Here is a 56,903-nt window from a genome sequence, read left to right as displayed (position 1 = left end):
CCAGGCGGCGACCACCTCGCCCCCGGCGAAGGCCGCGGCCATGCAGCCGAAGATCGCCATGCCGGCCGCGAAGTTGGCGGTGCCGTCCACGGGATCCACCACGAAGGCGAGCGGCGCGGCGGCCAGCCGGTCCAGCAGGGCTGGATCGGCCGCGCAGCCCTCCTCCCCCACCACGAGGCAGCCGGGAAAGCGCTCTTCCAGGGCGGCCACGATCATCCGCTCGGCGGCCTCGTCGGCATCCGTCACCATGTCCAGCGGGCCGGACTTCGTGCGGATGTCGCTCGCGGCCAGCTTGCGGAAGCGAGGCATGATCTCGGCGCGCGAGGCCGCGCGGAGGATGAGGTCGACGTCCCGCAGCGCCGCCGCGTCGAAGGCCCTCACGCCTCGCCCCGCTGGGCGAAGCGGGCGAGATCGGCGGGGCTGAGGCGCACGGAGAGGCGCACGGCGTCCTCCGCGTCGCTGCGCTCCAGCACCTCGCCGTGCTCGTAGAGCCAGGCGATGCCGGCACCGTCCTCGGGCGGGAGGGAGAAGCTCTCGGTCACGAGCCCCGCGGCCAGGCGGGCGTCCAGCATGTCGCGCAGTTCGTCCAGCCCCTCGCCCGTCAGGGCAGAGACAGGGATGCTGCCCGCCCCCGCAGGGGGCGGCTCCTCCAGCAGGTCGGTCTTGTTGAGCACCTCGATCACCCGCCGCTCCCAGTCCTCGTCCAGCGCGGGGTCGGGCCCCGTGGCCATGTCGTTCAGCACGCCCATCACATCGGCCCGCTGGGCCGCGCTGTCGGGATGGGCCACGTCGCGCACGTGCAGGATGATGTCGGCGGTCGCGACCTCCTCCAGCGTAGCGCGGAAGGCCTCGACGAGCTGGGTTGGCAGCTCGGAGATGAAGCCGACGGTGTCGGAGAGGATGACGGTGCGGTTGGAGGGCAGCCGGATGGCCCGCATCGTCGGGTCCAGCGTCGCGAAGAGCTGGTCCTGGGCGTAGACCCCGGCGCCGGTGAGGGCGTTGAACAGCGTGGACTTGCCGGCATTCGTGTAGCCGACCAGCGCCACCACGGGGTAGGGCACCTTCGTCCGCGCCTTGCGGTGCAGCCCGCGGGTGCGGCGGACCTGCTCCAGCTCCTTCTTGAGCTTCACGATCCGCTCGTCGATGAGCCGGCGGTCGATCTCGATCTGCGACTCACCGGGGCCGCCGAGGAAGCCGAAGCCGCCGCGCTGCCGCTCAAGATGGGTCCAGGACCGGACGAGGCGGGTGCGCTGGTAGGACAGGTGCGCCAGCTCGACCTGGAGCGAGCCCTCCTTCGTCCGCGCGCGCTCGCCGAAGATCTCGAGGATCAGGCCCGTCCGGTCGATCACCTTGCAGCCCCAGGCGCGCTCGAGGTTGCGCTGCTGCACGGGGCTGAGGGCGGCGTCCACCACCACCACCTGCACGCCATGAGCGGCGATGGAGGCGCGGTCGGCCTCCACCGCGCCCTCGCCGAGCAGCGTGCTCGGGCGCCGGGCGCGCAGCGGGTGGATCGCGGTGTGGACGATGGCCACGCCGATCGAGGCGGCCAGCCCGACGGCCTCGGCCAGCCGCGCTTCCGCGGCGCGGGTGGCACCCCGGCCGTCAGGGATGCCGTGGGGGCGTTCCCAGGGCAGGATGACCGCGGCGGGGGTCGGTGCCCCCGCCCCGGTGTCAGTCTTGGCTTCCGACAGGGCTTGGCTCGCGCGGTGTGAGGGTCATGGTGGTTTCCCGGATGGGAGCCCCGGCCTGGGTAGGTTGCGGGGCACCGGCGGTGCCCTGGGCACCCGCCGAGGCGGCATCGAACAGCATGATCGGGGCGCCCGGCATCACGGTGCTGATCGCATGCTTGTAGACGAGCTGCGTGTGCCCGTCACGGCGCAGGAGCACCGAGAAGTTGTCGAACCAGGTAATAATACCCTGGAGCTTCACACCGTTCACCAGGAAGACGGTGACGGGAGTCTTGCTCTTGCGAACATGGTTCAGGAACACGTCCTGCACGTTCTGGGACTTCTCGGCAGCCATCGGCTGATGTCCTTCTTCTTGCTCACCGCCCAGCTTTGCCGTGGCGGATCCGGGGCGGTTGTTCTTCGGCGCGCGCCCCTGCGGCACGCCCCGTTCCCGGGCGCGCTCCCTCGCCCATGGGGGCGTCAAACTCACCCGGGGGGCGTGGCCTTGTCCAGCGCGTATAACGCAACCGTCATGCGCTCCGCCGTGATGAAGTGCAGGGCGGGGGCGGAAGCCTCGGGGCCGCCGTCATGCGCGGCGTCGCCCAGCAGGACGGGGATGCAGCCGGCGCGGCGGGCGGCCTCCATGTCGAGCGCATTGTCCCCGACATACCAGACCGAGGCCCCGGCCGGCACGCCGCAGGCCGCGCAGGCCAGGCGCATGGGGATCGGGTCGGGCTTGTCGGCGGCCGCGTCCCCCGCCCCGACCAGGGCGCTGAAGAGCGGCGCCCAGCCGAGATGCGCCGCCTCCGCCCGCAGCAGCGGGCCGGACTTGTTCGAGAGCACAGCGAGCGGCGCGACCAGGGCCGCCCGGCGCAGCAGCGCCTCCGCCCCGGGCATGGGGCGCAGCACATCCAGGTGAGTCGCCCGGACGGCGGCGTAGAAGATGTCCCGCGCGTGCTCCCAGCGGTGCCCGAAGAGCTGGGGGAAGCTGTCGCGCAGGGAGTGCCGCACCCGGGCGCGGACCTCCTCGAGGCTCCATTCCGCCATGCCCGCATCCCGGAGCGCGGCGTTCAGCCCGGCCCGGATGGCCGGCCAGCCATCGACGAGCGTGTTGTCCCAGTCCCATACGATGGCCAGGGGGCGGCTCGGGGACGGGTTCACGGGGCGTTGCGCGGCGCGCCGGTGGCGTGGCGGGCGAAGATCTCGAAGAGGCGGCGCGTCACGGGGCCGGGCTGCCCGTCGGCCACGGGCCGGCCGTCGATCGAGAGCACCGGCTTCACGAAGGAGCCGGCGGAGGTGATGAAGGCCTCGCGCGCCCCGGCCAGCTCGTCCAGCGTGGCCGGGCGCTCCTCGGCGCGCATCCCGTGCAGGGCCATCTCCTCCAGCAGCGCGGCGCGGGTGCAGCCGGGAAGGATGGTATGGGTGAGCGGCGGGATGCGGAGCACCCCTTCGGCATCCACCATCCAGAAGCTCGTCGCCGCGCCCTCGGTGATCACGCGGGTGGCGGGGTCGAAGAGGATGGCCTCCCCTGCCCCGGCCTCCTTCGCCGCCTGCCGGGCCAGGACGTTGGGCAGGAGGTTCACGCTCTTGATGTCCCGCCTGGCCCAGCGGAGGTCCGGATGGGTGATGGCCGCGATGTTCCAGCCCTCGATGCTGGTGGGGTAGGGCGGCCCGTGGCGGGAGGTGACGACGAGGCTGACCCGCGGCGCCCTCTTCGGAAATGCATGGTCCCGCCGGGCGACGCCGCGGCCGACCTGCATGTAGACCAGCCCCTCCGTCACCCGGTTCCGCCGCACCACCTCCTCCAGCACCAGCCGGAGCGAGGCCATGGGCATCGGCATGGGAAGCCGGATCTCGCCCAGCGAGCGCTGGAGGCGGGCGAGGTGGAGGTCCGCGTCGATGAAGCGGCCGGCATGGAGGTTGACCACCTCGTAGATGCCGTCCCCGAACTGGTAGCCACGATCCTCCACGTTCACGCAGGCCTCGCGCTGCGGGAGGTAGCGCCCGTTCACATAGGCAATTCTCGACATCGGGCCTCGGTCGTCAGCGGGCGGGCATCAGGGAACGGGCGCCCGGTCCTCGGCCTGCACGCCCAGGAACTTCAGCTTCCGGTGCAGGGCGGAGCGCTCCATCCCCACGAAATTGGCGGTGCGGCTGATGTTCCCGCCGAAGCGGAGGAGCTGGGCTTCCAGGTACTGGCGCTCGAACAGCTCGCGCGCGTCGCGCAGCGGCAGGGTCATGATCTCGCTGGAGCGGTCCAGCTTGAGCATGGCGGGCGCCGCGGAGCCGACCTCCGGAGGCAGCATCTCCGGCCGGATGGGGTCCGCGGGGCCACCGGGGGCCATGATGAGCAGCCAGTCCACGAGGTTGCGGAGCTGGCGGACATTGCCGGGCCAGTCATAGGCCTGCATCGCCGCCATCGCGTCCTCGCTGATCTCGCGCGCGGGGACGCCGGAATTCTCGGCGGACTTGGCCATGAAGTGCCGGGCGAGGGCCGGCACGTCCTCCCGCCGCTCGCGGAGCGAGGGCATGCGGATCGGCACCACGGCGAGCCGGTAGTAGAGATCCTCCCGGAAGCGCCCGGCCGCGATCTCGGCCGAGAGGTCCCGGTTGGTGGTGGCGGTAACACGCACGTCAACCTTGACCCGCGTCGCGCCGCCGATGCGCTCGAACCCCTGCTCCTGCAGCGCGCGGACGATCTTGCCCTGGGTTTCCAGCGGCATGTCCGCCACCTCGTCCAGCAGCAGCGTGCCGCCATGGGCTCGCTCCAGCACGCCCTGGCGCCGGGGATGGGCCACGGGGTCCGGGCCGCCCTCCACCCCGAACAGCTCCTCCTCGAAGCGGGCGGGGTTGAGGGTGGCGCAGTTCAGGGCGACGAAGGGCTCGTCCGCGCGGCGGGAGCGGGCATGGATCATGCGCGCCGCCACCTCCTTGCCCGAGCCGGCGGGGCCGGTGAGCAGCACGCGCGAGCCCGTGGGCGCCACCTTGTCGATCGCGTTGCGGATCTGCGCGATGAGCGAGGAGGTGCCGACCAGCTCGGTCTCCGACCCGCTCCGCAGGCGCAACTCGCTGTTCTCGCGCTTCAGCCGCGCCGCTTCCAGCGCGCGCGCGACGATCAGCAGCAGACGGTCCGACTTGAACGGCTTCTCGATGAAGTCGTAGGCGCCCTGCTGTATCGCCTGCACCGCCGTCTCGATCGTGCCGTGGCCGGAGATCATCACCACCGGCACGCGCGGCTCCTCGCGGTGCAGGGCCTCCAGGATACCCAATCCGTCCAGTCGGGAATTCTGCAGCCAGATGTCGAGGATGACGAGGTTCGGGCGCTTCTGGCGGAACGCGGCCAGGGCCCCGTCGCTGTTCGCCGCCTGCCGGACCTCATAGCCCTCGTCGTCCAGGATGCCGGCGATCAGGGCGCGGATGTCCGGCTCGTCGTCGACGATCAGGATGTCATGCGCCATGGCGCAGCATCTCTCCTCTTTCCTGCAATCCGTCCCGCTCCGATGTCCCGTCCAGGGGCAGGGTGAGCGTGGCGCGCGCCCCGCCTTCCCGGCCATCCGCGAGCGTCAGCCCGCCCCCATGGTCCTCCATGATCTTCTTCACGATGGCAAGCCCGAGGCCGGTTCCCTTCGCCTTGTGTGTCACATACGGTTCCGTGAGCCGGTCGCGCTCCGCGTCCCGCGGCAGGCCGATGCCGTTGTCCTCGACCGCGATCGCGAGCACCCCGGCCCCCGCCACCGCCTCCAGCACCACCCGCCCGCCCGCCTCGCCCTCCGGGCGCATCGAGATGGCATCCGCCGCGTTCTGCAACAGGTTGGTCAGCGCCTGGTTCAGCAGCCGCCGGTCGCAGCGCACGGGGGGCAGATCCTCCTCGGGCAGGCGAAGCTCGTAGGTGATGGAGGGATGCGCGTCCCGCTGCAGCACCAGCGCTTCCCGCAGGAGCTGGGAGGGGTTCTCCGGGCGGATCACCGGCTGGGGCATGCGGGCGAAGGCGGAGAACTCGTCCACCATCCGCCCGATGTCGCCGACCTGGCGCACGATCGTGTCCGTGCAGGCGCGGAAGGTGTCGGGGTCCTCGGTGATCTGCTTGAGGTAGCGCCGCTTCAGCCGCTCCGCCGAGAGCTGGATGGGGGTGAGCGGGTTCTTGATCTCGTGCGCAATGCGCCGGGCCACGTCCGCCCAGGCCGCCGTGCGCTGGGCCGAGAGAAGGGCGGTGATGTCGTCGAAGGTGAGGACGTAGCCCGAGAGCCCGCCGGCATCGAACTCCGCCCCGATCCGCGCGAGCAGGGTGCGGCGCCCGGAGGGGCCGGGGACGAGGATCTCCTCCGTGCGCGGCTTCTCCGGCGTCGCCGCCGCGGCCGCGAGGATGGCGCGGAACTCCGGAACGACCTCCCCCAGGCGCTGGCCGACCGCGGCCTCCAGGTCCTGGCCCAGCAACTCGCTGGCCGAGCGGTTGGGCAGGTTGATCCGCCCCTCCGCGTCCAGCCCGATCACCCCGGCCGAAACGCCGCCCAGCACGCCCTCGGTGAAGCGCCGGCGGTCGTCGAGCTGGCGATAGGCTTCCAGCAGCTCGCTCCGCTGGGCCGCGAGCTGGTTCGTCATGCGGTTGAAGGCGCGGGAAAGGCTGCCGACCTCGTCATCCGCCCGCCCCTCGTCCACCCGCACGGAGAGGTCGCCCCCCCTTACCCGCTCGGCCGCGTTGATCAGCCGCGAGATCGGGCGCGCGATCTGGTTCGCCATCACCAGCCCGATCAGCACGGCGGCCAGCAGCACGAGCAGGGTCGCGATCGCGAAGATGAGGGCGAAGGTGATCTGCAGGCCGGAGCGGTTGCGGTCGAGCTGGTCGTATTCCTGGAAGGCCAGCTCGGTGCGCTGCATGTGCTCGATGATCGAGGGGTCGAGCGGGCGGCCGATCATCAGCATCAGCCCGGGATCGATGTCGAGGGCGACCAGCCCGCGCACCCAGCCCTCCTCCCCCTCGGCGGCCAGCACCGCCACCTCGCCCTGGCGCACCACCTCCGTCGCCCAGGCCGGCGGGGGCTCCACCACCAGGGCGGAGCCGAGCCCCGCCTGGGCGATGACGCGGCCGAGCACGGGCTCGAAGACCGTCGCCTCCGTCAGCCCGCGGAGCGCGGTGTAGTTCGTCAGCACCCGGCTGAAGCCGACGGTGTTGTCCGGCAGCAGCGGCGCCGCGCGGTTCAGGTCCGCCGCCATCGCCAGCGCGTCGGCCCGGATGGTGTTGCGGTTCTCGTCGAGATAGGCGCGGGAGGCGACGAGGCTCGCCTCCAGCGTGTCGCGCACCTTGTCGCCGAACCAGGCCTGGATGCCGAGCTGGAAGAAGACGGAGGCGAAGACCGCCACCAGCAGCGCCGGCACCACCGCCACGCCGCCGAGCAGCATCACCAGCCGCACGTGCAGGCGCGACCCCGCGCTGCCCCGCCGCCGCTCCGCCAGCACGCGCACGAGGCGCCCGGCGAGGCTGGCCGTGAGCAGCAGCACGAAGGCCGCGTTCACCAGCACCAGCGCCGCGGTCTGGGCGGCGCTGGTCGGGCCGAAGGGCGTGCTGCCGGAGAGGACCGCGAAGGAGGCCACCCCGACCGCCAGCGCGCCCAGGGCCAGGGCGAGGGTCATCACCCGGCCGAGCAGGAAGTCCGCCAGCCCTCGGAGAGGGCTCCTGCGCTCCCCCGGGACCCGGCGGTTCACGCCCGGCCCGTCACGACAGGCCCCGCACCACCGGCAGCTCCAGCTCCCGGATCTTCTTGCGAAGCGTGTTGCGGTTCAGGCCGAGCATGGCGGCGGCCTTGATCTGGTTGCCGCGCGTATTGGCCAGGGCGAGCCGCAGCAGCGGGCGCTCCACCTCGGCCAGCACGCGCTCGTAGAGGTCGCGCACGGGCAGGCCATCGCGCTGGGCGCTCATGAAGCCGGCGAGGTGCCGCTCCACCGCCTGCTCCAGCGTCTCGGGCGTGGAGGGGGCGGCGGGAATGCCGGGAGCCGCCTCGGCCTCGGCCAGCTCGGCCGCCACCGCATCCTCCCCGATCACCTCCTGGGGATAGAGGGCGGCGAGGCGGCGCATGAGGTTCTCCAGCTCGCGCGCGTTGCCGGGCCAGGGATGGGCCCGCAGCCGCTCCACCGCCCCGTTGTCGAGCGACTTGGCCGGCAGCCCCGCCGCCTTGGCGCGGTCGAGAAAGTGGCGGGCCAGCAGGGGGATGTCCTCCGCCCGCTCGCGCAGCGGGGGCAGGCGGATGGGCACGACATTGAGGCGGTAGAACAGGTCCTCACGGAACACGCCGGCGCGAATGGCCTGGCGCAGGTCCCGGTGGGTGGCGGCCACGATCCGGACATTCGCCTTGATCGGCGTGCGGCCGCCGACCGTGGTGAACTCGCCTTCCTGCAGCACGCGCAGCAGGCGGGTCTGCGCCTCGGGCGGCATGTCGCCGATCTCGTCGAGGAAGAGGGTGCCGCCGGCCGCCTGCTCGAAGCGGCCGACGCCGCGGGCCATGGCGCCGGTGAAGGCGCCGCGCTCATGGCCGAACAGCTCGGCCTCGATCAGGTCGCGCGGGATGGCGGCCATGTTCACGGCGACGAAGCTGCCGGAGCGCCGGCGGGAGTAGTCGTGGAGGGCGCGGGCGACCAGCTCCTTGCCCGTGCCGCTCTCCCCCGTGATCATCACCGTCAGGTCCGTCGTCGTGAGCCGGGCGACGGTGCGGTAGATCTCCTGCATGGCGGCCGAGCGGCCGACGAGGGGCAGCCGCTCCTCCTCGGGCCCCTCCCCGTCATCCTCCGGCGCGGCCACGGGCGCGGCGAGGGCGCGGCCGACAAGGGCGAGCAGATCCTTCAGGTCGAAGGGCTTGGGCAGGTACTCGAAGGCACCGCGCTGCGCGGCCTTGAGGGCGGTCGCGAAGGTGGACTGGGCGCTCATCACCACTACACGCAGCTCCGGCCGCACGCGGCGGATGCGGGGCACGAGGTCCAGCCCGTTCTCGTCCGGCATCACCACGTCGGTGATGACGAGGTCGCCCTCCCCGTCCTCCACCCAGCGCCAGAGCGTGGCCGCGGAGGAGGTGGCGCGCACGTTGTACCCCGCGCGGCCCAGGGCCTGGGCGAGCACGGTGCGGATGGCGCGGTCGTCATCGGCGATGAGGATGGTGCGTTCGGTCATACTCTGCCTTCGAGGGGGCCCCTGGCGGGAAGAGGGAATTCAGGCGGTCTGGCGGATGCGCGCCCGCGGCTGGGCGAGGGCCGCGCCGGAGGGTGGCTTGGCGAGGGAGAGGCGGAAGACGGTGCGGCCGGGCCGGCTGTCGCACTCGATGAGCGCGCCGTGGTCGGCGACGAGCTTGGCCACCATCGCCAGCCCCAGCCCCTGCCCGCCGGGCTTGGTGCTGATGAAGGGATCGAAGAGGCTCGCGCGCACCTCCTCGGCGATGCCGGGGCCGTTGTCCCGCACGCTCACCTCCAGGGGCAGGTGGACCCGCTCCCGCGATCCCGGGATGGCCAGCCGCACGCCGTGCCGGTAGGCGGTGGAGAGGACGATCTCGCCGTTGCGCGGATCGACCGCCTCGGCCGCGTTCTTCACAAGGTTGAGCAGGATCTGGACGAGCTGGTCCCGGTTGCCCCAGACCGGCGGGAGGGAGGGATCGTACTCCTCCACGATCCGCAGATGCGCCGCGAAGCCCGTGGCCGCGATCCGGCGCACATGGTCGAGCACCTCGTGGATGTTCACGGGCTCCCGCTCCAGCGGGCGCTCCGAGAACATGTCCATCCGCTCCACGAGGTCGCGGATACGGTCCGCCTCGTCCTGGATGAGGATGCAGAGCTCCCGGTCCCCCTCGGAGGCCGATGACTGCTCCAGGAGCTGCGCCGCCCCGCGGATGCCGGAGAGCGGGTTCTTCACCTCATGCGCCAGCATCGCCGCCATCGCGCTCGCGCCCCGCGCCGCGCCGCGGAAGTTGAGCTGGCGGTCGAGCTTCTGGGCGGTGGAGCCGTCCTGCAGCGTCAGCACCACCGCGCCCGGCATCTCGTGCAGCGGCGCGCCATGCGCGGCGACGCCCTCGCGGTGGATGCGCGGGGAGAGAAGGGTGAGGTCGTGGTCCGAGATCGGCGCCTCCGCCGCGCGCACCTGCCGCACGAGGGCGGGCAGGCGCGAGTCGGCCGGGAGCAGGTCGGTGAGCTGCATCTGGGCGAGGCTGGAGGCGGAGAGGCCGAGGAACAGCTCCGCCGCGGGATTGGCGAAGCGGAACCGCTCCTCGCGGTCCACCACCACCACGGGCACGGGCAGGGCCGAGAGGAGCTGCGCGCTGGCGGGCAGCCCTGGCTTCTCCGGCGTTTCTCGGCGCGGGGGCATGGGACCTTTCAGGCGGCGATCGCCGCGTCGTCGGGCGTGGCATCCGCCGACTCGCGGCCGGCCTCGCGGAAGAGGTCGCGCACCCCCTCCACCCCGGCCTCGAGCAGCGGGCGGTAGAAGGCGTCGATCGCCGCCAGCGCGTCGGGCACCGTCTCGGCGGCGTTGATCCGCACCCGGAACTCGGCGCTGCCGGGCAGGCCGCGCGAGTACCAGGCGATGTGCTTGCGGGCGAGGCGAAGCCCGGGGTTGCTGCCGTGATGGGACAGCATGTCGGCATAATGCTCCAGCAGCATCGCGTGCTGCTCGGCGAGCGAGGGCAGCTCGGGCATCGTGCCGGTCGCGAGATAGGCGGCGACGAGCCCGGGCAGCCAGGGCCGCCCATAGGCGCCGCGCCCGATCATCACCCCGTCGGCGCCGGACTGTCGCAGCGCCTCCTCGGCGTCCTTCGGCCCGAGGATGTCGCCGTTGACGATCACGGGGATGCCGACCGCCGCCTTCACCTTCGCGACGAAGGCCCAGTCCGCCGTGCCGGTGTAGAGCATCTGCCGCGTGCGGCCGTGGATCGTGACCATGCGGATGCCGCAGGCCTCGGCGATGCGGGCGAGGTTCGGGGCGTTCAGGCTCGAATGGTCCCAGCCCATCCGCATCTTGAGCGTGACGGGCACGGAAACGGCGCGCACCACGGCTTCCAGGATGCGGGCCGCGCGCAGCTCGTCCCGCATCAGGGCGCTGCCGGCCTGCTGCCCCACCGCCACCTTCTTCACGGGGCAGCCGAAATTGATGTCCACCAGCGCCGCGCCGTGATCGACGGCGAGCCGCGCGGCCTCGGCCATCACCTCCGGCTCACAGCCGGCGAGCTGGATGCTGGCAGGGCCGCCGAAGCCGTCCACCTCCGCCATCTTCAAGGTCTGGCGATTCTCGCGCACCATCGCCTGGCTCGCGATCATCTCGCTCACCACCATGGGCGTGCCGTGGCGGCGGGCGAGGCGGCGGAAAGGCAGGTCGGTGACGCCGGACATCGGCGCCAGGATGACCGGCCTCTCGATCCTGATGGGGCCGAGCACGATCGGCCGCAGCTGCGGGCTGCCCTCGGGTTGGGCAGCCTCTCCGGTGCGTGATGTTGGCGGCATGGGCAGGTGCCTATCAACTGGGCAGGCGGGCGGTCAAGCGGCATCGCGAGATCCGTCGCGCCGGGGCCCCTGGGCGCGCCCCTCTCGCGCCGCTAGGTTCCGCCGCATGAACGGGGATAGCGGAATGCGGGTGGTGGCGTTGCTGATGGCGGCGGGGCGCGGCGAGCGGCTCGGCGGGGCGGAACCGAAGCAGTTCCTCCCCCTCCTCGGCCGCCCCGTGCTGCGCCACGCGGCCGAGGCCCTGCTCCGGGACGGGGCGGTGGAGGCCATCCAGCCCATCTGCGCCGAGGCGGAGCGGGGCCGGGTCGATTCGATCCTGGAAGGCCTGCCCGCCCTGCCCGCGGTCGCCGGCGGTGCGACGCGCCAGGCCAGCGTGCTCGCCGGGCTGGAGGCCCTGGCCGGCTGCGCCCCGGAAATCGTGCTCGTCCACGACGCCGCCCGCCCGGTGGTGCCGGCCGGCACCGTCACCGCGCTGCTGCGGGCGCTGGAGAGGGCCGAGGGCGCGATCCCCGCCCAGCCCGTGGCCGACACGCTGAAGCGGGTGGAGGACGGCACCGTCCTGCACACCGTGCCGCGGGAAGCGCTGTACCGCGCCCAGACACCCCAGGGTTTCCGCTTCCCCTTGCTGCTGGCGCTCCACCGCGCGGCACCGGAGGGCGCGACCGACGACGCATCCCTGCTGGAGGCGGCGGGCCGTCCCGTGCGCCTCGTCCCCGGATCGGAGAGCAACGTGAAGATCACCCATCCCGGCGACCTCGAGCGCGTGGAGGCGGATATACTGCCGCGCCTGCTGCCCCGCGTCGGCACCGGCTTCGACGTGCACCGCCTCGTCGCGGGACGGCCGCTCTTTCTCTGCGGGGTCGAGGTGCCGCACTCCATGGGGCTGGACGGCCACTCGGACGCCGATGTCGGGCTGCACGCCCTCTGCGACGCGATCTACGGCGCCCTGGCGGAGGGCGATATCGGCCGCCACTTCCCGCCGAGCGAGATGCGCTGGAAGGATGCCGACAGCGCGGCCTTCCTCCGCCACGCCGCCGGGCGGATCGCTGCGCGGGGCGGCATGCTGGCCAATGCCGACGTCACCCTTATCTGCGAGCGGCCGAAGATCACGCCCCACGCCCCCGCCATGATCGCCCGTGTGGCCGAGCTGCTCGGCGTGCCGGAGAGCCGGGTCTCGGTGAAGGCAACGACGACGGAGCGGCTGGGCTTCCCCGGGCGGGAGGAGGGCATCGCCGCCCAGGCCGCCGTCAGCCTGCTGGTGCCGGCGTAGCGGGCTCGGGTAGCCCTTCCAGCACCGACCGGCAGGCCGCGACCACCTCCTCGCGCAACGAGCCGGGCCGGGGCTGGTCGACCAGGGTGGTGGACCAGTGCTCCGGCGGGTTGCGCCCGGCAGCCCGGTCCCAGTCGAGGCCGCGCAGCACCCTCTCCGCTGCCGGTGGCAGCCGGCCCGGCATGGGCCGGTTGTCCAGCGCGCCCCAGACGGCGGCCCAGCAGCGGGCGACGGTCCAGGGATTGTACCCCCCTCCCCCCGTCACGATCAGCCGCGGCGCCTCGGCCATCACCGCGCGCACCACGGCGAGATGCGTGTTGTTGGACAGGGATAGGCGGGCGAGCGGGTCCTCCTCCAGCATGTCCGCCCCGCACTGGAGCATGACCGCCTGGGGGCGGAGGTGCCGCAGGATGGGCAGGATGGCCGCGTGCAGGACGTGGTCCATCTCCGTGTCGTTGAAGCCCTGCGGCACGGGGATGTTGCGCGCGTGCCCGTCCGCCCGGTCCTCCAGCCCGCCCGTGAAGGGCCAGCGCCCGGCCTCATGGACCGAGAGGGTGAAGACGCGGGGATCGTCGCGGAAGGCGTGCTCCACCCCGTCGCCGTGATGGGCGTCGATGTCGATGTAGAGGATGTCGGTCAGGCCGAGATCCAGCCATTCGAGCAGGCCGAGCACGGGATCGTTGATGTAGCAGAAGCCGGAGGCGCGGTCGGGCATCGCGTGATGCGTGCCGGCGCCGGGCACATGGACGATGCCGCCCCGTCGGGTCAGCCGCGCGGCCAGGATCGCCCCGCCCGCCCCCGTGGCGGGGCGCCGGAAGACCTCCCGGTAGATGGGGTTGCCATGCGCGCCGAGATGGTGGCGCTCCCGCACCTCCGGGGGGACGGAGCCCTCCGCCTCGGCCAGCTCCAGCGCGGCGATGTAGTCAGGCGTGTGGAAGCGGGCGAGCTGTTGCGGAGTCGCCCGGGGGCTGTCGAGGTAGCGGTGGGGATCGAGCCAGCCCAGCGCCCGGATGAGGTCCAGCGTCGCCGGCACCCGCTGTATAGCCAGGGGATGCTTCGGGCCATAAGTCGAGCCCCGGTAGACCTCGGAGCCGATAAGGAGCGGCTGCCTCAGCGCAGCCTCTCCAGGATGGAGACGTAGTTCGCCACCGCCGCCCCGCCCATGTTGAACACGCCGCCGAGCGTCGCGCCCGGAACCTGCATCCCGCCGGCCTCCCCCGCGAGCTGCATGGCGGAGAGGACGTGCATCGAGACACCCGTCGCCCCGATGGGATGGCCCTTCGACTTCAGCCCGCCCGACGGGTTCACCGGCAGGCGCCCGCCCTTGGCCACCATGCCCTCCAGCACCGCGCGGGCCCCCTGCCCTTCCGGCACGAGCCCCATCGCCTCGTAGTCGATCAGCTCGGCGATGGTGAAGCAGTCATGCACCTCGGCGAAGGAGAGGTCGGAAACGCCCGTGCCGGCGGCCTCATAGGCCCGGCGCCATGCTTCCTGCGCGCCCTCGAAGCGCGTGATGTCGCGGGCGGAGATCGGCATGAAGTCGTTGACCTGCACCGCGGCACGGAAGCGGACCGCCTTGCCCATCGTCGCCGCCGTCTCGGCGTCGGTCAGCACGAGCGCCGCGGCGCCGTCGGAGACGAGGCTGCAATCCGTGCGCTTGAGCGGCCCGGCGACGACCGGGTTCCGCTCGCTCTCCGTGCGGCAGAACTCGTAGCCGAGGTCCTTGCGCATCTGGGCATAGGGATTGTCCACGCCGTTGCGATGGTTCTTCGCCGCGATGGCGGCCAGCGCATCGGACTGGTCGCCGTGCCTCTGGAAATAGGCCTGGGCGATCCGGGCGAAGACGCCCGCGAAGCCCGCCGGGATGTCCCCCTCCTCCCGGCGATAGGCGCAGCCGAGCAAGACATCGCCCACCTCGGAGCCCGGGATGGCCGTCATCTTCTCGACGCCGAGGACGAGGGTGAAGCGCCCTCCGCCCGCGGCCAGGAAATTCATGCCCGCATGGATGGCCGCGGATCCGGTCGCACAGGCATTCTCAAGGCGAGTCGCCGGTTTGAAGCGGAGTTCCGGCAGCGACTGCATGACGAGGGAGGATGGGAAATCCTGCTTCTGGAAGCCGCCGTTGAAATGGCCGACATAGATGGCATCAACCTCCGAGGGCTCGATCCCGGCGTCCTCGATGGCAGCCCGGGCCACGCGCCCGATTAGTGCCTCCGCGTCCGGCGCGTCCTCGATGCGGCCGAATGGCGTGTGCGCCCAGCCCACGATGCAGGCGCCACCCGATGCTGTACCGGCCATCTCTCAGACTCCCCGATTTTGAGGGGAAGATAGGGATGCCGGCGCCGCTTATCCATCGCCCCGAGGGGTGTCCTCAGCCCTTGAAGAGGCTCAAGAGCTGCTGGGGCGACTGGTTGGCGATGCCGAGCGCCTGGGTGCCGAGCTGCTGGCGGATCTGCAGGGCCTGGAGGCGCGCGCTCTCCTTGGCAAGGTCAGCATCGATCAAGGAGCCGAGCCCGGACTCCAGCGCGTCCAACTTCTCTTTGTTGTAGCTGATCTGCGATTGGAGGTAGTTCGAGTTGGCGCCGAATGTGTTCAGGGCAGTGTTCACTGCCTTCATCTTAGTCGTGAAATCACCGTTCAGGGCGGAGGCCGCATCGGTGGCGTTGGCGGGCGCAGCGGTCACGATGAGTGTCGTCGCGGCAGCGATCGCCGTGAGAGTATAGGTCGTTGCCTGCTCATTACGCGTGGTGGCGATATCGCCTCCGCCGCTCGCAGAAATCGTGTGTAGCAGGCTACGACCATTGTAGGTGGCGTCGGCAATGAAGTCGGTGACCTGAGTCCTCAGCGACTCGTACTGGGCCGTGTACTGGTCGCGCTGGGAGGTGGAGAGCGTGCCATCGGCCAGCTTCACCAGGACACCTCGGATCGAGGTCATCGTCTCCGAGATCTTGTTCAGCCCAGCAAGCGTCGTGTCCAGAATGCCCTGGACGCTGCCCATCTGCTCATTGGCCGAGGTAAGGCCGGCAATATCGGAACGAACGGACTGCGCCACGGCAAAGGCCGCGCCGTCATCCTTCGCGTCGGAAACACGAAAACCGGTCGAGACACGCTTCTGCGTTGTCGCAAGCGCGTCATTCGTGCGGTTCAACGACTGCAGCGCGACCTGCGCGCCGATATTCGTGTTCACCGAGTTCATCGCCATCGGGGTCTTCCCTTCGCGTTGGCAGGTTGTCCGCCCTTCACCGAAGAGTGGCCGCGGAAAGTGAAGAAAGTGCTAACGCTGGCCCTGGAATCAAAAAGCCCCGGCACGATGGCCGGGGCTTCCGATCCCTGTCCAGGGAGAGCGGGATCAGCTGCCCTTGTACTGCACGGCCTGGCGCCCGCGCTGGCCGTCGCGAACGTCCAGCGCCACCTTCTGGCCCTGCTGCACGTCCGTCACGCCCGCGCGCTGCAGGACAGAGGAGTGCAGGAACACGTCCTGGCCACCATCGTCCGGCGTCACGAAGCCGAAGCCGCGGACCTGGTCGAACCACTTCACCGTGCCGTTCACGGCATAGGTGGGGCCACCCTCGTCACGGCCGAAGTCACGCCGGGGCGGACGATCGCCGAACTCGCGGCGCGGGGCGCCGAAGCCGCCACCGGCACCCGCGCCACCGAAGCCGCCGCCACCGCCGAACTCACGGCGCGGGGGACGGTCACCGAAGCCGCCGCCGCCACCACCGAAGTCACGGCGCGGGGGACGATCCCCGAACCCGCCGCCGCCACCACCGAAGTCACGACGCGGGGGACGATCCCCGAACCCGCCGCCGCCACCACCGAAGTCACGACGCGGGGGACGATCCCCGAACCCGCCACCACCGGCGCCGCCGCCCGGCCCGGGCTTCAGCTCCATGATGCGGGTCACGAGCCGCCGGCCCTGGCGGTCCGTGCCGATCTCGCAGACGAGCTTGTCACCCGTGTCAGCCGACTGGATACCGGCCTCGGCCATGGCAGATGCGTGGAAGAACACGTCCTGTCCGTCGGGCCCGAGCACGAAGCCGAAACCCTTGCGGCCGTTGTACCACTTCACCTCGGCCTCGACGGGCCCGGTGCCGCCCTGCGATTCATTCTCGGGGAACACTTTATCTCACTATCCGCAAACAGATCGGCCCGACGGGATGCAGGACCGGTATCGTCATGCTGGCACGGCCCTACAAGGAATGCTAGCCGAATCGGCGCGGATTATAGGGCCGGAGATCCAGGGCCGGAACGTCGCCCGCCGCGAGCGCCGCGGCGGCCTCCCCGCTGCGGGGCGCGGCAACCAAGCCCACATGCCCGTGGCCGAAGGCGAGGATGACGTCCGGGCAGTGCCTTGCCGGGCCGAGGCAGGGCAGGCCGTCCGGCATCGAGGGGCGGTGGCCCATCCAGAACCGCACACGCTCGGCCGGCAGGTCCCTCGGCAGGCGGGGAAAGGCGCGGAGGAGATGGTCCCGCAGGATCTCGGACCGCTTCCAGTTCGGCGCCGCCTCCAGCCCCGCGATCTCGACCTGGCCGGAGGCGCGCAGCCCGGCGCGTGTCGCAGTGATGCCCATCTTGCCGTCCGACGGCATGATCGGAATGCGGGGCCCCGTCTCCGCCCCGAGGACCACGGCGTGGTAGCCGCGCTCGGTCTCCAGCGGCACGCGCGACCCGGCGCTGGCGGCCAGCCCGGCCGAGCGAGCCCCGGCCGCGATCACGGCGCGGTCGGCGGCGATCTCCCCCTCCCCCGTCCGCACGGCCCGGAGCCTCCCGGCCTCGATCCGCAGCCCGCTTGCTCCTGTCCGGCGCAGCACGGCACCCTCGGCAACTGCCCTCTCGACGAGGGCGGCCACATAGGCGCCGGGATCGGTGCAATGGCCGGCTTCGGGGAAGAGTGCGCCGAAGCCGTATCGGGGGTCCAGCTCGGGCTGGATCTGGCGCATCCGCTCCGGGCCGATCTCATCCCAGGAGAGACCGACCTGCCGGCGGATGCGGAAGCCCAGCGCCTCGGCCTCGTACTCCGCCCGGGAGGGATAGACATACATGAGCCCTTCCCGACGGATCAGCTCCGGCACCCCGGCCCGCGCGGCGAGGGCGGCGTGCAGGGACGGTGCCTCGTCGAGCAGGGCCCGCAGGGCGCGCGCCGTCTCCAGCACGCGCCCCTCCGTCCAGCCCGAGCGAAGATAGGCGAGCAGCCAGGGCAGCGCGCGGGGGAGGTAGGACCAGCGGATGGCGAGCGGCCCGAGCGGGTCACGCAGGAAGCCCGGCACCTTGCGCCAGAGCCCGGGCACCGCGGGCGGGATGACGGACATGGTGGAGAGCCAGCAGCCATTCCCGTAGGAGGCCGCCTGCTCCCCGCCCGGCGGGCCGGGATCGAGGATCGTGACGCGCAGGCCGCGGTCGATGGCGGCGAGGGCCGTGCAGGCGCCGACGATGCCGGCGCCGATCACGACGAGATGGCGGCCCTCCCCCGCTGGCGCGCCTCTATCCGGCGTCAAGGACCGCGCGCTTGGCCATCACCGTGACGAGGTGGGCGCGGTACTCGGCACTGCCGTGGATGTCGCCGTTCAGCCCGTCCGAGGACTGGCGGATGCTGGCCACCGCCTCGGGCGACCAGTTCGCCGAGAGCGCGGCCTCCATCTCCGCCTGGCGGAACACGCCCGGACCCGCGCCGTTCACGACGACCCGCACTCCCATCGGACCGCGCGCGACGAAGACGCCGGTCATGACGTAGCGCGAGGCCGGGTTCCGCATCTTGGCGTAGCCCGCCTTCTCCGGCACCGGGAACTCGATGGCGGTCAGCAGCTCGCCGGGCTCCAGCGCCGTGGTGAACATGCCGAGGAAGTAGTCGTCCGCCTCGATGCGCCGGCGGTCGGTGACGAGGGTGGCGCCGAGCGCCAGCGCGGCCGAGGGGTAGTCCGCGGCGGGGTCGTTGTTGGCCAGGGAGCCGCCCATGGTGCCGCGGTTGCGGACCTGGGGGTCACCGAGGAGCCCGGCCATGCGGGCGAGCGCGGGGATGGCGGCGTTCAGCGAGGGATCGCGCTGGATCTCGGCATGCCGCGTCATCGCGCCGATCACGATCCGGTCGCCCTGCCGCCTGATGCCGCGCAGCTCCGCGATGCCGGAGAGATCGACCAGCGCCGAGGGACGGTCCAGCCGGTGCTTCAGCGCGGGCAGGAGCGTCTGCCCGCCCGAGATCGGGCGCACCTCGGGGTCGGCGAGCAGCGCCACCGCCTCGGAAACGGTCGAGGGCTTGTGGTAGAGGAAGTCGTACATGGCGGGTCAGGCCTCCGCCGGCGCCAGCGTGTCGCGGCGGCCGTGCATGACCTCCTGCGCCGCCGCAATCGCCTTGACAATGTTGTGATAGCCGGTGCAGCGGCAGAGATTGCCCTCCAGCCCCTCCCGGATCTCGTGCTCGCTCATCCCCTGCGGGTGCTTCTCCACGAGGTCGATGGCGGACATCACCATCCCCGGCGTGCAGAAGCCGCACTGCAGGGCATGGTACTCGCGGAAGGCTTCCTGCATCGGGTGCAGCCCGCCGTCCGGAGAGGCCAGCCCCTCGATGGTGGTGACGGAGCCTCCATCCGCCTGCACGGCAAGGATGGTGCAGGCCTTCACGCTCTCGCCATCGATATGGACGACGCAGGCGCCGCACTGGCTGGTGTCACAGCCCACATGGGTGCCCGTGAGGCGCAGCTTCTCCCGCAGCAACTCCACCAGCAAGGTACGGCCCTCAACCTCGACGCTGTGGGGCTGACCGTTCACCGTCAGGCTCACACTCGGCATGCTTCGCTCCCCGTCCGGTCCGATGTTCCGAGGGTCGCGCGGCCTCCCCGACGCGTCAAGCGAGGCCCGGCCTCAGTGCAGCGGAGAGGCCTCCCCGGCCAGCGGATTCTGATCGGCCGGGAGATCGTGCAGGTGGCAGGCGGCGGTGTGGGCGTGGAAACCGGGCTCGGGCGGCTTGAGGAGCGGCTCCTCCACGCGGCAGCGGTCGAAGACATAGGGGCAGCGCGTGTGGAAGCGGCAGCCGCTGGGAGGGCTGATCGGGCTCGGCACGTCGCCCTTGAGGATGATGCGCTGCCGCGCCGCCCCGGGCTGCGGCACGGGAACCGCCGAGAGCAGCGCCTGGGTGTAGGGGTGCTTGGGCGCGGCGAAGAGGGATCGCCGGGGCGCCACCTCCACGATCTTGCCGAGATACATCACGGCCACCCGGTGCGTCATGTGCTCGACGATGGCGAGGTCGTGGCTGATGAAGAGAAGCGCGAGGCCCAGCTCCCTCTGCAGGTCCTGGAGCAGGTTGACGATCTGCGCCTTCACCGAGACGTCCAGCGCCGAGACGGCCTCGTCGCAGATGATGAGGTCCGGCTCGGCGGCGAGCGCCCGGGCGATGCCGATGCGCTGGCGCTGCCCGCCGGAGAACTCGTGCGGCCAGCGTGTCACCGCGTCTCGCGGCAGGCGAACGGTGTCCATCAGCTCGGCCAGCCGCCGGTCGAGATCGGCGCTGTTCTTCGCCAGCCCGAAGTTGCGGATCGGCTCGGCCAGGATGTCCTTCACCCGCATGCGGGGGTTGAGGCTGCTGAAGGGGTCCTGGAACACCACCTGCACACGGCGGCGCATCGGCCGCAGCGAGGATTGCGGCAGCGTGTCGATCCGCCGGCCGTCCAGCACCACCTGGCCCGAGGTGATGTCGAAGAGCCGCAGCACGGCCTTGCCCACGGTGGACTTGCCGCAGCCGGACTCGCCGACGAGGGACAGGGTCTCCCCCTTGGCGATCTCGAAGGAGACGCCGTCCACGGCATAGACCTGGCCGGTGACGCCGCCGAGCAGCCCGCCGCGGAGGGGGAAGTGCTTCTTGAGGTCGTCCACCTGGAGGAGCGGCTTGCCCGGCGCCGAGCCGTGGGAGGTGGCGCTGTCGGTGGTCGGGGTGGTGGAGAGCGTGGCGCTCATGCGGCCATCAGCTCCTTCTCGGCATAGTGGCAGGCGGCGGTGTGGCGCGGCGCCTTCGGCTCCAGCGCGGGGGCGACGGCACGGCAGAGGTCGGTCACCTTCGGGCAGCGCCCGGCGAAGACGCAGCCATCGATCCGCGTCTTCAGGCTGGGCACGAGGCCCGGGATCTCGGCCAGCCGCGTCTCCTCCCCCGTGAGGGACGAGCCGAGCTTCGGCACGGCGCCGAGCAGGCCCTGGGTATAGGGGTGCTTGGGATCGCTGAAGAGCTCGCGCACCGGCGCCTCCTCCACCTTGCGGCCGGCATACATGACGATCACACGCTCCGCGACCTCCGCCACCACGCCGAGGTCGTGGGTGATGAGGACGATGGCCGCGCCCACGCGGTGCTTCAGGTCCCGCATGAGGTCGAGGATCTGCGCCTGGATCGTCACATCAAGCGCCGTGGTCGGCTCGTCCGCTATCAGGAGCTTGGGGTTGCAGGCCAGCGCCATGGCGATCATCACGCGCTGGCGCATGCCGCCCGAGAGCTGGTGCGGATACTCCCTCACCCGCCGCTCGGGGGCAGGGATGCCCACGAGCTTCAGCATCTCGATCGACTTCGCCTCCGCCTGCGCCCCGCTCAGCCCCTGGTGCAGCCGCAGCGTCTCGCCGATCTGGCGCCCGACCGTCAGCACCGGGTTCAGGGAGGTCATCGGCTCCTGAAAAATCATGGAGACGTCATTGCCGCGGATGGCGCGCATCTCCTTGTCCGAGAGCTTCAGCAGGTCCTTCCCTTGGAAGAGGATCTCCCCCGCGATCTTCCCCGGCGGCTCGGGGATGAGCCGCAGGATGGACATGGAGGTGACGGACTTGCCGCAGCCGCTCTCGCCCACGATCGCGACCGTCTCGCCGGCATTCACGTGGAAGGAGAGCCCGTCCACCGCGCGGTTCACGCCATCGGGCGTGCGGAAATGGGTCTGGAGGTTGCGGACATCGAGAAGGGGTGCCTCGGCCCCGGTGCTGGATGACATCGGGTCAGACCTTCTTCGCCATGCGGGGATCGAGCCAGTCGCGCAGCCCGTCGCCGAGCAGGTTCACGGCAAGCACGGTGAGGGAGAGGAAGACGGCGGGGAAGAAGACGATGTAGGGCTTCACCTGCCAGAGCGCCCTCCCCTCCGCCATGATGTTCCCCCAGGAGGGAATGATGGGCGGGGTGCCCGCGCCGATGAAGGAGAGGATGCTCTCGGCGATCATCGCGCTCGCGCAGATATAGGTCGCCTGCACCGTCAGCGGCGCGAGGGTGTTGGGCAGGATGTGGCGGAGGATGATCCGCGGCGTCGTCGTGCCGGAGGCGACCGCCGCATCCACATAGGGCTGCTCGCGGAGGGAGAGCACCACGCCGCGCACGAGGCGGGAGACGCGCGGCACCTCCGCGATGGTGATGGCCAGGATCACGTTCCCCACGCTGCCGCGCGTCAGCGCCATCAGCGCGATCGCGAGCAGGATGGAGGGGATGGACATGATCCCGTCCATGACCCGCATGACGATGGCGTCGGCCCATCGGACGAAGCCGGAGACGAGGCCGATGGTGAGGCCGATGACGGAGGAGAAGAAGGCGACCGCGAAGCCGACGATCAGCGACACGCGCGCCCCGTAGAGCACGCGCGAATAGACGTCCCGCCCGAGCATGTCGGTCCCGAACCAGTACATGGCCGAGGGCTCGCGCGTGCGCCGGGCCGGGGCGAGTGCCGTCGGGTCCACCGTCCAGAGCAGCGGCGCGAGGATCGCGACGGCGATGATGAGCAGCATCAGCCCGCCGCCGATCGCGATGGTCGGGTTGCGGCGGAGGAAGCCGATGAGGCCGCGCCGGGCCCGGACCGGCGGCAGGATGTCGGGCAGCGGCGCCGCGGCGGCCACGTCTCCCGCGGTCAGCGGCCGGTGGAGCGTGCCGGGCTGGATGGTCGAGGTGCTCAATAGCGGATCCTCGGATCGAACAGGGTGTAGAGGAGGTCGATGACCAGGTTCACCAGGACGTAGGTGAAGGAGAAGAGCAGGATCACGCCCTGGATCACGGGGTAGTCGCGCCGGAGGATGGCATCCACCGTCAGCCGGCCGAGGCCGGGGATGGCGAAGACGCTCTCCGTCACCACCGCGCCGCCGATCAGCAGCGCCACGCCGATGCCGATGACGGTGACGATGGGAACGGCCGCGTTCTTCAGCGCGTGCAGGAACAGGATGCCGCGCTGGCCCACGCCCTTGGCGCGGGCCGTGCGGATGTAGTCCTGCTGCAGCACCTCGAGCATCGTCGCCCGGGTGATGCGGGCGATGAGCGCAATGTAGACCCCGCCGAGCGCGACCGCGGGAAGGATGAGGTTCTGGAACCAGGGCCCGATTCCACGCGCGAAGGGCGTGTAGCCCTGCACCGGCAGCCAATCCAGCTCCAGCGCGAAGACATAGGCGAGCAGGTAGCCCACTACGAAGACCGGCACGGAGAAGCCGAGCACCGCGAAGGCCATCACGGCGCGGTCGATCCAGGTGCCCTGCTTCCAGGCGGCCACCACGCCCATCGGCACCGCGATGCAGACCGCGAGGATGAGGGTGATCACCATGAGCGAGAGCGTCGGCTCGATCCGCTGCGCGATCATGGTGCTGACCGGCAGGTTGGTGAAGATCGAGGTGCCGAGGTCCCCGTGCACGATCTGCCAGACCCAGTCGCCGAAGCGCACGAGATAGGGCCGGTCGAGGCCGAGGCTGGCCCGGATGCGCTCGACATCGGCCGGCGTCGCCTGGTCGCCCGCGATCACCGCCGCCGGATCGCCGGGCGAGATGTAGAGGAGACTGAACACGAAGAGCGCCACCACCGCCATGACGGGGATGGTGGCCACGATGCGGCGGAGCGCGTAGGCGAACATCCCGCCCTCCTCAGCTCTTGGACACGCCCCAGAAGAAGGGAAGCGGCCCCTTGACGATGCCCGACACGTTGCGGCGCCAGGCGGTGTAGAAGGTGAAGAAGCCGGTCGGCGCGTAGATCACGTGATCCATGGCGGCCTTGTTCAGCCCGGCCATGGCGGCCTTCTCGGCCTCCGGCGTGGTCGCGGCGAACCAGGCGTCGCGCTTGGCCTCGACCTCCGGGCTGTTGGGCCAGCCGAACCAGGCGCCGTCGCCATTGGCACGGATGGCGGTGTAGGCGGCGGGGTTGATGCAGTCCGCGCCCGCGTGCCAGGAGAAGAAGATGTTCCACCCGCCCTGGCCCGGCGGCGTCTTCACCGCGCGGCGGCTGCCCACCGTGCCCCAGTCGGTGGCCACGTAGTCCACGTTCATGCCGATCTTCTTCAGGGCCTCGGCCGTCACGTCGCCCTGCGCCTTGGTGATGGGCTGGTCCTGCGCCACGAGCATCACGACGGGCTCGCCCTTGTAGCCGCTCTCCATCAGCAGGCGGCGGGCGGCGTCGAGATTGCGGGGGCCCTTGAGCAGGTCTCCGCCCTCTTCGGAGTAGATCGGCGTGCCGGGGGTGAAGTAGCTCGGCAGGCGCTTCCACATGCTCTCGTCATCGCCGACGAGCGCGCGCAGCACGTCCTCCTGGCTGATCGCCATCAGCACGGCCTTGCGGGCGCGAACGTCGTTGAAGGGAGGGTGCAGGTGGTTCATGCGGAACGCGCCGATATTGCCCAGCGGGTCGGCGACGTCGAACTGGATGTTGCGGCTGCGGCGGAGCTGGGGGATCAGGTCGCTGATCGGGTTCTCCCACCAGTCGACCTCGCCGTTCTGCAGCGCGGCGGCGGCGGTGGCGGCGTCGGGCATCACCATCCACTCCACCCGGTCCACCATCACGCGCTTGCCGCCGGCGAGCCAGGAGGCGGGCTCGCTGCGCGGCTGGTAGTCCGCGAACTTCTCGAACACCGCCTTGGCGCCCGGCACCCACTCGCCGCGCGCAAAGCGGAACGGGCCGGAGCCGACATATTCGGTGATCTGCTGGAAGGGATCGGTGCGCGCGATCCGCTCGGGCATGACGAAGCTGCAGGGCGCGTTGTTCTTCGCCAGGGCGAGCAGCATCTTCGGATAGGGCTGCTTCAGGGACCAGCGGAAGGTCCGGTCGTCCACCGCCACCAGCTCGTTCTGGATGGCGCGGATCATCTGCCCCATGGGGTCGCGCACGGCCCAGCGGTTGAGGCTCGCGACGGCGTCCTTCGCGAGCACGGGCTCGCCGTCATGGAACTTCAGCCCCGGGCGGAGGCGGAAGGTCCAGGTCAGGCCGTCCGAGGAGACCTCCTCGCTCTCGACCATCTGCCGCTGCGGCACGAGCTGCGCGTCCACGCCGTAGAGCGTGTCCCACACCATCGCGGCCGCGTTGCGGACGACGTACTGCGTGCCCCAGACCGGGTCGAAGTTCGCGAGATTGGCCTGGGGCACGAAGCGCAGCGTCCGGGCCGCCGCTCCCTGCGACAGGGCCGGGGCCGAAAGCCCGGCGGCGGCCAGGCCGGTACCGGCCATCAGGAAGGAACGGCGGTCCATCTCTCAAGCTCCCAAGCGGGGCGGCATTCGCCTTGCCCCTGATCCCTCTGCGGCGAGCCTGCCGGAAAAGCCGGCGCGGCGCCACTCCATGCGCGGCGGTCTTGCACGGGGCGTGCCATCGGGCGCGCTGCCCCGCCCGTCAGCCCCGCCGCAGGTTCCAGAAGATCGCGAAGCCGGGCACGCGGTCGCGCAGGTCGCGCCGGATGGCGGTGAGGGACTTGTAGGCGCCGACGGGGATGTAGGGGACCTCCTCCATCGCCACGCGCTGCATCCTCTCGGCGATGCGCTTGCCCTCCTCGGGCGTGGGGGCGAGGAACCACTCGTCCCGCAGGGTCTCGAGCTCGGGGATGTCCGGCCAGCCCGGCCAGGCATTCGTGCCGTTGCCGCGCAGGGGGAAATGCGCGGAGGGATCGATGAAGTCGAAGGAGGCAAAGGAGGTGAAGATCATGCTCCATCCCCCGCGCTCGATGGGCTCCCGGCTCGTGCGGCGCTGGACCGTCGTGCCCCAGTCCGTCAGCACGATGTCGGCGTTGAAGCCGAGCCGGCGGACGAGGTCCGCCCCCACCTGCGTCATGGCGGAGGGCGCGAGGATGTCGGTCGGCCCGACCAGCCGCATGGGCTGGTTCGTGTAGCCGGCCTCCCGCATCAGGGCCTTCGCCCGGTCGATGCTGCGGGGGCCGCGCAGCGGCTCCAGCCCGGCATCGCTGGCCAGCGGCGTGCCCGGCGTGAAGACGCCGCAGGATTCCCAGAGGCCGGGATCCGTGCCCACGATCGCGGTCATGAAATCCGCCTGGTCGATGGCGGGCAGCAGGGCCTGGCGCATCCGCCGGTCGTTGAAGGGCGGGTGCAGGTGGTTCGGGCGCAGGATGCCGACCAGCGGCAACGGGTCCACCGGCTCGATGGACAGCGCGCGGCTGCGGCGGAGAAGTGCCTGAATCTCGGGCGGCGGCTGCTCGTACCAGTCGATCTCGCCGGCCTGGAGCGCCGCGGCGGAGGTGGAGGCGTCGGTGATGATCTGCCACTCGACCCGGTCGAAATGCACGATCTTCGGGCCGGCGGTGAGGCTCGGCGCCCCGACCGGCGTCGGGCTGTATTCCGGGTTGCGCTCGTAGACGACGAGGCTGCCGGAGTTGAACTCGTCCCTCTTGAAGCGGAAGGGACCGCTGCCGACGGTCTCGCGAATCTGCTGGAAGGCATCCGTCTGCGCGATCCGCTCCGGCATGATGAAGGCCGGGCTGTTGCTCACCTGGGCGAGGGCGGAGAAGAGGAAGGGAAAGGACCGCTTCAGGCGGAACTGGAGCCGCCGGTCGTCGAGGGCGGACACCTCGTCCACGAACTCGGCCAGCTTCTGGCCGGAGGGCGAGCGGCGCATCCAACGGCGAAGGCTCTGGACCGCGTCCGCCGCGCGCACGGGCTCGCCGTCATGGAACTTCGGTCCCTGGCGCAGGGTGATGACGACCCGCTTGCCGTCCTCCTCGACGACATGCCCCTCGGCGAGCTGGGGCTGCGGGCGGAAGCCCGCATCCATGCCGTAGAGGTTGTCATAGACCATGTAGCCGTGGTTGCGGGTGATGTTCGCCGTGGTCCAGATGGGGTCCAGGCTCGTGAGGTTCGCCTGCGGCACCATCTTCAGCACGCGCGCCCCCGCGGGCTGCGCGAGCGCGGGGCGGGCGCCCGCGAAGGGCGCGAGCGCGGCCGCGCCCGCGGCTCCGAGAACCCTGCGTCGTCCGGTCATCCATCCCTCTCCCCTGTCGTCGCCGGCATGGGAGCAGGAGGTAGGGCGCCGGGGCAAGCCCGCCTCAGGCGGACTTCTGCACGCTCCAGAACATCGGGAAGCCCTTGGGCACGCCCGTCAGGCCACGGCGGTAGGCGGTGGCCTGGAAGTACTGGCCGAGGGGCAGGTAGGGCACCTCCTGGAAGGCGAGCTGCTGGATTTCCTGCGCGACCTTTTTCTGGCCGTCGAGGTCGGGCGCGTCGAACCAGGCGGTCCGCAGCTCCTCCATGCGGGGCATGGTGGGCCAGCCGAACCAAGCGCTCTGCCCGTTCCCGCGCAGGCTCTGGCTGACGCCGGGATTGATCATGTCCAGCCCGGCCCAGAAGGTGAAGAACATGCTCCAGCCGCCCTTCTCCACAGGCTCGCGGCTGGCGCGGCGCTGCACGACGCTGCCCCAGTCGGTGGAGACGAACTCTACGTTCATGCCCGCCTTGGTGAGCATGTCGTTGCCGACCTGCGCCAGCGCATTGAGGGAGGGGAAGTCGGAGGCGGCGATGAGGACGACCTTCTCGCCCTTGTAGCCGGCGGCGGCGAGGTCGCGCTTGACCTTCTCCATGTCGCGCGGGCTCGTCAGCGCCTCCATCCCGGCGTCGTTCGCCAGCGCCGTGCCCGGCGGGAAGTAGCCGTTGCCATCCTTCCAGAGCGAGCGGTCCGTACCGATCACCGCGCTCATATAGTCGCCCTGCACGACCGCGCCGAGCAGGGCACGCCGGATCGCCGGGTTGTTGAAGGGCGGGTGCAGGTGGTTGAAGCGCGCGATGGCGCAGAGCCCCGTCGGGTCGGGGATCTCCATCACCACGTTGCGGTTGCGCCGGAGCGTCGGCTGAAGGTCGGCGGTCGGCTGCTCCCACCAGTCCATCTCGCCATTCGCCAGGGCGTTGGCGGCGGTGGAGGCGTCGGGGATGACGTGCCACTCCACGCGATCGAGGTTCACGCGCTTGGGGCCGGCCGTCCAGCTCACCGTGCCGTCCGCGCGCGGCACGTAGTCGGCGAAGCGCTCATAGACCACGCGCGAGCCAGGGACGCGCTCGTCGGCCTTCCAGCGGAAGGGGCCGCTGCCGATCAGCTCCTTGATCGGCTGCGACGGGTCGGTCTGCGCGACCCGCTCGGGCATCATGAAGCAGACGGGCGTGCTCGGCTTGCCCAGCGCCGAGAAGAGCATCGGGAAGGACTGCTTCAGGCGGAAGACGATCGTGCGGTCGTCCGGCGCCTCCAGCGCGTCCGTGCGCGCCATCAGCACCTGCCCCAGCGCGTCGCGCGCGGCCCAGCGGCGGATGGAGGCGACGCAGTCCTTCGCCGTCACCGCCCCGCCGTCGTGCCACTTCAGCCCCTGGCGCAGCGTGATCGTGACGCGCTTGCCGTCCTCCTCCACCCGGTGCCCCTCGGCCATCTGGGGCTGCGGGTTGAAGTCCTCGTCGAAGCCGTAGAGCGTGTCCCAGATCGCGTAGCCGTGGTGGCGCGTGACATAGGCTGTGGTGATGATGGGGTCCGTCACCGCAACGTCCGATTGCGGGATGAACTTCAGCACGCGCGCGCCCGCGGGCTGGGCCAGGGCGGGGCGGGAGAGACCGAGGGTTCCGGTGCCGGCCAGGGCCAGGCCGGTGCCGCCGGCCAGGAAGCGACGACGATCCGTGGGCATGCGCTCTCTCGTTCCTTCCGGGGAGGGGTTGAGCAGAGGCAAGCGCAGCCCGCGGCCCGGCGCAAGCCCCGGCCCCTGCCCTCCAACCCTTTCCGCGGCCGCGCTTTGCCGCTAGACGGCCGCCGATGCTCAACGCCGCCATCCTGGACCGGCTCCTGCCGCCGTCGCGCCGCGCGCTGGCTGCCGAGTTCGTCCGCTTCGGGGCGGTCGGCACCGCGGGATTCGTGGTGGATTCGCTCGTGCTCCTCCTCGTCCTCGGGATGGGAGCGGGGCTCTATGGCGGGCGGCTCATCTCCTACGTCGCGGCCGCGACGACCACCTTCGCGCTCAACCGCGCCTGGACTTTCCGTTCCGCCCAACGGACCGCTACCGGCGCCGCGACGGGGCGCCAGTGGCTCCTCTTCCTCCTGGTCAACCTGCTGGGCTTCGCCGCGAACTACGGCACCTACGCTGTCCTCGTGACCCACCTGCCCCTCGCCGCCGCCTATCCCGTGCTGGCGGTCGCCGTGGGGGCCCTTGCCGGGATGGGCAGCAACTTCTTCCTGTCGCGCCGCTACGTCTTCCGCCGATGATCCCCCTCAGGATCGCCGTCCTCGTGCCCTGCCACAATGAGGAGGTGGCCATCGGCTCGGTCGTCTCCGGCTTCCGGGCGGCCCTGCCCGGGGCATCTGTCTATGTCTACGACAACAACTCCGGCGACAGGACGCGGGAGGTGGCCGCGGCCGCCGGCGCGATCGTCCGGTCGGAGCCGCAGCAGGGGAAGGGCAATGTCGTTCGCAGGATGTTCGCGGATGTCGAGGCGGACGCCTATCTCCTCGTGGACGGGGACGGCACCTACGACCCCGCCGACGCGCCGGCCATGCTGCGCCTCCTGCTCGACGACCGCCTGGACATGGTCACCGGGGTGAGGGTGACGGAGCTGGAGGGCGCCTACCGGCCCGGGCACCGCCTCGGCAACCTTCTCCTGACGGGCGTGGTCCGCCGGGTCTTCGGCAGCGGGGTCACCGACATGCTCTCGGGCTACCGGTGCTTCTCCCGGCGCTTCGTGAAGTCCTTCCCCGCCCTGGCCCGTGGCTTCGAGACGGAGACGGAGTTCACCGTCCACGCGCTGGAGCTGCGGATGCCCGTGGGCGAGCTCCCCACCGCCTACAGCCAGCGCCCGGCCGGCTCCGCCTCCAAGCTGCGGACCTACCATGACGGCTTCCGGATCCTGCGCATGATCCTCGCCCTCGTGCAGCGGGAGCGGCCGCGCTTCTTCTTCGGGGTGCTGGCGGTGCTCTTCGCCCTCTTCTCCGCCGCCCTCTTCGTCCCGGTCTTCGAGAACTACCTCGAGACGGGGCTGGTTCCGCGCCTGCCCACCTTCGTAGCTTCCGCAGCCCTGGCGATGCTATCCTTCCTCTCTCTCACCTGCGGCCTCATCCTGGACACCGTCACCCGTGGGCGGATCGAGGCCAAGCGGATCGCATACCTCTCCCTGCCGGCGCCCGGGCCGCCGGCACAACCGGGAAGCGCGAAATAACGCTCCCCTGATCACGCAAGTGTGCTAACAAAAATTTGTTCAGCACCTCGGCCCTCCCAGGAAGGAAGGGTCGGCGCAGTTTGAAGGACTGACAGGATGGCCTTTTCCGCACCGCGGAACGATGCCCTGCAACGGGCGATGGCGGCGTGCAGGGCGCAGTTCGGGGCCGTAGGCCTGTTCAGCCTCGTGGTGAACCTGCTCCAGCTCACCGTCTCGCTCTACATGATGCAGGTCTTCGACCGCGTGCTCGCGACGCGGAGCCTGGACACGCTCTTCTGGCTGACCGTCGTCGCCACTGCCGCCATCGGGCTTCTCGCGCTACTGGACGGGGTCCGCTCGCAGGTGATGCAGCGCGCGGCGATGTGGATGGAGAACCGCGTCGCGCCGGAGGGCTTCGCCCGGGCGCTGGAGGCCACGCTTCGCAACCGCCCCTACCGGATGGAGGCGCTGCGGGACCTCGGCACGCTTCGGGCCTGGCTGGGCGGGCCGGGGGCGCTCACCCTCTATGACGTGCCCTGGGTGCCGGTCTACCTCTTCGTCATCTACCTCCTGAACCCCATCCTCTTCCTCATCGCGGCCGGCGGCGCGGTGATCCTGTTCGGCCTCGCCCTGGCCACCGAGCTCGCCACCGCCGGGCCGCTCCGCGAGGCGAATGTCGCCGCCATGGCCTCCCACAAGCGGGCCGAGGCGATCGCGCGCAATGCCGAGGCCGCCGATGCGATGGGCATGGTGCCCGCCCTTCTCCGCCTCTGGCGCAACGGGCTGGCCGAGGCCACGCCGCTGCAGCAGAAGGCCGCGGACCGCGCGGCCGTGCTCTCTGGGCTCACCAAGTTCATCCGCCTCGCCGTGCAGATCGCCGTCCTCGGCGTCGGCGCCTATCTCACCCTTCGCCAGCAGATGACCTCGGGCGCGGCCATCGCGGGCTCGATCATCATGGGCCGGGCGCTGGCCCCGGTGGAGCAGCTCATCGGCGGCTGGAAGGGGCTCGTGCAGGTCCGCCAGGCCAATCGCCGCCTCCGCGCCTTCCTCGCCCTCCCCCGCCTGCGGCCCGAGGCCGAGCCCCTGCCCACCCCGACCGGCCGGCTGACGGCCGAGCGGCTGACCTGGGCCCCGCCGGGCATGCCCACCCCTGTCATCAAGGGCGTGACCTTCGCCCTCGAGCCCGGCGAGAGCCTCGGGATCATCGGTCCCTCCGGCTCCGGCAAGACGACGCTGCTCCGGCTGCTCGTCGGCACCCTCGCCCCGGTCAGCGGGAGCGCGCGGCTCGACGGGGCCGATCTCGCCACCTGGCCGCGCGAGGATGTCGGGCGCCATATCGGCTACCTGCCCCAGGACGTGGAGCTGTTCGAGGGCACGGTGTTCCGCAACATCGCCCGGCTGGAGGCCGATCCTGAGCCCGAGCGCGTGCACCGCGCCGCAGGCCTCGCGGGCTGCCACGAGACGATCCTCCGCTTCCCCCAGGGCTATGAGACGGAGGTGGCGGACGGCACCCTCTCCGGCGGCCAGCGCCAGATGGTCGGGCTCGCCCGCGCCCTCTACGGCGACCCCCGCCTCGTCGTCCTCGACGAGCCTGACAGCAGCCTGGACGGCGATGCCGAGGCACGCCTCCTCGAGGGCCTCGCGGGACTGAAGGCGATCGGGGCCACGGTGGTGCTCGTGAGCCACCGCCCCTCCCTCATCCGCGGCGTGGACAAGGTGCTGGTGATGCGTGACGGCGCGGCGGAGCTGTTCGGCCCGCGCGCCGAGGTGCTGGCCCGCCTCGCCGCCCGCCCGATCCCGCCGAACCGCCCGCAGCCGCCGAAGAACCTCCCGGGAGTCGCCGCATGAGCCTCGCGACCACCACCGCCGGCACGCTGCCGGCTCCCATCGCCCCGGCGCGTCCGCCGCTCGTCCTCGACATGCCGCGGCCCCGCACCGGGGGGCCGATCGCCCTCGGCCTCGCCGCGCTGATCGCCTTCTCCGGCGGGCTCACGGCCTTCTCCGTGCTCGTGCCGCTGAGCGAGGCGGCGATCGCCCCCGGCACGATCAAGGCCGAGGGCAGCCGCCGCACCATCGCCCATCTGGAGGGCGGCACCGTGCGCGAGATCCTGGTGCGCGATGGCGACGCCGTGCGGGCCGGGCAGGTCCTGCTCCGGCTGGACGACGTGCAGTCCGCCACCGGCCGCGAGGCGGCCCGCGCGCAGCGCTGGGCCCTTCTCGCGCAGGACGCCCGGATCGCCGCCGAGATCGCCGGCGCGAACGGCATCGCCTTCCACCCCGACCTCCTCGCCAGCGAGGACCCCCGGGCCCGCGAGTCGATGGACGGGCAGCGCGTGCTCTTCGCCAGCCGCCAGGCAAGCCTCCGGAGCCAGCTTCAGGTGCTCGAGGCGCGGATCCTCCAGTACCAGACCATGGCCGCCTCGGCCGAGGCGCAGATGGCGAGCCAGCAGCGCCAGCGCGAGCTGCTGGTGCGCGAGGAGGCGGACGTGCAGGGGCTCGTCCGCCAGGGCCTGGAGCGCCAGCCCCGGCTCTACGGGCTGCAGCGCCAGGTCTTCGCGGCGAACGGCACCATCTCGGACCTCGCCGCCCAGATCGACCGCGCCCGCGCCCAGATCGCCGAGGCCCAGTCACAGATCCGGCAAGTGGCCGACCAGCGCCTGCAGGAGGTCTCGACCGAGGGGCGCGACGTGCGCACCCGGCTGCACGAGGTCGAGGAGAAGCTGCGCGCGGCGGACGACGTGTCCTCCCGCCGGGAGATCCTCGCCCCCGAGGACGGCACGGTGCTGAACGCCCGCTTCTTCAACCCCGGCGCCGTGGTGCGGCCGGGCGAGCCGGTGATGGATCTCGTCCCCGCGCGGGACAAGCTGATCGCCGAGGTCCGCGTCTCCCCGACCGACATCGACATGGTGCATACCGGGCTTCTGGCCGAGGTGCGGCTGCCCGCCTTCAAGCAGCGCCTCGTGCCCTTCCTGAACGGGCAGGTCACCGTGGTCGGCGGCGACGTCACCACGGAGGAGCGGACGATGCAGGAATACTACCGCGTCCGCATCGCCATCGACGAGGACCAGCTCTCCCGCCTGGAGAACGTGGCGCTCCGCCCCGGCATGCCGGTGGAGGCGCAGATCCAGGTCGGCGAGCGCTCCTTCCTCCGCTATCTCATACAGCCCGTGCTCGACAGCTTCCACCGGGCGTTCCGCGAGCAGTAGGACCAGGCTCATGGCTGATCTTCCCACCCTCTTCGCCGACGGCATCCTCGAGGGAACCGTCCGCCACGGCGTCGCGCGGCTGAAGCTGGCCGTCCAGGACGGCAACGGGTCGCCCGCGACGACGGGGCTCCTCGTCGTGCCGCTCGCCCAGCTTCCCGCCTTCGCCGGCTCGATCACGCGGCTGCTGCGCGAGGTCGAGGCGAAGGCGCGCGAGGCGCAGGGCCAGGTGAACGCCGCCGCCGCACCGGCGGCCGACACGCCCGATGTCGCCGAAGCCTTCCGCTTCCAGGGCTGATTCGCACGGAGAGAGCCCCGTGCCAGGATTCGCCGCGAGGGCGGTGGCGGCGAGGGGCCGGGCGGTGCGCGGCCTCTCCCTCCTCGCGCTGAGCATCGCGCTCGTCGCCGGGCCCGCATCCGCCCAGCCGGCGGCACAATGGGCCGCGGCGCCCGGGCCCTCGCCCGGGCCGGCGCGCAGCATCGGCGGCACCTCGCTCGGCTGCGTCCAGGGCGCCGCGATGCTCCCGCCGGAAGGGCCGGGCTGGCAGGTCGTGCGGCTCTCGCGCAACCGGAACTGGGGGCACCCGGTGCTGGTGGCGGCGCTGCGGGACCTTGCCGGGCGCGCCCGCGCGGGGGGCCTGCCGGATCTCTGGATCGGCGACCTCGGCCAGCCCCGGGGCGGCCCCCTGCCCTTCGGCCATGCCAGCCACCAGGCCGGGCTGGACGCCGACATCTGGCTCGACCTCTCGCCCAAGCCCCTCGTGCCGGCGGCCGCGCGGGAGAGCATCCCTGAGCGCTCCCTCGTCCTGCCGGACGGATCGGCCGCCGATCCCCGGCTCTTCACCCCGGCCCATGCGCGGCTGATCCGCATGGCGGCCGAACTGCCGGGGCTGGACCGGATCTTCGTCCATCACGGCATCAAGCGGAGCCTCTGCGCGGCCCATGCCGGCGAGCCCTGGCTGCGCCATGTGCGCCCCTGGCGCGGGCATGACAGCCACATGCACATCCGCCTGCGCTGCCCCGCCGGAAGCCCGGACTGCAAGGACGCCGCCCCGCCCCCGCCGGGCGACGGTTGCGATGCGGGGCTTGCCTGGTGGCTGACCCCGGAGGCGAGCCAGCCCCGGCGCAGCGCTCCCCCGTCCGAGCCGCCCTCCCTGCCGCAGGCCTGCGCGGGACTGCTCTCCGCGCGCTGAGGCCCGGCTTCCTCCTGGTTCAGTCCCAGCCGCGGAAGGCGTTCCTGATCCGCCGCATGCCCTCTGGGGCAGCGAGGATGATGTCGAAGCGGATGCCGGCCGCGCCATGGCCGGGATTCCCGGCGAGCCAGGCCTCGGCGGCGGCCATGATCCTCGCCCTCTGGCGCGGGGAGACGGAGTGGGCGGCCTCGGCCAGGCTCGGGCGCGACTTCACCTCCAGGAAGGCGAGCAGCCCGTCGCGCTCGGCGATCAGGTCGAGCTCCCCCGCCGGGGTGCGGACGCGGCGGGCCAGCACGGTCCAGCCCCGCGCCTCCAGCGCCGCGGCGGCGCGCCTCTCGGCCTCCAGGCCCCGGCGCTCGGCGGCGCGGCGGGCCGCCTCCTTGGCTTGCGGGTCCATCTTGCCAGGATAGCCCAACCCGTGCCGGAGTCGGCCATGCGCCTCATCGCCGCCCTGTTCCTCCTCGCCGCGCTGCCGGCCCTCGCCCAAGCGCCGGCAGCGTCGCTGCCGCAGCGGCGGATGGTGGCGGCCGCGCATCCCCTGGCCGCGGAGGCAGGGCTGGAAGTGCTCCGGCGCGGCGGGGGAGCGGTCGACGCCGCCGTCGCCGTGCAGGCCGTGCTCACCCTGGTGGAGCCGCAATCCAGCGGGATCGGCGGCGGGGCGCTCATCCTGCACTGGAACGCCGCGGCCGCCTCCGTCACGGGCTTCGACGGGCGGGAGGCCGCGCCCGCCGCCGCGCGCCCCGATCTCTTCCTCCGTGCGGACGGCACGCCGCTCCCCTTCTATGATGCCGTCCTCTCCGGCCGCAGCGTGGGGGTGCCGGGGGCGGTCGCGGCGCTGGAAGCGGCGCATCGGCGGCACGGGAAGCTGCCCTGGGACGGGCTGTGGCAGCGGGCGGTCGAGTTGGCCGAGAACGGCTTCCCCGTCTCTCCCAAGCTCGCCGACGCCATCGCCTCGGATGCCGCGCGTCTCGCCCGCCACCCCTCCACGCGCGACTATTTCCTGCGCGGCGGCGACCGGCCGCTCCTGGCCGGGGAGAGGCTGCGAAACCCCGACCTGGCCGGGACCTTCCGCCTGATCGCCGCGCAGGGATCGGCGGCGCTGCTGCGCGGCCCCGTCGCTGCGGCGATCGCCGCCGCCGTGCGCGGCCATGGGGCGGGCGGGCTGATGACGGTGGACGACCTCGCCGGCTACGCCGCGAAGGAGCGCGAGCCGGTCTGCCATCCCTACCGCACCTTCCGCATCTGCGGCTTCCCGCCGCCTTCCTCGGGCGGGGTGGCGGTGGGCCAGATCCTCGGCGTGCTGGAGCATTTCGACATGCCGCGCCTGGCGCCGGGGGGCGCGGAGGCGGCACACCTCATCGCCGAAGCCTCCCGCCTCGCCTTCGCCGACCGCGCCCAGTACCTCGCGGATCCGGACTTCGTGCCCGTGCCCGTGCGCGGGCTGCTCGACCCCGCCTATCTCACCCTTCGCGCCCAGCTCGTCAGTCCCGGCTCCGCCATCGCCGAGCCCCGGGCCGGCAACCCGCGCTGGCGGGAGACGACCCTGCACGCGCCAATGCCGGAGGCCGTGGAGAACGGGACCAGCCATCTCTCCATCCTGGACGCCTGGGGCGACGCGGTTTCCATGACGACGACGGTGGAGGACGCCTTCGGCGCGCGGCTCATGGTCGGCGGCTTCATCCTGAACAACGAGCTGACGGACTTCTCCTTCCGCCCGGAGTTGGAGGGGCGGCCGGTCGCCAACCGGGTGGAGGGCGGCAAGCGCCCGCGCTCCTCGATGTCCCCCAGCCTCGTCTTCGACGGCGAGGGGCGGCTGGCGGCGGTGGTCGGCTCGCCCGGCGGGGCGCGGATCATCGGCTATGTCGCCCAGGCGCTGGTGGGAATGCTCGATTGGAAGCTCAGCCCCCAGGAGGCCGTCTCCCTGCCGCATGTCGTCACGACGGGCGGGGTCGTGGAGTTGGAGGAGGGCACGGCGGCGGCAGGGCTCGCCCCGGCGCTGCGCGCGCGCGGGCATCGGGTCGAGGTCCGGCCGCTCTACTCGGGCCTTCAGGCGATCCGGGTGACGCCCTCGGGGCTGCTGGGCGGCGCTGATCCCCGGCGGGAGGGCGTGGCGATCGGGGATTGATGGCGGGGCATCCGACCCAACCCTGGCCGGGGCCGCGCGCTATGCGGGAAAGAACCGGAGTGATCCCATGCGCCGCCCCGCCCTCGCCCTTCTCGCCGCCCTCGCCGCGGCCGGCCCCGCCTCCGCCGCGGACGAGACGGCGCAGGTCGGCTACGTCAACACCGCCCTCACCAATCTCGGCCTGACTCGCAGCCACCGCATCGTCGTCGAGCGCTTCGACGACCCGGAGGTGCGCAACGTCTCCTGCTACATCAGCCAGGCGCGGACGGGCGGCATCTCCGGCATGGTTGGCGTGGCGGAGGACCCCGCGCGCTTCGCCCTCTCCTGCTCCGCCACGGGCGCGGTCGAGGTCCTGCCCGGCGCCGCCCGCGGCGAGCGGGGCGAGGTCGTGCATGAGAGCTCGACGAGCCTGTTCTTCAAGGAAACCCGCGTCCATCGCTTCATCGACGAGGGGCGCGGCGCGGTGGTCTACCTCGCCTGGTCGACCAAGCTGGTGGAGGGCTCGCCCTTCAGCGCGGTCGCCGTGGTGCCGGTAGCCGCCGCCGCGACGGCCACCGCCCCAGCCCCGGCGCGTTAGCGGCTCAGGCCGCGGCCCGTGCCTCGAAGCTGTCCCGCCCCTCCTCCACGGCGTGGCAGGCCACCAGCGTCTCCGGCGTGCCGCGGGCGGGGATGAGGGCGGGGCGCTCGCTCCGGCAGCGGTCGTTCGCCAGGGGGCAGCGGGGATTGAAGGGGCAGCCCGGCGGCGGGGCGATGGGGCTCGGCACCTCGCCGCCCACAGGCTGGCGGTCCTTGCCGACCATGTCGAGGTCGGGGATCGCCTCCGTCAGCGCGCGGGTATAGGGCTGGCGCGGGGTGGTGAAGAGCGTCTCGGCCGGCGCCAGCTCCATGATGCTGCCGAGATACATCACCCCGACGCGGTCGCTCACCTGCCGCACCACGGCGAGGTTGTGGCTGATGAAGAGGTAGGTGAGGCCGAGGTCGCGCTGCAGCCCTTTCATGAGGTTCAGGATCTGCGCCTGGACGGAGACGTCCAGCGCCGAGGTCGGCTCGTCGCAGACGAGGAAGTCGGGGTTCGAGGACAGGGCGCGGGCGATGGAAATGCGCTGCCGCTGCCCACCCGAGAACTCGTGCGGGAAGCGGTTGCCGTCGGCCGGCGACAGCCCGACCTGCCGCAGCAGCGCGCCCACCTTCTCCCGCAGCGCACCGGCGCCCTCGGCGATGCCATAGGCCCGGATCGGTTCCCCGACGATGTCCGCCACCCGCCAGCGCGGGTTGAGGCTGGCATAGGGATCCTGGAAGATCATACCCATGCGGCGCCGCTGCGCGGCCGACTTCCGCGCCTCCGCCAGGTCCTGCCCCTCGAACAGCGCCTGCCCCCCGCTCGGCTCGTAGAGGCCAACGGCGAGGCGCGCGACGGTGGACTTGCCGCAGCCGCTCTCGCCGACGAGCGACATCGTCGTGCCGCGCGGGATGGCGAAGGAGACCTCGTTCACCGCCCGCAGCGTGCGCCTGCCCTCGCGCGAGAGAAGGCGCTGGAGGGCGGGTTTGGAGACGTCGAAGTGGCGGCTGAGCCCGCGCGCCTCGAAGATCGGGGGCTCAGACATGGGCGCGCTCCCGTGGGGCGTCGCTGTCGAAGAGCCAGCAGGCCGCCCTTGTCTCGGGGGCCTGCAGCAGCTCCGGGCGCTCCACCTTGCAGCGGTCGAAGACGTGCGGGCAGCGCGGGTTGTAGGCGCAGCCCTGCGGGATGGCGTTCAGGCGCGGCATGGCGCCGTCGATCTGCGGCAGCTGGTCCACCTTGTGGGAGAGCGGCGGGATGGAGGCCATGAGCCCCGCGGAATAGGGATGCGCCGCCGCCTTCACCACCGAGCGCACCGGCCCGATCTCGGCCACGCGCCCGGCATACATCACGGCCACGCGGTCCGCCGTCTCGGCGATCACGCCCATGTCGTGGGTGATGAGCATGACGGAGGTGCCCTTCTCCCGCGTCAGGCGCTTGAGCAGGGCGATGACCTGGGCCTGGATGGAGACGTCGAGCGCCGTGGTCGGCTCGTCCGCCACCACCATCTCCGGCTCGGCGCAGAGGGCGAGCGCGATCACCACGCGCTGGCGCATGCCGCCGGAGAACTGGTGGGGATAGGCGTCGATCCGCTCGGAGGCAGCGGGGATGCCGACCATCTCCAGCCAGCCGACCGCCCGGCGCCGCGCCTCGGCGGCGTCGATCGCCAGATGCGTCCGCATCGTCTCCACGAGCTGGTGGCCCACCGTGTAGAGCGGGTTCAGGGTCGTGAGCGGGTCCTGGAAGATGGCGCCGATCCGCTTGCCCCGCACCTTACGCATCTCGCGCGGGGGCAGGTTGTCGATGCGCTCGCCGCGGAGCGTGATGGAACCGCCCGCCACGCGCCCCGGCGGCTCCAGCAGCCCGATGATCGCAGCCCCCGTCATCGACTTGCCCGCGCCGGACTCGCCGACCACGCCGAGCACCTCGCCGGGGGCGATGTCGAAGGAGACGCGGTCGAGCGCGCGCAGGGTGCCGCGGCGCGTGGGGAATTCCACGACGAGGTCGCGGACCTGGAGGAGCGGCTGCATCAGCGTGCGATCGCCGCAGGCCGGCACGGCCGGAGGCGTGAATCGCACGGCGCGCGCGCGATGAGGTTCAGAGATTTCGGCACGGAACGAATGGACCTCATCGCAGCCTCGGGTTCAGGGCGTCTCGCAGCCAGTCGCCCAACAGGTTCACGCTGAGGACCATGGCCACCAGCGCCAGGCCGGGAAAGAGCGCGATCCACCACTCCCCGCTGAAGAGGAAGTCGTTCCCGATGCGGATGAGGGTGCCGAGCGAGGGCTGGGTCGGCGGCACGCCGACGCCGAGGAAGGAGAGCGTCGCCTCGGAGAGAATGGCGAGGCCGAGGTTCAGCGTCGCCAGCACCAGCAGCGGACCGAGCACGTTGGGCAGGACATGGGTGAGCATGATGCGCGCCGGCGAGATGCCGATCACCCGCGCCGCCAGCACATACTCCTTGTTCCGCTCCACCAGCGCCGAGCCGCGCACCGTGCGGGCGAAGCGCGGCCAGTCGGAGATGCCGATGGCCACGATCACCACCACGATGGCGAGCTGGTCGTGCACCTCGCGCGGCAGCGCCGCCCGGGCCACGCCGTCGATGAGGAGGGCGATCAGGATGCTGGGAAAGGTGAGCTGGATGTCGGCGATGCGCATGAGCACCGCGTCCACCGTGCCCCCGGCATAGCCCGCCAGGAGCCCGACCAGCACGCCGACCGTGAGGGCGAAGGCCGTGGCCGAGACGCCGACGACGAGCGAGACGCGCGCCCCGTAGAGGATGGCCGAGAGCACGTCCCGCCCCTGGTCGTCCGTGCCGAAGGGATGGGCGAGCGAGCCCTCATCCATGAAGGCGGGCGGGTTGAACGCGTCCATCAGGTCGAGGCTGGCGAGGTCGAAGGGGTTGTAGGGCGCCACCCAGGGGGCGGCCGCCGCGCCGAGGATGATGACCGCCGCGACTACGGCCGAGATCACGGCGCTCGGCGTGCGGCGGAAGGAGTAGAAGAGGTCGCTGTCGAGGAAGCGGGAGACGGCGTTCATGCGTCAGTGCCCCCGGCTCAGTGGCCACGGCCGGCGCGCAGGCGCGGGTCCACGGCGTAGTAGAGGAGGTCCACCACCAGGTTGATCGTCACGAACACCGCCGCGATGAGGAGGAGATAGGCCGCCATCACCGGGATGTCGGCCGAGGAGACGGACTGGATGAAGAGCAGGCCCATGCCCGGCCACTGGAACACCGTCTCCGTCACGATGGAGAAGGCGATGATGGAGCCGAGCTGGAGGCCGACGATGGTGATCACCGGCACCAGCGTATTTCGCAGCGCGTGGCCGAAGTTGATCGACCGGTCCCGCAGCCCGCGCGCCCGCGCGAACTTCACGTAGTCCGAGCGCAGCACCTCCAGCATCTCCGAGCGCACGAGCCGCATGATGAGGGTGAGCTGGAACAGGCCGAGGGTGACGGAGGGCAGGATCAGCGCCTTCCAGCCGGAGGCCGTGAGGAAGCCCGTGCTCCACCAGCCCAACTGAACCGTATCTCCCCGCCCGAAGCTCGGCAGCCAGCCGAGCCAGACGGCGAAGACGAGGATCAGCAGGATGCCGATCAGGAAGGTCGGCAGGGACACGCCGACGAGGCTGAAGGTGAGGAAGGCACGGGAGAGCAGGGAGCGGGGGTATAAGCCCGTATAAACCCCCATCGGTAGCCCGACCGCCAGCGCCACCACCGAGGCGCAGAGCGCGAGTTCCAGTGTGGCCGGCGCCCGCTCCACGATGAGGTCCGCGACGGGACGGGAGAGCCGGTAGGAGAGGCCGAACTCGCCCTGCAGGGCGTTGCCGATGAAGCGGACGAACTGCACGGGGACCGGCTGGTCCAGCCCGAGCGCGGCCACCAGCGCGTCGCGCTGCTGCGGGGTGAACTCCTGCCCCAGCATCGTCGCGATGGGATCGCCGACGAAGGAGAAGAGCGCGAAGGCGATGAGGGCGACGGCGAGCATCACCGGGATCGCCTGGAGGATGCGGGAGAGAATGAAGGCGGGCACGCCTATCGCCTAGCGGACGGCCGCGAGGTCGTCCACCCGGGGGGGCGCCCCGCCAGCGCGGATCGTTGCCGTCACGCGCCGCGCCCCGCAGGTCCAGCGCCGGGACCGGGGCATCCCCGGCGCCGGCTCATCCCCGCGAGGAGGGCCAGATCGGCCTCGGCCCGGTCCGCCCCTGCCCGTCCGCGGCCCAATCCCGGATGAGGGTGTAGGCAACGGCGAGCAGCACGGGACCGAGGAACAGGCCCAGCAGCCCGAAGGCCAGCGCCCCGCCGAGCGCGCCGAGCAGGGTGAGGAGCAGGGGCAGGTCCGCCCCGCGGGAGATGAGCCAGGGCCGGATGAAGTTGTCCACGGAGGAGATGCCGAAGGCGCCATAGAGCCCCATGAAGATGCCCCAGCCCGTGCTCCCGTTCGCGAGCAGCCAGATGGTCGCGGGAATCCAGACCACCGGCGCCCCGATCGGCAGGATCGAGATCACCCCGGCCAGAATGCCCAGCAGCGCCGGCTGCGGCACGCCGGAGAGCCAGAGGCCGAAGGTCGTCATTGCGCCCTGCACCACCGCCGTGCCGAGCAGCCCGTAGATCACGCCCTGGGTCACCGCCCCTGTCAGCTCGACCAGCCGCGTCCCGCGTTCCCCCGCGATCCGCTCGGCCATCCGGATGAGCGCCTCGGCCAGCCGGGGACCGTCGCGGAAAAAGAAGAAGGAGAGAAGGATGGCGATCAGCAGCTCCGCAACGCCGGAGACGATGGCCAGCACCAGGCCGAGCGCCGTCTGCGCCACGCTGCCAGCATAGGGGCGGAGGACGCTGAAGAGGTTGCCGATGCCGAGATCGACGGCGCCGAAGCGCTCCTGCAGGAAGGGGCCGGCCACCGGCACGCGCCCGAGCATCGCGACGAGGGCGGGCAGGCCATCCGTGAGGAAGTTCTGGACGGCGTTGCGGAGCCCCTCGATCTCCTCGCGGCTGGTCGGGGCGGCGAGGGCGAGGGGAAGGCCGATCACGATCATCATCGCCACGACCATCAGCCCCGCCGCCGGCCCGGGCCCGATCCCGCGGTCCAGCAGGAAGCGATAGACCGGCCAAGTGGTGAAGGCGAGGATCACCGCCCATAGGAGCGAGGACAGGAACGGCCGCAGGACGAAGAAACAGCCGGCGAGCAGCGCGACGAGGACCACCACCCCGATCAGCCGGACCAGGAACTGCTTGTCATCGGACATCGGGATCTCCTCTCCGGCCCGCTCCTGCTGCCCGGCTCTGCGGTAGGGGTTATCATGTGATCGTGGCTGCCGGCCAATTCCCGCCGATGACCGGCCGCGGCGCTTGGGGCGGCGCGCAGGCGCTGGTACTCTCATTTCAGAAAGCGCCCCGGGGGAAACGGGCGCGGGGGGTGTCCAGATGCCGCGCTTCGCCGCGAATCTTTCCATGATGTTCACCGAGCACGACTTCCTCGAGCGCTTCGCGCAGGCGCGCGCCGCGGGCTTCGAGGCGGCCGAGTTCCTCTTTCCCTACGAGCATCCCGCGGGGGAAATCCGGGCAAGGCTGGACGATGCCGGGCTGCAGCTCGTCCTGTTCAACGCGCCGCCGGGCGACCCGTCCCTGGGCGAGAGGGGTATCGCCTCCCTGGCCGGGCGCGAGGAGGAGTTCCGCGACTCGGTCCTGCGCGCGCTCGACTATGCCGGTGCGCTCGGCTGCCCCCGCCTGCACCTGATGGCCGGCATCGCGCCGGCGGGCATGGAGCGCGAGAGGCTCGTCGCGACTTTCGCCAACAACCTCCTCTGGGCCGCCGAGCGCTGCGCCGCGCAGGGCGTGTTGCCGGTGATCGAGCCGATCAACCACCGCGACGTGCCGGGCTACATGCTGAACACCACCGCCCAGGCCGCCTCCCTGATCGAGGCGGTTGGGCGCGGGCGCGTCGGGCTTCAATTCGATCTTTACCACGCGCAGGTAACAGAGGGGGACATCACCCGGAGGTTCGAGGCCCTGCTGCCGCTGATCGCCCACGCGCAGATGGCCGACACGCCCGGCCGGCACGAGCCCGGCACGGGCGAGGTGAACTGGCCCTTCGTCTTCGGCCGCCTCGACGCCATGGGCTACGGCGGATGGATCGGCTGCGAGTACCGCCCGGCCGGCCGCACCGAGGACGGGCTGGCCTGGTTCACGCCGTGGCGGCCCTGATAATCCGGAGAGGGAACGAGAAAGCATGAAGATCGGATTCATCGGCCTCGGGATCATGGGCCGCCCGATGGCGCTCAACCTCGCGAGGGCGGGGCACGAGTTGTTCGTGCCGGAGCGCGCGAGCCTGACGGAGGAGATCCGCGGCGCCGCGACCGTCCTTCCCTCCCCCGCGGAGGTCGCCAGGGCCGCCGAGGTGGTGATCCTGATGCTGCCCGACACGCCCGATGTCGAGGCCGTGCTCTTCGGCGAGGGCGGGGTGGCCGAGGCGCTGCGCCCGGGTACCCTCGTCATCGACATGTCCTCGATCAGCCCCACAGCGACGAAGGACTTCGCCGCGCGCGTGAATGCCAGGGGCTGCGACTATCTCGACGCCCCCGTCTCCGGCGGCGAGGTGGGCGCGCGGAACGCCGCGCTTACCATCATGGTGGGCGGCCCCGAGGCGGCCTTCGAGCGGGCCACGCCGCTCTTCCAGGCCATGGGCAAGAATATCACCCTCGTCGGCGGCAACGGCGCGGGGCAGACGACGAAGGTCGCGAACCAGATCATCGTCGCGCTGAATATCGAGGCCGTGGCCGAGGCCCTCGTCTTCGCGAGCAAGGCCGGCGCCGATCCGGCGAAGGTGAGGGAAGCGCTGATGGGTGGCTTCGCCTCCTCGCGGATCCTTGAGATCCATGGCGAGCGCATGATCCGCAAGACCTTCGAGCCGGGTTTCCGGATCGCGCTGCATCAGAAGGATCTCAATCTCGCCCTGCAATCAGCGCGCGAACTCGGCGTTGCACTTCCCCATACCGCTTCGGCACAACAGCTCTTCTCGGTTGTATCCGCGGCCGGTGGTGCACAAAAAGATCACTCGGCGCTGGTCCAGGCCCTCGAAAAATTGGCATCTCACGACATGTGATGCAGAGTTTTTACACTAACGCTTTAATGCTCGTTGCATCGCATCGATGAAACGAGCATTTAGAGCCACGAATCCAATAGGGTGAGATGGCCCAGTCGGAAAGGCAGCGATGAGTGCCAGGATGAGCGAGGGACCTGCCATGCGGTTTGCCGATATCGGCCAGCAACTGAGGGCATATCGCCTCGAATCCGGTCTTCGGGCCGAGGAGATCGCGGCAAGACTCGGCGTGTCGCGCGCTGCCCTTTATCGCTATGAAAAGGGCGAGGTTATCAAGCTGGACACGATCCGGCGCCTCGCGGAGCTATTGAAGATCTCGCCTCTTTCCCTTCTTGGGATCGGGGTCGAGTATTTCTCGCGCCCGCTCGCCCTGCAGGAGCGGCTGCGGCAGGTGGAGGAGGATGCGGAGCAGATCCTTCAGCTCGGCGGAGCCCTCTGCACCCTCGTGACGACGGACGCCTATGACGCGGCGCTGACGGATGCGCTGGCGGAAGCGGCCGATGCGGCGCCCGAGCGCCTCGCCTTCCACGGCGCCGCGGAGCAGGCCCTCGGCCTCCTCGCCGCCCGGAAGAAGGCCTACCAGTCCCGCCGCCCCTCGATCATCGCCATGGTGAGCGAGCAGGCCCTCCGCTCCTTCCTGGTGGACGGCATTGCCCCCGCCATGAACCTGTCCGAGCGGGTGCGCCATCGCTGCCGCGTCGCTGCCCGGACGGAGCTGGAGAATGTGGCGGCGCTGATGGAGAGCGTGCCCATGGGCCTGCAGATCGGGCTGCTACCCGACGCCGAGCCGAATGGGAACTTCATCGTCCTGCGCGCGCGGGACCGTGCCCATCTCTGCGCCAATCCCTTCCAGCCGGACAGTGTGCCGATCGGCGCCATCGGCGTCGGGACGATCACGGCGGCGGACGAGGCCGTCTCGATCCATCAGCGCGTCGCCGAGGCTGCCTGGCGCGAGGCGCGCAAGGGCGCGGAGGCCGCCGCGCGCGTGCGGCTGCTCCTGGCCGAGACGCGGATGCACTAGGCGGGGCCACCGCCCCGCCCTCCGCTACTCTTCCAGGGTCAGGTAGGCTTCGAGGATCTCCGGGTCCTCGGTTCGCCGCGTCTCGAAGCCGATGACGCGCACGAAGCGCAGCATGCCGGTATTGTCGGCCAGCACTTGGCCCGAGATGCGCTTCAGCCCCCGGCTGCGTCCCCAGTCCACCAGCCTCGCCATCAGGTGGCGCGCGAGGCCGCCGCGCTTCCAGGCGCCGTCGATGAGGATGGCGAACTCGCCCCCGCCTTCCTGGTCCAGCACCAGCCGGCTCACCCCGGCAATCGCCTCGCCATCCAGGGCGGTGAAGGCCATCTCGCGGTCGTAGTCGATCTGGGTCAGGCGCGCGATCTGGGCCGGCGGCAGCTCGCGCAGCCGGTTGAAGAAGCGGTAGCGCAGATCCTCCGGCGAGACTCGCCGGACGAAGGCGGCAACGCCCTCCGCATCCTCCGGCCGGATCGGCCGCACCAGCACCTGCCGCCCGTCCCGGATGGTGAAGGGCTGGGCGAGTTCCGCCGGATAGGGGGGGATGGCGAGGAAGCCCACCTCTCCCTCCGGGCGCAGGGCGAGGTCGGCGTCCAGCACCTCCATCCCGTCCTCACGGGCGACGAGGGGATTGACGGTGACCGAGGCGATCTCGGGGAAATCCACCGAGAGCTGCGAGAGGCCCACCAGCGCCTCCGCCAGACCCTCCCGCGACACCGCCGGATGGTCCCGCCACCCGTCGAGCAGCCGGGAGACGCGGGTACGCGCGATGAGGGAGAGGGCGAGGGCCCGGTTGAGCGGGGGAAGGTCGTGGGCCTCATCGCTCTCCATCCCGGCGGCGGTGCCACCGGTGCCGAAGCCGATCCAGGGGCCGAACATGGGGTCGTCGCCCGTCCTCAGCCGCAGCTCGCGCCCGCGCGGGGATTGCCGCTGCACCATCCAGCCATGCGGGACGAGCCCGGGGCTCGACCGGGCGAGCCGCGCCGCCATCGCCTCCGCGGCGCCTCGCAGGGCGGCGGCGTCGGCGAGGTTCAGGGCGACGGCGCCGACCTCCGTCTTGGCCGGCAGGTCCGGGCTCAGCACCTTCAGCACCGCGGGCCATCCGAGTGCCTCGGCGGCCTCGACGGCCTCCTCCACCGTGGCGGCCGTGCGGTGCGGGATGATGGGGAGGCCATAGGCCTCCAGCACGGAGAGCGCCTCCGCCTCGTCCAGGCGCAGGCGCCCGGCCTCGCGCACCCGGCGGAACAGGGCCGCGACCCGCGCCCGGTCGGGCGTGACCTCCAGCACCTCGCTCGGCGGCAGCTCCGCAGCGGCGGCCCGGTTGCGCCGGTCCTGGGCGAGGTGCAGCGCGCCCTGCACCGCCGCCTCGGGCGTGGCGAAAACGGCGATGCCCCGCTCGGCGAGGGCCCGCCGCTGCGCCCCAGCGACGGACTGGCCGAGCCAGGCGGCCAGCACCGGCGCGCTCCGTCCGCCCCGCCCCGCCGTGGCCGCCGCGGCGGCGAGGTTCTCGGCCGCGAGGGCGGGGTCCTCCTCCGGCGCGGGCGCGTGGATGGCCACCACCGAATCCACTTCCCGCAAGGCCGAGAGGAGGACGGCCGCCTCCCCGAGGCGGTGCGCCTGACCCATCGGCAGCGCGAGCGGGTTCTCCCCCGCCCATCCGCCGAGAAGCGCGAGGTCGAGCACGGAGCGCGCCTCGGGGGTGATCTCGGCCAGCCGCCCGCCGCCGCGCAGCGCGGCATCGGCCGCCATCTGCCCCGGCCCGTAGCCGTTGGTGACGATAGCGATCCGGTCCCCGCGCTGGCCATCCGGTCCCGGGCGGGCGGAGGGCTTCACCCGCGCCAGGGTCTCGGCGGCGGAGAGCAGGTCCTCCAGCCCCTGTACGCGCAGGACGCCGGCCCGGCGCAGCGCCGCCCCCATCACGGCATCCGCCGCGCCCCGCCCGGCATGGCCGGGCCGCTGCGCCACCACCGGCCGGCTGCGCGCCGCCGCGCGGGCAGAGGAGATGAAGAGCCGCCGGTTCTTGATGCGGCGGAGGTCCAGCAGGATGGCGCCGGTCGCCGCGTCCCGCGCCAGCCAGTCGAGCGCGCCGGCGAAGCCGTAGTCGAGATTCGTGCCGATCCCCGCGATGAGGGTGAAGCCCACCGCCTCCCCCTCCGCCCAGTCGATCACCGCCCGCGCCAGGGCGGAGGACTGGCAGAGCAGCGCCAGCCGCCCCGGCCGCGGCATGAGGTGGGAGAGCGAGGCATTCAGCCCGAGGGACGGCACGCAGAGGCCGAAGGAGTGGTCGCCCAGGGCGCGAACCCCGGTCCGCGCGCAGATAGTGGCGAGGTCCGGCGCGGGGCCCGGCACCACCGCCGCGTGGCAGCCGCGCGCCCCGAGCGCGGCCATGGTCCTCTCGATCGCGGCGGGCGGGAGGGAGAGCACGGCGAGATCGGGCGCGGCCGGCAGTGCCTCCAGCCCTTCCGCATGCGCCATGCCCGGCCAGGGATGGCCGACGGCGTGCAGCGGGCCCTTGAACCCGCCCGCGGCCAGGTTGCGCGCCAGCACGGGGGAGGCCGGCAGGGCGGGGTCCGCCAGCAGGGCGACGCTGCGCGGCGCGAAGAGCGAGGTGTCGCGGAAGCCCGGCTTCAGCCCGTGGCCGGAGAGGGAGACCGGCAGCGCCACCCGCGTTCCTCCTAGTCGCCGGCCAGGGCGCGCCGGGCCGTCTCCGCGAGGAAGCGGCTGGCGGTGGGCAGCACCCGGTCGTCGAAGTCGTAATTCGGGTTGTGCAGCTCGCGTCCCCCCTCGGCCGGGCCGTTGCCGATCCAGACGAAGGCGCCGGGCACCTGGCCCAGGAAGACGGAGAAGTCCTCGCCGGTCATCGCGGCGGGCAGGTCGCGGCGGAGCGGGGCGACGGCGGCGGCGGCCCCGGCGGCGAGGTCGCGCTCGGCCGGGTGGTTCGTCGTCGCGTCCACGCCGCCCAGCACCTCCGCCGTGGCGCGGAGCTGGAAGGTCTCCGACAGCCCGCGCGCGATGCGGTGCAGCCCCTCCTCGATCATCCGCCCCGTCGCCTCGTGCAGGAAGCGCATGGAGCCCTTGATCTCCACCCGGGCCGCGATCTGGTTCCAGGCCTCGCCGCCCTCGATCGTGGTGAGGCTGACCACGGCGGAGTCGAGGGGATCGAGGTTGCGGGAGACGATGGACTGGCAGGCGACGATGGCGTGGCCCGCCGCCACGATGGGATCATGCGTCAGGTGCGGCAGGGCGGCATGGCCCGCATGGCCCTCGACGAGGATGCGGAAGCGCTTGCCGGCCGCCATCACCGGGCCATCATGCACGGCGATGGTGCCCACGGGCAGGCCGGGCCAGTTGTGCCAGCCGAAGATGCGGTCCATGGGGAAGCGTTGGAACAGGCCATCATCGACCATCGACCGCGCGCCGCCGCCGCCTTCCTCCGCCGGCTGGAAGACGAGGCGCACCGTGCCGGACCAGCTCTCGTCCCGCATCAGCAGGGCCGCCGCGCCGAGCAGGGCGGTGGTGTGGCCGTCATGCCCGCAGGCATGCATCACGCCGGGGCGGGTGCTGTGCCAGGGAAGCTCGGTGCTCGCCTCCTGGATCGGCAGGGCGTCCATGTCGCCGCGGAGGCCGACGCTCCGGTTGCCGCCGCCGCGGCGGATGGTTGCCACCACCCCGTGCCCGCCGACGCCTGTTTCCACCTCGGAAATGCCGAGTTCACGCAAACGTTGGGCGACGAAATCCGCGGTCGGGCCTTCTTGCCCCGTGACATCCGGGTTCGCATGGAGGTGTCGGCGCCAGCGCGTGAGGGTCTCGGCGAGATCATGATCCATGGATTGAGGAGTTAGCCCTTCCATTGCCTTCGCTCCACCCCGGACTTGTGCCCGTCGCGCTGCTGCTGGCCTCGCTGCTGGTCGGGGTCGTCGCCGCCCAGCCCGCGGGGACGGCGCCGGCCGAGGAGCCGCGCCCGGGCGGGGCGCCGGAGAGCGACAGCCCGGATGGCCCCGTCCGCAGCTATGATGTGACCTTCACCCCAACCGGCAACCCCTCCCTCGACACGGCGATGGACGGCGTCTCCTCCCTGAGGCGGCTGCGCGAGAGCGTGCCGACGAGCGCGGAGGGGCTGGTGGCGCGGGCGCTGCAGGATCTCGGCCAGCTCCAGCGGGCGCTGCGGTCGGAGGGCTACTATGCCGGCACGCCGCGGGTGACCCTGGCGGGCGAGCCGCCGGACGCGCCGAACCTCGCCCTGCGCCTGGCCGCGCGGGGCACGGAGCCGGTGCCCGTCGTCATCGGGGCGGAAACCGGCCCGCTCTATCGCATCTCCAGCGTCAGCCTCCGCCCCTCCGTCGTCGAGGAGAGCATCGCCGAGGCCGGGGAGGTCGCCGGGCTCGGCCCCGGGGACCCGGCGCGCGCCGCCGCCGTGAACGACGCGCAGGAGACCCTGCTCACCCGGCTGCGGGACGCCGGCCACCCCTTCGCCAGCGTGCCCCGGCGGGAGATCACCGTCGATCACGACGCGCGCACGATGGAGATCGTCTATCTGGTCCAGCCCGGCCCGCGCGCCCGCTTCGCCCAGCCGGCGGTGGAGGGATCGGAGAATGTCGATCCCACCCTGCTCCGCCGGGCCTCCGGCGTGCTCGCCGGCCATGTCTACAGCCCACAGGAGCTGGACCGGGTGCGGCGGGACGTGCTCGCGCTGGGCGTCTTCGGCACGGTCCGCGCGCGCATCGGCGAGCGGCTGGACCCCGATGGCCGTCTTCCCGTCACCTTCCTCGTCGCCGAGCGGCCCTTCCGCGCCATCGGCGGCACCGCCGGCTACGAGACGCGCTACGGCCCGACCCTCCGCGCCTACTGGGAGCACCGGAACCTGTTCGGGGCGGCCGAGCGCCTGCGGATCGAGGGCGAGGTCTCCCGCACCACCCAGCGCGGGGTGAGCGACACGGGCTACCGCCTCTCGGCCAATCTGCGGCAGCCCTGGTTCGCCGGGCTGAACGCGACGGCGGTGACCGACGTGGCGATCCTGCGCGAGCGCCTGCGCGCCTATGACCGGGACGCCGTGACCGCCGGCTTCTCCCTCGAGCGGCGGCTGGACCCGCGCCTGACCGTCTCGGCCGGCATCGCCGCCGAGCTGGGCAAGACCTCGGAGCTGGACCAGGACCTCAGCTACGCCCTTCTCTCCCTGCCGCTCGGCGCGCGGTACGACGGGACGGACAACGTGCTGGACCCCTCGCGCGGGGTGCGGGCGAACCTCCTGGTCTCGCCCACCACCTCGGTCGGCGATTCCAGCGCCGTCTTCGTGCGGGTGCGCGGCACGGGAAGCGCCTATTTCGACCTCAGCGGGGACAAGGGCAGCATCCTCGCCCTGCGGGCCGGCTTCGGGACCCTGGCCGGGGCGGAGGCGATCGATATCCCGCCGCACCTGCGCTTCTATGCCGGCGGCGGCGGCTCCGTGCGCGGCTACGACTTCCAGAGCATCGGCCCGCGCCGGCGGGACAACACCCCGCGCGGCGGCCTTTCCCTGCTGGAGGGCAGCGTCGAGCTGCGCCAGCGCATCTCCGGGCCCTACGGCGTGGCGCTCTTCGTCGATGCCGGCAGCGTGGGGGAGAACCCGGCGACGGGCTTCGGCGACCTGCGGATCGGGGCGGGCCTCGGCTTCCGCTACGCCACGGCGATCGGGCCGATCCGCGCCGATGTCGCCCTGCCCCTCTCGAAAGTGCCGGGAAGCTCGGGCTACGGCCTCTATGTCGGGATCGGGCAGGCCTTCTGATGCGCTGGGTCGGGCGTATCCTGCTCTCGCTCCTGGGCGTGGCCGTTGTGCTGCCGGTGGTGCTCCTGGCCGGGGCCTGGGCGGCGCTGAACCTCCGGCCGGGGCAGGAGGCGCTGGCCGGGCTAGCCATGCGCTTCGTACCCGGGTTGGAGATCGAGAACCTGCATGGCGGCCTGCCCGCCGCCCCGCGAATCGGGCGGGTGGTGCTGTCGGACCGCGAGGGGCCCTATCTCGTCGCCGAGGACATCGCCCTCGACCTCGACCTCCTCCGCTTGGCCTCGCGCGAGTTCCGGGTGTCGAACATCTCCGCCGGCCGCGTGGCCTTCACCCGCCTTCCCGTCACGGAGCCCCGGCCCGAGCCACAGCCCGCCGAACCCGCCGGGCCGGTCATCCCCCAGCTCCCGCAGCTGCCGGTAGAGGTGGCGCTGGAGCGCCTGGCCCTGCCGCGGATCGAGCTGGGAAGGGCTGTCGCGGGCATCCCGGCCGTCCTCTCGCTGGAGGCGGGCGGGCGGCTCGGGGCCGACGGCGCGTTCATCGGGGCCAAGGGACGGCGCCTGGACGCGCCGGGATCGCTCGACCTCGACCTCGCCCTCGCGCCGGGGCAGCGGATGAAGATCGACCTCTCCTATGACGAGGCGCCCGGCGGCCTCGTCGCCTCCCTTCTCGGCAAGCCGGAGGGGGCCACGCGCCTGCGCGTAGAGCTGGATGGCCCGGCGAGCGGGGCGGCGCTCAACCTGCTGGCCGATCTCGGCGAGACCGCGCGGCTGGAAGGGCGCGGCACGGTCAGCCTCCCCGCCGGCGGCGGGGTCGGGCTGGAGGCCTCGGGCAACGCCGCGCTCGGCGGCTTCCTGCCCCCTCCCCTGGCGGCCCTCCGCTTCGACTTCCGGACCTCCCCGGCCGGTGGCGGCGGAACCCGGATCGAGCGGGCACGGATCGATGCGGGTGCGGCGGCCGTCGAGGCGCGGGGCACGCTGGGCGAGGCGCTCGACCTCGCCTTCGAGGCGCGGGTGGGCGATGCGGCGGCCCTGGCCGGCCTCGTTCCGCCGACCGTTGGCTGGAGCGCGGTCGAGGCGAGCGGCAGCGTGACGGGCACGACCGCCGCGCCGGAGCTGCGGGTCGAGGCCACGCTCCGGCAGCCACGGCTGCCCGAGCCCGCGCCGGCCCTGCTCGGCGAGGCGCCGACCCTCCTGCTGCGCGCCAACCGGGAGCACCTGCACGAGCTGGCCGTGAACGGCCGCGCCGTGACGCTCCGGGCAGAGGGCGGCTTCGGGGAGAGGCTGAACCTCACCATCAACGCCGCCCTCGCGGCGGAGGACATCCCGGCCGCGCCCGTCCGGGGGCGGCTGAGCGCGGAGGCGCGCGTCACCGGCCCCGCCTCGGAGCCGGCCGTTGCGCTGCGGGCCGAGTCGCCGGAGCTGGAAGCCTATGGCCGCCGCTTCGAAGCGCTGCGTCTGGAGGCCTCGCTTCCCCGGGCGACGGTCCCGGCGGGCAGCCTCAACCTCTCGGCGCGGCTCCAGAACATGCCACTGACCGCCGAGGCCCGCGCCGCCCAGGAGGGTGAGGTGATCCGGGTGCAGACGCTACGCGCCGCCCTCGGCCCGGCGCGGCTGGAGGGGAGCGGGGAGGTGAACACGGCCACCGCCCTTGCCCGCGCGACCCTCCTGCTGGAGGCCACGGACCTCGCGCCCCTGACCCCGGTGGCCGGCGCGCCGCTCGGAGGCGGGCTGCGCGTCTCCGCGAGCCTCGCCCCCAGGGAGGCCGGCGCGGAGCGGCGCCAGGGAATCGAGGCGGAGATCCGGGCGAACGATCTCCGAGCCGGCGGGCAGGTGGTGAACGGGACGATCCAGGCGAACGGGACGGATGCGGCGCTGGACCTGCGGGCCGACCTGCGCGCCCTCGAGGCCCGCGCCACGCTGCGGGCCCGCCTCGCCCTGCACGAGCCGGAGAAGCGGATCGACCTCGCCGCACTGGATGTGACGCGGCAGGCCCTGGGCGTCCGCCTCTCGGCCCCCGCGACGATCCTCCTCACCCCCGGGGGCGGGGTCTCGACCGAGGGGCTGAGCCTCCAGGGCCGGCCGGGCGGAACGCTTCGGGTGACCGGGCGCTGGGGACCGGAGAATGCCGATCTCCGCGCCACCCTCACCAGCCTGCCCCTGGGAATCGCGAACCTCTTCCTCCCGGAGCCGGCGCTCTCCGGGACGCTTTCCGGCGATGTCCGGCTCTCCGGTCCCGTGGCGCGGCCCGGGATCGAGGGCGATCTACGCGGCACGGGGCTCCGTGCCGGGGCGCCCTGGGCGCGCGGCCTGCCCGAGGGCACGCTCCAGGCCACCGCGCGGATGCGGGGCGAGTCGGTCGAGACGCAGGCGGAGTTCCGCCTGGGCCAAGCGCTCAGGCTGAACCTCCAGGCCCGGCTGCCGTCCGACTTCGCCGGGCCGATCGAGGCCACGCTGCGCGGCACCACGGATATCGGCGTGATCGCCGCGCCCTTCCTCCTGAGCGGGGCGAACCGCGTTGCGGGGACGGTCGCGATCGATGCGCGGGCGGGGGGCACGGTGGCCGAGCCACAGGTCTCCGGCACGGCGCGGCTCTCCAATGGCTCCTTCCGCAACCTCGAATACGGGCTCGCGCTGCGCGACATCCGTGGGACGGTCAGGGGCGACGCCGACCGGATCGTCGTGGAATCGATCACCGCCCGGGCGGGGCCGGGCACGCTGACAGCGCGGGGCGACCTGCGCCCCTTCGCCGAGGGGCAGCCGATCGACCTGAGCGTGACGGGCCAGAACCTCCAGCCCGTCTCCTCCGACCTGCTGCGCGGCGCCTTCGACACGGACCTGCGCCTCTCAGGCTCCGTCGGGGACGGCATGCGGCTCGCCGGGGCGATCACCGCGCGGAACGCGACCATCGGCATCCCCGAGGGGCTGCCGGGGGGCGTGCCCGATATCGGCGAGGTGCGTGAGGTCGGGCGCAACATCCCCTCCCCGCCCCCCGGCACCGCGGCGGCCCGGCGCGCGGCCGGCCGGCGTGCCGCCCCCCCACCTTCCGACGCGCCGCCGCTCGCGCTCGACATCGCGTTCCGCGCGCCGGGGCAGATCTATCTCCGCGGGCGCGGGCTGGACGTGGAGCTGGGCGGGGACGTGCGGATCGCCGGCACCATCTCCGACCCGCAGGCGAGCGGCGCGTTGCGGCTGCGGCGCGGCAACCTCACCGTGCTGGACCGGCGGCTGAACTTCGAGCGCGGCGTGCTGACCTTCCAGGGAGACGTCGCCTCGCCCGAGATCGACCTGCTCGCGACGTCGCGCGCCAGCAGCACGACGATCAACGTGACTGTCACGGGCACCCCGCGTGCGCCCAAGATCGAGTTCACCTCCTCGCCCGAGCTCCCGCAGGACGAGGTGCTCGCCCGGCTGATCTTCAACCGTTCGGCGGACAAGCTCTCGCCTTTCCAGATCGCCCAGCTCGCGCGCGTGCTGTCCGGTGCCCTCGCCGGCGGGAAGGAGGACCCGGTGAGCGGGGTGCTCGGGCGGGTGAGCCGCAGCCTCGGGCTGGACCGGTTGGGCATCGGCACGGGCGCGAATGGCACGCCGGGGATCGAGGCCGGCGGCTATCTTGGACAGGGCATCTACCTGAACGTCGATCCCGGGACGAGCACGGGCTCGCCGCGCGTCGGCGTGGAGATCGAGCTGACGCCGCGGCTGAAGCTGGAGAGCGGTGCCGGTGCGGACAGCCAGGGAGCGGGCATCACCTATGAGTACGAGTACTGAGGGAGGGCGCCGGCCTGCTTCGCGGGAAGCGGGTATTCCGGTCCCGCCGGGGACCCGTTAGACTCGGCCGATCCCGAGCCACCGGCCGCACCCAAAGCGGCAGGAAATGGCAGGGGCGTGCGGGGTGCTCCGGCACCTCGGCCCTGCCCCAGCGCCGGGACCGCTTCGACGATAAGAGGGAGAGGAGGAGCCTCATGCGCGCCTTCGAAGGACAGTTCAGCGACAACAAGCCGATCCGGCGCAGCGTGGACGAGAAGCGCCGGCTTCTCGCCGAGCTGGAACAGACCCTGGCCGGGATGAAGGCGCACACCTCCCCGAGCCTGCGCGAGAGCATCAAGGGCCGGATCGCGGAGCTCCGCGCCGATCTCGGCGCCAAGCGCTGATCCACGCCTCCCCGGACGGCCCCGCTTCCTGACCGGAGGCGGGGCCGTTTCCTGTTCAGGCGCCCAGTTCGGCGAGCAGGCGCGCGTGGCTGCGGGCACCGTGCATGAGGCAGGCCCAGTCGAACTTCTCGTTGGGGCTGTGCACCTGGTCGTCGTTCAGCCCGAAGCCCATGAGCACGCTGTCCAGGCCGAGGATGCGGCGGAAGCTCTCAACCACGGGGATGGAACCACCGGAGCCGATGAGCACCGCCTCGCGCCCGTACTCCGCCGCGAGCGCGCGACGGGCAGCGGCAACCTCATCGCTGTCCTCCGGCACCACTACGGGCGGCGCGGAGGCGAAGCGCTGGACCTCGACACGGGCGTCGGCGGGGACGCGGGCCTTCACGAAGGCTTCGAGCGAGTCCAGCACCGCCTCGGGGTCCTGGTCACCGACCAGGCGGAAGGACACCTTGGCATGCGCCTCGGCCGCGATAACGGTCTTGGAGCCCGGGCCGGTATAGCCGCCCCAGATGCCGTTCACGTCGCAGGTCGGGCGTGCCCACTGCCGGACCAGCGGCTTCAGCCCCTTCTCCCCGGCGGGAACGGAGAGGCCGATATCCCCGAGGAAGCGTCCCTCGTCGAAGCCGAGAGAGTCCCAGGCGGCATCGAGGTTGCCGCCGACCTCCGGCACCGCGTCGTAGAAGCCGGGTAGCTGGATACGGCCGTTCGCGTCCGTCAGCTCGGCCACGATCTTGCTGAGCAGGTTGATCGGGTTCAGCGCCATCCCGCCATAAAGGCCGGAATGGAGGTCGCGCGAGGCCGCGTAGAGGTCGATCTGCGCGTAGGCCATGCCGCGCAGGCGGGCCGAGATGGCCGGGGTCTGCGGATCCCACATGTTGGTGTCGCTGACGACGACGGCTCGGGCCTGCTTCAGCTCGCCCGCGTGCTGGTCGAGGAAGGCGTCGAGGCTCGGGCTGCCGATCTCCTCCTCCCCCTCCACCAGCACGCGCACCGGGACCGGCGGGCCGCCCGCCACTTCGTGCCAGGCCCGCATGGCGGCGAGCCAGGTCATGACCTGTCCCTTATCGTCCACCGCACCCCGAGCCACGGTGATCGGGCCGTTGGGGCCTTCCTTTAAGGTCGGCTCGAAGGGAGGCGAGGTCCAGAGCTCGAAGGGTTCCGCGGGCTGGACATCGTAATGGCCGTAATACAGCACCGGTGACGCCCCATTGCCCGGGCCGGGGTGGTAGGCCACCACGGCGGGCTGACCCCGCGTCTCCCGGATCTCGGCGGTGCAGCCGATCGCCCGGAGTTCCTCCACCAGCCAGGCCGCGGCGCGGCGGCAGTCAGCGGCATGGTCGGGCTGGGCACTCACGCTGGGAATGCGGAGGAAATCGAAGTAGCGGCCGCGGATCTCAGCCTCGGCAGAATCGAGCCGGGCCAGGACTTCGGGAAGACGGCTCATCAGGCGTCGTCCCCCGTGTCCGGCGTCAGTCCCGCGGCCTTGATGCCCGCAACCGCCGCCGCCTCGTCCTTGTCGGACAGGTCCCCGGAGATGCCGACCGCGCCCAGGATGGCCCCGCCCGCATCGCGTATGAGAACGCCGCCGGGAACGGGCACCGCCGCGCCGCCGGCAAGGTCCGAGAAGGCATTCATGAAACCGGGCATCCCCTGGGAACGCCGCGCGAGTTCACGGCCGCCGAAGCCAAGGCCCATTGCGCCGAAGGCCTTGCCATGGGCGATCGCCGGGCGGAGCAGGCTGCAGCCGTCTTCCTTCAGCACCGCCTTGATCTGACCTGCGGCGTCCAGGATGACCACGGTTAGGGGCGCGAGATTAAGGCGCCGCCCCTCTTCGAGTGAGGCAGAGACGATCCGCTGCGCCTGATCCAATGTGATGCCGTGCTGGAAGCCGGTAGGAGGGTTGGGCATGAGAACGTCGCTCCGCTGTTGACGCGAAGGGTTCTATTCCCTGCTTCTCCGGCCGCAAACAGCACAAAGCCCCGACGGGCGATGCCTGTCGGGGCTTTGTGGATGGGATGTATTTGGATGCGGGGACAGGATTTGAACCTGTGACCTTCA

At 72.0% G+C, this 56,903-nt stretch carries 48 protein-coding genes and 1 pseudogene (1 of these 49 running past the window's edge); 15 read left to right on the top strand and 34 right to left on the bottom strand.

Features of this window, described 5'->3' with window-relative positions; all coding sequences use genetic code 11:
- From FHS87_RS19530 to dusB, 10 genes are all read right to left on the bottom strand, one after another.
- Positions 1–381: the start of an inositol monophosphatase family protein gene (locus FHS87_RS19530; protein ID WP_312862049.1), read on the bottom strand. It extends 456 nt beyond the left edge of the window; only the first 381 of its 837 coding nucleotides appear in the window; its start codon is at positions 379–381; the stop codon falls past the left edge of the window.
- Positions 378–1,691 (bottom strand): GTPase HflX, encoded by a 1,314-nt coding sequence (hflX, locus tag FHS87_RS19525; RefSeq protein ID WP_184521072.1) that lies wholly within the window; start codon positions 1,689–1,691, stop codon positions 378–380. Before hflX ends, FHS87_RS19530 begins: the two co-directional genes overlap by 4 nt.
- Positions 1,672–2,022 (bottom strand): RNA chaperone Hfq, encoded by a 351-nt coding sequence (hfq, locus tag FHS87_RS19520; protein ID WP_184521071.1) that lies wholly within the window; start codon positions 2,020–2,022, stop codon positions 1,672–1,674. The genes hflX and hfq overlap by 20 nt, the downstream gene beginning before the upstream one ends.
- A gap of 131 nt (positions 2,023–2,153) precedes the next feature.
- Positions 2,154–2,828, bottom strand: a complete 675-nt coding sequence (locus tag FHS87_RS19515) for an HAD family hydrolase (protein WP_184521064.1) — start codon at positions 2,826–2,828, stop codon at positions 2,154–2,156.
- Positions 2,825–3,697: a D-amino-acid transaminase gene (locus FHS87_RS19510; protein WP_184521063.1), complete on the bottom strand. Its 873-nt coding sequence runs from the start codon at positions 3,695–3,697 to the stop codon at positions 2,825–2,827. The genes FHS87_RS19515 and FHS87_RS19510 overlap by 4 nt, the downstream gene beginning before the upstream one ends.
- Positions 3,698–3,724: 27 nt before the next feature.
- Positions 3,725–5,125: a nitrogen assimilation response regulator NtrX gene (ntrX, locus tag FHS87_RS19505; protein ID WP_184521062.1), complete on the bottom strand. Its 1,401-nt coding sequence runs from the start codon at positions 5,123–5,125 to the stop codon at positions 3,725–3,727.
- A complete protein-coding gene (locus tag FHS87_RS19500; protein ID WP_184521070.1) occupies positions 5,115–7,295 on the bottom strand; it encodes a sensor histidine kinase NtrY-like in 2,181 nt (726 codons plus the stop codon). The genes ntrX and FHS87_RS19500 overlap by 11 nt, the downstream gene beginning before the upstream one ends.
- A gap of 82 nt (positions 7,296–7,377) precedes the next feature.
- The gene (ntrC, locus tag FHS87_RS19495; RefSeq protein ID WP_184521061.1) at positions 7,378–8,823 is read right to left on the bottom strand and encodes a nitrogen regulation protein NR(I); all 1,446 of its coding nucleotides are present in this window, start codon (positions 8,821–8,823) and stop codon (positions 7,378–7,380) included.
- A 39-nt stretch (positions 8,824–8,862) separates the two neighbouring features.
- Positions 8,863–10,005: a two-component system sensor histidine kinase NtrB gene (locus FHS87_RS19490; RefSeq protein ID WP_184521060.1), complete on the bottom strand. Its 1,143-nt coding sequence runs from the start codon at positions 10,003–10,005 to the stop codon at positions 8,863–8,865.
- 8 nt (positions 10,006–10,013) lie between these two features.
- Positions 10,014–11,135 carry a tRNA dihydrouridine synthase DusB gene (gene dusB / locus FHS87_RS19485; protein ID WP_184521059.1) on the bottom strand — a complete coding sequence of 374 codons (1,122 nt, stop codon included), beginning with the start codon at positions 11,133–11,135 and terminating at the stop codon, positions 10,014–10,016.
- A 124-nt stretch (positions 11,136–11,259) separates the two neighbouring features.
- On the opposite strand from dusB, the gene ispD reads away from it, so the two are divergent.
- Positions 11,260–12,405: a 2-C-methyl-D-erythritol 4-phosphate cytidylyltransferase gene (ispD, locus tag FHS87_RS19480; protein WP_184521069.1), complete on the top strand. Its 1,146-nt coding sequence runs from the start codon at positions 11,260–11,262 to the stop codon at positions 12,403–12,405.
- Here ispD and FHS87_RS19475 read toward each other — a convergent pair.
- The 14 genes from FHS87_RS19475 to FHS87_RS19410 form a co-directional block, all read right to left on the bottom strand.
- On the bottom strand, positions 12,383–13,453 hold the full coding sequence (locus FHS87_RS19475) for an acetoin utilization protein AcuC (RefSeq protein WP_456306626.1): 1,071 nt from the start codon (positions 13,451–13,453) through the stop codon (positions 12,383–12,385). The genes ispD and FHS87_RS19475 overlap by 23 nt on opposite strands.
- Positions 13,454–13,515: 62 nt before the next feature.
- A complete protein-coding gene (locus tag FHS87_RS19470; RefSeq protein WP_184521058.1) occupies positions 13,516–14,703 on the bottom strand; it encodes an acetyl-CoA acetyltransferase in 1,188 nt (395 codons plus the stop codon).
- Positions 14,704–14,776: 73 nt separating this feature from the next.
- Positions 14,777–15,607 carry a flagellin gene (locus FHS87_RS19465; RefSeq protein WP_184521057.1) on the bottom strand — a complete coding sequence of 277 codons (831 nt, stop codon included), beginning with the start codon at positions 15,605–15,607 and terminating at the stop codon, positions 14,777–14,779.
- A gap of 147 nt (positions 15,608–15,754) precedes the next feature.
- Positions 15,755–16,525, bottom strand: a complete 771-nt coding sequence (locus FHS87_RS19460) for a cold-shock protein (protein WP_184521056.1) — start codon at positions 16,523–16,525, stop codon at positions 15,755–15,757.
- An 82-nt stretch (positions 16,526–16,607) separates the two neighbouring features.
- On the bottom strand, positions 16,608–17,900 hold the full coding sequence (locus FHS87_RS19455) for an NAD(P)/FAD-dependent oxidoreductase (protein WP_184521055.1): 1,293 nt from the start codon (positions 17,898–17,900) through the stop codon (positions 16,608–16,610).
- On the bottom strand, positions 17,887–18,678 hold the full coding sequence (locus FHS87_RS19450; protein ID WP_184521054.1) for an FAD binding domain-containing protein: 792 nt from the start codon (positions 18,676–18,678) through the stop codon (positions 17,887–17,889). Before FHS87_RS19450 ends, FHS87_RS19455 begins: the two co-directional genes overlap by 14 nt.
- 6 nt (positions 18,679–18,684) lie before the next feature.
- Complete coding sequence (locus FHS87_RS19445) at positions 18,685–19,188, bottom strand: (2Fe-2S)-binding protein (protein WP_184521053.1); 504 nt, start codon at positions 19,186–19,188, stop codon at positions 18,685–18,687.
- 72 nt (positions 19,189–19,260) lie between these two features.
- Positions 19,261–20,349: an ABC transporter ATP-binding protein gene (locus FHS87_RS19440; RefSeq protein WP_184521052.1), complete on the bottom strand. Its 1,089-nt coding sequence runs from the start codon at positions 20,347–20,349 to the stop codon at positions 19,261–19,263.
- Positions 20,346–21,359, bottom strand: coding sequence for an ABC transporter ATP-binding protein (locus tag FHS87_RS19435; RefSeq protein ID WP_184521051.1), 1,014 nt, complete (start codon positions 21,357–21,359; stop codon positions 20,346–20,348). The genes FHS87_RS19440 and FHS87_RS19435 overlap by 4 nt, the downstream gene beginning before the upstream one ends.
- A gap of 4 nt (positions 21,360–21,363) precedes the next feature.
- Positions 21,364–22,302: an ABC transporter permease gene (locus tag FHS87_RS19430; RefSeq protein ID WP_184521050.1), complete on the bottom strand. Its 939-nt coding sequence runs from the start codon at positions 22,300–22,302 to the stop codon at positions 21,364–21,366.
- Positions 22,299–23,240, bottom strand: a complete 942-nt coding sequence (locus FHS87_RS19425) for an ABC transporter permease (protein ID WP_184521049.1) — start codon at positions 23,238–23,240, stop codon at positions 22,299–22,301. The genes FHS87_RS19430 and FHS87_RS19425 overlap by 4 nt, the downstream gene beginning before the upstream one ends.
- A 10-nt stretch (positions 23,241–23,250) precedes the next feature.
- Entirely contained in the window at positions 23,251–24,840 is a 1,590-nt protein-coding gene (locus FHS87_RS19420; RefSeq protein WP_184521048.1) for an ABC transporter substrate-binding protein, read from the bottom strand.
- Positions 24,841–24,979: 139 nt separating this feature from the next.
- Positions 24,980–26,575, bottom strand: coding sequence for an ABC transporter substrate-binding protein (locus FHS87_RS19415; RefSeq protein WP_184521047.1), 1,596 nt, complete (start codon positions 26,573–26,575; stop codon positions 24,980–24,982).
- Positions 26,576–26,639: 64 nt separating this feature from the next.
- Positions 26,640–28,253 (bottom strand): ABC transporter substrate-binding protein, encoded by a 1,614-nt coding sequence (locus tag FHS87_RS19410; protein ID WP_184521046.1) that lies wholly within the window; start codon positions 28,251–28,253, stop codon positions 26,640–26,642.
- Positions 28,254–28,378: 125 nt separating this feature from the next.
- On the opposite strand from FHS87_RS19410, the gene FHS87_RS19405 reads away from it, so the two are divergent.
- The 6 genes from FHS87_RS19405 (at position 28,379) to mepA (ending at position 34,147) form a co-directional block, all read left to right on the top strand.
- Positions 28,379–28,825, top strand: coding sequence for a GtrA family protein (locus FHS87_RS19405; protein WP_184521045.1), 447 nt, complete (start codon positions 28,379–28,381; stop codon positions 28,823–28,825).
- A complete protein-coding gene (locus tag FHS87_RS19400; protein WP_184521044.1) occupies positions 28,822–29,772 on the top strand; it encodes a glycosyltransferase in 951 nt (316 codons plus the stop codon). Before FHS87_RS19405 ends, FHS87_RS19400 begins: the two co-directional genes overlap by 4 nt.
- Positions 29,773–29,868: 96 nt before the next feature.
- Positions 29,869–31,599, top strand: a complete 1,731-nt coding sequence (locus tag FHS87_RS19395) for a type I secretion system permease/ATPase (RefSeq protein ID WP_184521043.1) — start codon at positions 29,869–29,871, stop codon at positions 31,597–31,599.
- Complete coding sequence (locus FHS87_RS19390) at positions 31,596–32,957, top strand: HlyD family type I secretion periplasmic adaptor subunit (protein WP_184521042.1); 1,362 nt, start codon at positions 31,596–31,598, stop codon at positions 32,955–32,957. Before FHS87_RS19395 ends, FHS87_RS19390 begins: the two co-directional genes overlap by 4 nt.
- 10 nt (positions 32,958–32,967) lie before the next feature.
- Entirely contained in the window at positions 32,968–33,252 is a 285-nt protein-coding gene (locus FHS87_RS19385) for a hypothetical protein (protein WP_184521041.1), read from the top strand.
- A gap of 19 nt (positions 33,253–33,271) precedes the next feature.
- Positions 33,272–34,147, top strand: coding sequence for a penicillin-insensitive murein endopeptidase (gene mepA / locus FHS87_RS19380; protein ID WP_312862048.1), 876 nt, complete (start codon positions 33,272–33,274; stop codon positions 34,145–34,147).
- A 19-nt stretch (positions 34,148–34,166) separates the two neighbouring features.
- Here the strand turns inward: mepA and FHS87_RS19375 are convergent, their stop codons facing one another.
- Entirely contained in the window at positions 34,167–34,544 is a 378-nt protein-coding gene (locus tag FHS87_RS19375) for a YraN family protein (protein ID WP_184521039.1), read from the bottom strand.
- Positions 34,545–34,565: 21 nt separating this feature from the next.
- Here FHS87_RS19375 and ggt point away from each other — a divergent pair, with 21 nt between their 5' ends.
- A complete protein-coding gene (ggt, locus tag FHS87_RS19370; protein WP_312862047.1) occupies positions 34,566–36,272 on the top strand; it encodes a gamma-glutamyltransferase in 1,707 nt (568 codons plus the stop codon).
- A 67-nt stretch (positions 36,273–36,339) separates the two neighbouring features.
- Positions 36,340–36,849 (top strand): CreA family protein, encoded by a 510-nt coding sequence (locus tag FHS87_RS19365; RefSeq protein ID WP_184521038.1) that lies wholly within the window; start codon positions 36,340–36,342, stop codon positions 36,847–36,849.
- A gap of 4 nt (positions 36,850–36,853) precedes the next feature.
- Here the strand turns inward: FHS87_RS19365 and FHS87_RS19360 are convergent, their stop codons facing one another.
- The 5 genes from FHS87_RS19360 to FHS87_RS19340 form a co-directional block, all read right to left on the bottom strand.
- Entirely contained in the window at positions 36,854–37,876 is a 1,023-nt protein-coding gene (locus tag FHS87_RS19360) for an ABC transporter ATP-binding protein (RefSeq protein WP_184521037.1), read from the bottom strand.
- Complete coding sequence (locus tag FHS87_RS19355; RefSeq protein WP_184521036.1) at positions 37,869–38,858, bottom strand: ABC transporter ATP-binding protein; 990 nt, start codon at positions 38,856–38,858, stop codon at positions 37,869–37,871. Before FHS87_RS19355 ends, FHS87_RS19360 begins: the two co-directional genes overlap by 8 nt.
- A 97-nt stretch (positions 38,859–38,955) precedes the next feature.
- A complete protein-coding gene (locus FHS87_RS19350) occupies positions 38,956–39,867 on the bottom strand; it encodes an ABC transporter permease (protein ID WP_184521035.1) in 912 nt (303 codons plus the stop codon).
- Between the two features lie 17 nt (positions 39,868–39,884).
- The gene (locus FHS87_RS19345) at positions 39,885–40,859 is read right to left on the bottom strand and encodes an ABC transporter permease (RefSeq protein ID WP_184521034.1); all 975 of its coding nucleotides are present in this window, start codon (positions 40,857–40,859) and stop codon (positions 39,885–39,887) included.
- Positions 40,860–40,986: 127 nt separating this feature from the next.
- Entirely contained in the window at positions 40,987–42,072 is a 1,086-nt protein-coding gene (locus tag FHS87_RS19340; RefSeq protein WP_184521033.1) for an AI-2E family transporter, read from the bottom strand.
- Positions 42,073–42,250: 178 nt separating this feature from the next.
- On the opposite strand from FHS87_RS19340, the gene otnI reads away from it, so the two are divergent.
- The 3 genes and pseudogenes from otnI to FHS87_RS19325 all read left to right on the top strand — a co-directional run bounded on the left by otnI (position 42,251) and on the right by FHS87_RS19325 (position 44,946).
- Entirely contained in the window at positions 42,251–43,030 is a 780-nt protein-coding gene (gene otnI, locus FHS87_RS19335) for a 2-oxo-tetronate isomerase (RefSeq protein WP_184521032.1), read from the top strand.
- Positions 43,031–43,046: 16 nt separating this feature from the next.
- Positions 43,047–43,928, top strand: a pseudogene (locus FHS87_RS19330) (2-hydroxy-3-oxopropionate reductase); the annotation flags it as partial.
- Between the two features lie 139 nt (positions 43,929–44,067).
- Positions 44,068–44,946: a helix-turn-helix domain-containing protein gene (locus tag FHS87_RS19325; protein ID WP_184521066.1), complete on the top strand. Its 879-nt coding sequence runs from the start codon at positions 44,068–44,070 to the stop codon at positions 44,944–44,946.
- Positions 44,947–44,970: 24 nt separating this feature from the next.
- On the opposite strand, the gene FHS87_RS19320 is transcribed toward FHS87_RS19325, so the two are convergent.
- Positions 44,971–47,604, bottom strand: coding sequence for a bifunctional acetate--CoA ligase family protein/GNAT family N-acetyltransferase (locus tag FHS87_RS19320; RefSeq protein WP_184521030.1), 2,634 nt, complete (start codon positions 47,602–47,604; stop codon positions 44,971–44,973).
- Positions 47,605–47,615: 11 nt separating this feature from the next.
- Positions 47,616–48,767, bottom strand: coding sequence for an amidohydrolase (locus FHS87_RS19315; RefSeq protein WP_184521029.1), 1,152 nt, complete (start codon positions 48,765–48,767; stop codon positions 47,616–47,618).
- Positions 48,768–48,790: 23 nt separating this feature from the next.
- Here FHS87_RS19315 and FHS87_RS19310 point away from each other — a divergent pair, with 23 nt between their 5' ends.
- The 3 genes from FHS87_RS19310 to FHS87_RS19300 all read left to right on the top strand — a co-directional run bounded on the left by FHS87_RS19310 (position 48,791) and on the right by FHS87_RS19300 (position 54,845).
- Positions 48,791–50,701, top strand: coding sequence for an autotransporter assembly complex protein TamA (locus tag FHS87_RS19310; protein ID WP_184521028.1), 1,911 nt, complete (start codon positions 48,791–48,793; stop codon positions 50,699–50,701).
- A complete protein-coding gene (locus FHS87_RS19305) occupies positions 50,701–54,462 on the top strand; it encodes a translocation/assembly module TamB domain-containing protein (protein ID WP_184521027.1) in 3,762 nt (1,253 codons plus the stop codon). The genes FHS87_RS19310 and FHS87_RS19305 overlap by 1 nt, the downstream gene beginning before the upstream one ends.
- Positions 54,463–54,656: 194 nt before the next feature.
- A complete protein-coding gene (locus FHS87_RS19300; RefSeq protein ID WP_184521026.1) occupies positions 54,657–54,845 on the top strand; it encodes a hypothetical protein in 189 nt (62 codons plus the stop codon).
- 55 nt (positions 54,846–54,900) lie between these two features.
- Here the strand turns inward: FHS87_RS19300 and FHS87_RS19295 are convergent, their stop codons facing one another.
- The gene (locus tag FHS87_RS19295) at positions 54,901–56,289 is read right to left on the bottom strand and encodes a M20/M25/M40 family metallo-hydrolase (protein WP_184521025.1); all 1,389 of its coding nucleotides are present in this window, start codon (positions 56,287–56,289) and stop codon (positions 54,901–54,903) included.
- Complete coding sequence (locus tag FHS87_RS19290; RefSeq protein WP_184521024.1) at positions 56,289–56,753, bottom strand: GlcG/HbpS family heme-binding protein; 465 nt, start codon at positions 56,751–56,753, stop codon at positions 56,289–56,291. Before FHS87_RS19290 ends, FHS87_RS19295 begins: the two co-directional genes overlap by 1 nt.
- Positions 56,754–56,903: the final 150 nt, after the last annotated feature.

Origin of the sequence: Muricoccus pecuniae (genome assembly GCF_014199205.1) — a bacterium.
GTDB lineage: Bacteria > Pseudomonadota > Alphaproteobacteria > Acetobacterales > Acetobacteraceae > Roseomonas > Roseomonas pecuniae.
The sequence above is the reverse complement of the archived record's forward strand: the minus strand, read 5'-3'. Positions and strand labels throughout refer to the sequence as shown.

Coding starts and splice junctions, on each gene's coding strand:
- FHS87_RS19465 (WP_184521057.1), bottom strand. CDS start 15,607: ATGGCGATGAACTCGGTGAACACGAATATCGGCGCGCAGGTCGCGCTG.
- FHS87_RS19350 (WP_184521035.1), bottom strand. CDS start 39,867: ATGAACGCCGTCTCCCGCTTCCTCGACAGCGACCTCTTCTACTCCTTC.
- FHS87_RS19390 (WP_184521042.1), top strand. CDS start 31,596: ATGAGCCTCGCGACCACCACCGCCGGCACGCTGCCGGCTCCCATCGCC.
- FHS87_RS19400 (WP_184521044.1), top strand. CDS start 28,822: ATGATCCCCCTCAGGATCGCCGTCCTCGTGCCCTGCCACAATGAGGAG.
- FHS87_RS19385 (WP_184521041.1), top strand. CDS start 32,968: ATGGCTGATCTTCCCACCCTCTTCGCCGACGGCATCCTCGAGGGAACC.
- FHS87_RS19365 (WP_184521038.1), top strand. CDS start 36,340: ATGCGCCGCCCCGCCCTCGCCCTTCTCGCCGCCCTCGCCGCGGCCGGC.
- FHS87_RS19425 (WP_184521049.1), bottom strand. CDS start 23,240: ATGTTCGCCTACGCGCTCCGCCGCATCGTGGCCACCATCCCCGTCATG.
- ntrC (WP_184521061.1), bottom strand. CDS start 8,823: ATGACCGAACGCACCATCCTCATCGCCGATGACGACCGCGCCATCCGC.
- otnI (WP_184521032.1), top strand. CDS start 42,251: ATGCCGCGCTTCGCCGCGAATCTTTCCATGATGTTCACCGAGCACGAC.
- FHS87_RS19340 (WP_184521033.1), bottom strand. CDS start 42,072: ATGTCCGATGACAAGCAGTTCCTGGTCCGGCTGATCGGGGTGGTGGTC.
- FHS87_RS19395 (WP_184521043.1), top strand. CDS start 29,869: ATGGCCTTTTCCGCACCGCGGAACGATGCCCTGCAACGGGCGATGGCG.
- hfq (WP_184521071.1), bottom strand. CDS start 2,022: ATGGCTGCCGAGAAGTCCCAGAACGTGCAGGACGTGTTCCTGAACCAT.
- FHS87_RS19420 (WP_184521048.1), bottom strand. CDS start 24,840: ATGGACCGCCGTTCCTTCCTGATGGCCGGTACCGGCCTGGCCGCCGCC.
- FHS87_RS19295 (WP_184521025.1), bottom strand. CDS start 56,289: ATGAGCCGTCTTCCCGAAGTCCTGGCCCGGCTCGATTCTGCCGAGGCT.
- FHS87_RS19450 (WP_184521054.1), bottom strand. CDS start 18,678: ATGTACGACTTCCTCTACCACAAGCCCTCGACCGTTTCCGAGGCGGTG.
- ispD (WP_184521069.1), top strand. CDS start 11,260: ATGCGGGTGGTGGCGTTGCTGATGGCGGCGGGGCGCGGCGAGCGGCTC.
- FHS87_RS19490 (WP_184521060.1), bottom strand. CDS start 10,005: ATGCCCCCGCGCCGAGAAACGCCGGAGAAGCCAGGGCTGCCCGCCAGC.
- FHS87_RS19470 (WP_184521058.1), bottom strand. CDS start 14,703: ATGGCCGGTACAGCATCGGGTGGCGCCTGCATCGTGGGCTGGGCGCAC.
- FHS87_RS19290 (WP_184521024.1), bottom strand. CDS start 56,753: ATGCCCAACCCTCCTACCGGCTTCCAGCACGGCATCACATTGGATCAG.
- FHS87_RS19445 (WP_184521053.1), bottom strand. CDS start 19,188: ATGCCGAGTGTGAGCCTGACGGTGAACGGTCAGCCCCACAGCGTCGAG.
- dusB (WP_184521059.1), bottom strand. CDS start 11,135: ATGCCGCCAACATCACGCACCGGAGAGGCTGCCCAACCCGAGGGCAGC.
- FHS87_RS19415 (WP_184521047.1), bottom strand. CDS start 26,575: ATGACCGGACGACGCAGGGTTCTCGGAGCCGCGGGCGCGGCCGCGCTC.
- FHS87_RS19510 (WP_184521063.1), bottom strand. CDS start 3,697: ATGTCGAGAATTGCCTATGTGAACGGGCGCTACCTCCCGCAGCGCGAG.
- FHS87_RS19315 (WP_184521029.1), bottom strand. CDS start 48,767: ATGGATCATGATCTCGCCGAGACCCTCACGCGCTGGCGCCGACACCTC.
- FHS87_RS19435 (WP_184521051.1), bottom strand. CDS start 21,359: ATGTCATCCAGCACCGGGGCCGAGGCACCCCTTCTCGATGTCCGCAAC.
- ntrX (WP_184521062.1), bottom strand. CDS start 5,125: ATGGCGCATGACATCCTGATCGTCGACGACGAGCCGGACATCCGCGCC.
- FHS87_RS19410 (WP_184521046.1), bottom strand. CDS start 28,253: ATGCCCACGGATCGTCGTCGCTTCCTGGCCGGCGGCACCGGCCTGGCC.
- FHS87_RS19305 (WP_184521027.1), top strand. CDS start 50,701: ATGCGCTGGGTCGGGCGTATCCTGCTCTCGCTCCTGGGCGTGGCCGTT.
- FHS87_RS19440 (WP_184521052.1), bottom strand. CDS start 20,349: ATGAGCGCCACGCTCTCCACCACCCCGACCACCGACAGCGCCACCTCC.
- FHS87_RS19300 (WP_184521026.1), top strand. CDS start 54,657: ATGCGCGCCTTCGAAGGACAGTTCAGCGACAACAAGCCGATCCGGCGC.
- FHS87_RS19355 (WP_184521036.1), bottom strand. CDS start 38,858: ATGCAGCCGCTCCTCCAGGTCCGCGACCTCGTCGTGGAATTCCCCACG.
- FHS87_RS19360 (WP_184521037.1), bottom strand. CDS start 37,876: ATGTCTGAGCCCCCGATCTTCGAGGCGCGCGGGCTCAGCCGCCACTTC.
- FHS87_RS19405 (WP_184521045.1), top strand. CDS start 28,379: ATGCTCAACGCCGCCATCCTGGACCGGCTCCTGCCGCCGTCGCGCCGC.
- FHS87_RS19375 (WP_184521039.1), bottom strand. CDS start 34,544: ATGGACCCGCAAGCCAAGGAGGCGGCCCGCCGCGCCGCCGAGCGCCGG.
- FHS87_RS19500 (WP_184521070.1), bottom strand. CDS start 7,295: ATGACCCTCGCCCTGGCCCTGGGCGCGCTGGCGGTCGGGGTGGCCTCC.
- FHS87_RS19325 (WP_184521066.1), top strand. CDS start 44,068: ATGCGGTTTGCCGATATCGGCCAGCAACTGAGGGCATATCGCCTCGAA.